This is a genomic window from Promicromonospora sp. NPDC023987 (assembly GCF_040639055.1).
Lineage (GTDB): Bacteria > Actinomycetota > Actinomycetes > Actinomycetales > Cellulomonadaceae > Promicromonospora.
This window is the reverse complement of the sequence record NZ_JBEZZF010000052.1, coordinates 1-41,797: the sequence shown is the minus strand read 5'-3', so window position 1 is coordinate 41,797 and position 41,797 is coordinate 1. Positions and strand designations below refer to the sequence as shown.

Genomic DNA, 41,797 nt, shown 5'->3' with positions numbered 1-41,797 from the left:
ATCCCCGACGGGCACGTGTTCACCCAGCCCTGGCCCGCCAGCCCGTCAGACAAACGCCGCGACCACACGTACTACTACGCCTACTCTGCCGCCCGTGCCAAACGCACCCTGCACGGAATCGACGAGCAGGTCCGCAAGGCCGAGCACGCCGTCGCAGGAAAGACCGCCGTGAAGCGGAACCGGTTCGTCAAGCTCACCGGCGCCAAGAAAGCCGTCAACCGCGACCTGGAGACCAAGGCACGGGCGCTGGCCGGGATCAAGTCCTACGTCACCAACCTCGACGACCCCACCCCCGAGCACGTCATCGCGACCTACTCCGCGCTGCTCAACGTCGAGAAGTCGTTCCGCATGAGCAAGTCCGACCTCGCCGCCCGGCCCGTCTTCCACCACGTCAGGCACTCGATCGAGGCGCACCTGACGATCGTGTTCGCAGCCTTGGCCGTGTCCCGGTGGATCGAGAACACGACTGGCTGGTCGATCCGCAAGTTCGTCAAGACCGCCCGCCGACACCGCGAGGTCACGATCACCGCCGGCAGGCAGACGATCACCGCCGCTGACCCGCTACCCGACGACCTGCAGAAGGCCGTCGACCTCATCCACCGCACGCACTAATTGAGCCAAGTCGGGAGCTCCGGGTAGCCGTCGGCGGCGGACACCGCGGTCATGACGATGCCGCTGAGCGAGGTGAAGACGCCGAAGAACACGGCGCCGAAGATCGCCTCGCCCCAGCCGGTCCGGTCGGCCAGGACGTCGCCGAGCCCGGCCAGCCGGATGCTGCCCAGCACGGTGATCAGGGCAGCACCCGCGAAGACGAGGATCGCGAGCAGCAGCGGTGTCATCCAGTCCTTCCTAGCCGACTGCTCCTCAGGCGGCCGCGATCGTGCGCGGGAAGATCCGGGCGAGCACGTCCGCCAGGGTGATCACCCCGCGGCCGTCCTGGGTCGATACGACGGCGAGGTGGTTGCGGGTCTCGCGCATCGAGGCCAGGGCGGTGTGCAGTGGCGTGGCCGGATCCAGGGTGTAGGCCGGGCGTGCCAGGTCGGTGACGGGCCGGTCGTCCGGTTCGAGGAGCACGTCGCGCACGTGCACGACGCGGGTCGGGTTGCCGTCGTCGTCCTGTACCAGGATGCGCAGGTGTCCGGACCGGTCGGCGGCGGCACGCACGTCGGCGGCCGTGGCCGTTCCCGGGACTGCGACGGGCTCAGCGTGGCCCGCTACCAGGTCGGCGACCGTGAGACGGCGCAAGTCCAGGGCGCCGGAGAGCTGGTCGGAGTACACGGCATCCAGCGCGCCCACGTTCGCGGAGTGCTCCACCAGGTGGCGCAGGTCGTCGGGGCTGCGCCCGGAGGCCACCTGCCCGGTGGGCTCTACGCCCACCCGGCGCAGGCACCAGTTCGCGGCCTCGTTCAGTGCGATGAGCGCGGGCCGGGTCAGCCACATGAAGCCCCTCATTGGCAGGGCGAGCAGGGTGGCGGACGTCTCCGGGTGGGCGATGGCCCATGACTTCGGTGCCATCTCGCCGACCACCAGGTGCAGGAACGTGACGATGATCAGTGCCAGGACGAACCCTGCGACGTCGGCGATCCAGTGCGGTGCACCCCACGTCTCCACGACGGGCGTGATCCAGTGGTGTACCGCTGGCTTGGTGATAGCGCCGAGCGCAAGGGTCGCGACGGTGATGCCGAGCTGGGAACCCGCCAGGAGCACGGTCAGCTCGTTCGAGGACCGTAGCGCGGCGCGCGCCGACCGGCTGGATGCCGCGGCGTCTTCCAAGCGGTGCCGCTTGGCGGCCAGGACGGCGAACTCGATAGCGACAAAGAATGCGCTGGCGGCGATGATCAAGACCGTGGCGATAGCCACGATGACGGGGTCGTTCATCGGGTTGCCTCCTCGGCCTCGGTGGTGGCTCCATGGACTGTGCCGCGCGAGCGCTCCTGCACGGTGACACGCACCTGTGCGGGCACGTGCCGTGTGACTTCCAGGACCTCGACGTGAAGCACGCGGTCGGGTGGCGGCTCGTTGGTGGCCAGATCGGCCGGGTCATCGGGCAGGTCGATGTCGACCGACTCGCCCACGGCGAGCAGCGAGCCATGAGTTGCGACGGCAAGTCCGGCGATCGTCTCGTGCTCGGTCTCGGGCAGGTCGTGTCCGACAGCACGCTCGACCTCGTCCAGGTGCACGTCGCCGGCCATGGTCCAGATGCCGTCGTCGTCGGAGGTGAGCAGCGGCTGCTCGGGCTCGTCGTGCTCGTCGGTGATCTCACCGACCAGCTCCTCGGCCAGGTCCTCCAACGTGAGTACACCGGCGAAGCCGCCGTACTCGTCCACGACGCACGCCATCTCGTTCCGGCTGGTCGACAGCTCACGCAGTGCGTCGGGCAGGGCCATCGCGGTGGGCAGGACCAGCGGCGGGCGGGCGACGGCGGTGACCGGGGCGTCATCGGGTACGTCGCCGGAGAGCAGGTCGGTCAGGTGCACGACGCCGACTGCGTCGTCCTGGGTCACCACCGGGTACCGAGAGTGGCTGCGCGCCATGAGCGCCTTGACCTCGCCAACAGTCGCGTCCGGTTCGACGGTGTCCACGTGGGAGCGCGGGATCATGGCGTGCTCGACGTCCTGGCGCGGGAAGTCGAGGATGCGGTCGAGCAAGTTGGACAGGTCCGTCGGCAGGTCGCCGCTCTCGCGGGAGTCAGCGACGATGTGCTCCAGGTCGCGGGCGGTCGCGGAGTGCTCGACGTCGTGCACCGGCTCGATCCGCAGCAACCGGAGCAGGGCGTTGGAGGCGGCGTCGAACACTCGGATCAGCCAGCCGAAACCGGTCAGATACATGGTGGTCGAGCGGGCCAGCCAGAGCGAGACCGCCTCGGGGCGGGCGATCGCGAGGTTCTTCGGGAACAGCTCGCCGAAGAGCATCTGCACCACCGTGGACAGCAGCAGCGCGGCGACGGTACCGATCGCGACGCCGACGCCGGTCGGCACACCGACATCGTCCAACCCGTCGCCGACGGCGGCGCCGACCAGAGGTTCTGCCACGTAGCCGACCAACAGGCCGGTCACGGTAATTCCCAGCTGCGCGCCGGACAGCATGAAGGAGGTGCGTCGGGTCACGGAAAGGGCGCGGCAGGCGGTGGTGTCGCCGGCTTCAGAACGGGCCGCCAGGCGAGAGCGGTCGACCGCCATATAGGCGAACTCCTGCGCCACGAAATATCCCGTGAGCACGGTGATGGCCAGGATCACTACAACGCCGAGCAGAAGGGAGAGCACCCAGATCATCGAGCGCACCTCCCAAAGAGTCGCGCGCGTGCCTGGGTGTTCGTACTTCGACTGTCGTCCATGGTCCTTCCGGGATCAGGGTGTCAAAGGCAGCACCCACAAGGGCACCGCCGATCCCAACGTACCGGTTACACCGTGCGTTCCACCCGACGACTGATCGGCGCCTCGCAATGCTGAGGACGCCGCGCCACTCGCCGCCGCGTGTCGGTGCTCTCGATGAGGCCGGCCAAGCTGGGCCCACCCTGCCCTGGCCGGGGTGCGTGTCCGCTCGCCAGGAAGTGACCCGGGCCCGGCAACGGTGCACACCATGTAGTCCTGCACCCGGTCTGCGACCCGGGTCGCGCGACCGTCGGCGATCCGGAACAAGCCGTAGTGCGTTCCCGCGTTGACGGCACCGTCACCCAGGTCAGCCCCCGATCCCGTGGATGTGCCCCATCTGCGGAGCAGCACCAGTGTCGCCCTCACGCAGACTCTCGGCAGCCAGCCTCGGGATCAGGAGCGCGGCCACGATAAATCCGACGGCGAGCGTGATCATCACGGTCATGACAATGAACTTTGGTCGAGCCACAGGGGGGCCTTTCTATGCAGCATTCCGATCGGGCGCAGTGCAGCTGCCCGTAGTCGTCGGGCTATGTTTCGGGGCTGAGGAAACTGCGGTCGTCGCCATCGTCATTGTGACGGCCGCGCGTGAGCACCGTGGTCGCCACCCAAGATCACCAGTACCAGGATGATCGCGCCGATGGGCACAGCGAGCGAGGTTGGGATCCCGGCCACCGTGGTTTAGTGCTCGCCCCTTGTCGCTTGGGGGAGCGCATCGCAACGTCAACCTGTCATCCAGGAAATGCGATACAAGACTGGCGGCTGTTGTTTCCTTGCCAATCTCGGTCCCTGTTCGCCCAATCACTGATCAACTCGCGGAAGAAAGACTTCCATGACGAGGCAACAGGGTTTCGCGCCCATCATGGTCACCAGCGTTCGCGTCTTCGACGGGCGTCCTCCAGCGGCGTCGTTGCTAAACATCGCAAGAGAATGTCAGACCTCGTTCGAGCACGTCCACGGCGACGGATCGCAGGCTCGTCGATCGTACGAAGGCTTTAGCCCTGATCACCGCGAACGCATCCTCTGTGCGTATCCCTAGTTGGGCGATGACCATTCCGGCTGCCCGATGGAGCAGTGCTCGCTCTGACCAATCAAGGAACTCGGCGTTCGCCAGGAGGTACGCCCCGGTGATGTCGGCGAGGACCTGCAGGTCCTTCGCACTACGAGTTTGAGCATCCGTCACGTAGAGGCTGAGCACCCCGACAACGCTGCCCGCCGCCCGCATCTGCACCGCGTAGAGCGTCACCTCACCGCCGACCGATCCAGCCAGCTGAGAGAAAACGGGATACTCGTCCACCACCTCATCGGTGCGCATGACCACCAGCTGGTCCTCGGCCATCGCCTGGTGCACCGGGCCCTCGCCCAGGACCTCCTGAAGCGGTTCGAGGTCCTCGAACGTCCCTGGTGTGCTGACGGCGACTCGATCGTCCGGCCCGGCCGCGACCGTCAGGGCACCGCCTTGCGCCCCGGAGGCGTCGACGCATGCCTCGCACAGCCTCATCGTCCACGTACGGTCGGTTTCAGCTTTGGCTAGAGATCGCGCGAGCATGCTCAGAAGTTGCGGCGCATTCATCCGTGCGTCACCTCCTTTGCCCCCAGCCTCACTCTCGCACCACGACTTCCCAGTCGCATGGCCCGCTTCGTCACCGTCGACGAAGCGAGAACAGAATAGCCGCCGCGCCGCTCGGTGGAACTTCCGGACCGTCGGAGCGTCAGAGGTCGTCCGGCCGGATCGGGTCGGCCAAGAACTTGTCGATGGCCTCACTTGTCGGGAACACCGTGACATCCGGCCCGGAGAACAGCTGCACCATTGAGTAGGCGATGTCCCGGACGGCGATGTTCGACTGGTTGGACGCCTCACGCAGCTGGTCGAACGCCGCTTCCTCGTCGATGCCATGGATGACCATGAGCACGCCCTTGGCCTGCTCGATGACCGACCGCCGCTCCGAGGACGCCTGGATCGAGGCCGTCGCCTCGCGCGACGCCGCTTCGCGTTGCGCCTTGGTGACGTCGATGAAGTACCCGAACAGCTCGGTCACCTTACCCGTGACGGGGTCGCGCTGCCCTTGCCCGGTCACGGCCAGCGTGCGGGTCATTCCTGCCGCGTCCACGATGCGGTGCACTGAGCTGAACGGCTGCCCCGTCTCCGCGGCCTGTCGAAGGACGCCGTCGACCCGGGCGCGGTCGTCCGGGTGCTTGTGCGACAGCATCAGGGGCGTTGTCGGCACGATGTCGCCCGGCGCGAAGCCGTGCATCACGTACACCTCGTCGGACCACGCCCACTCACCCGTCGCCAGGTTGAGCCGGTAACGCCCGACCGGTGGCCTAGCGCCTCCACCGAGCACCTCTTCAATATCGCTGTCCGACGGCGGTTGGCCGGACCCGGGCGTGAAGTTCATGAAGGTCCTCGCGGGGGCTGAGTCTTACGGCCGATGCCCCTACTGAGGAGGGCACAGGACCTGATGGTGGTCACCATAGCGTGGAGCGGGACCGTCAGCAGCAGACCACATCCTGTCGATCGGCACTGCTTACGGGGGACGCTCACTGCCAGTGCTGGCCGTAGCCGCCTCGCCACGTCGAACCCCTACGCATGCCACGGTTGGACGGTGTACTCGCGAGCGGCGTCGATCACTCGCCACGCGGCCCTGAGCCGGCTGGGGGGGGACTGCCCCAGGAACGGTGGGACGATTTCGGACACCGGCATTGACGGCTCCAGTCACCGACGACCAGCCTTGGACCGTCCGGGGCGAAAGCGACAACCGACTCCTGAGTGCGCGTTCGCTCGTGAGGCGGCCGACGCGGGTTCGATGGTCGGAACCAGGTGTGGAGGTTGGCTTGGCAAGCTACGAGGCGCCGAACGAGCGCCAGGTCGAGGTCCTGAAGTGGATCGGCGAGGGCTGTCCACCACGCGAGTGGCCAGACTTCACGCACAAGACGAGCGCTCTCGCCCTGCAGAACCGCGGGCTTGCCTCCGTGAGCAAGAAGGGCGGGGTCTGGTCGGCTCAGATCACCGATGCAGGCGAGCGGCTCCTTGCTGGCGAAGCCTACGAGTCGGTCCGTCCCGCGAGGAAGAAGACGAACGCTCGACAGGCCACGAACAAGGAACTCAGACGAGGATCAGGCCAGGCACAGCCTGACGCCGACGCCCGGCGACGCCGGTCCATTGCTTCAGCATTCCTGAAGCGGATCGACGAGGCAGCCGGTGTTCTATTTATCGAGGAGCCGAGCGCGGAGGATCGGGCGGAGGTCCGTCAGGGCATCAGTGCTGCCGAGGCTACCGGCACCGTGCCGACCGGCAAGGTGCTCCGTGCGGTCGGCGTCCGCGCCGGGCCATTGACCGTGAAGCTGGTGGCCTATGCGCCCGTCGATGCTCACATCAGCCCTCGGCAGTACGACGTCCTCGCGTGGATCGCCGAAGGATGTCCGGACGGCCGCTACGAGGATGTTTCCCACCGCCAGACCGCACGCTTGCTACACGGTCGCGGGCTAGTACAGGTCGCCGGACGCGGAGACACGTGGACAGCGCATATCACCGACCGCGGGCAACAGGTGCTCGTGCACCAGAAGGACCGTGTCGACCAAGAACGCTCCATCCAGGAACGACAAGCGCGTCAGGCCGATGCGCGACGACAGCGGGATGCTCAGGATGTCGAGCTAGCGAAGGCATTGGTCGCCGAGCTGTCTGAGGCCGGCGACCGCGTCGATGTGGGACATCGGTACAGCCCCGGCCTACATCGAATCGTCGGACTCATCACGAGCGAGGGACTGGTCGCCACGGGGCGACGGGTGGTGTTCGAACCGACCATGATGGACGAGCGCCTGGGGTACACGGTGTACTTCGCCCCGGATTTCGACGTCCAGATCGAGGCACGCGCTGTTCCTGTGCCGGCCCAGCTGCGCCTTGCGTCCTCAGCCGTGATCGCGTTTCGTGATCGTCGCGACCGCGTCAGCAAGTCGGCAATCCCGCGCGCAGCACGCATCCTGCAGGCGATCGTCGACGCTGTCCAGGAACGTTCCTGGAGCGCTACGACGTTCGACCGTGGTTACCGCATCCAAGGGCGTGATGCTCATGAGTTCGACCTCACTCTCGGCCTGGGACGTCTGGAACGTCATGTCGTGATCTGGGAGCGCAATGGAAAGGCACGGGGCGGCCCTGCCTTTGTCGAGCAGTCCACCTATCCGTACGACTGGCGCTCTCACGGGGAGACCAAGGTAGTTCGGAATCGGGACTTTGAGCAGACCGGCGAGCTGATACTGCGAATGAATAAGGACCGAGGCGACGACCGCTACCGCGGGTCAGACTCGGTGTGGCAGGACAGCAAGTCGCGCACGTTGGAAAGCCAGCTTCCCGAGGTACTACGCCTCTTGGACATCGCCGCCGCTCAGGCTGACTGGGAGCGTTCGGAGCTTCAACGACGGCAGGTCCTCGTCGAGCAACGGTGGACGCAGATCCGTGCGCAGGCCGTCCAGGACTACTCGTACGACGAGCGCGTACAGCAACTCGAAGACGAACTCGCACGGTGGGACTCCGCTCAACAGATGCGGGCCTACTCCGACGCCATCCTGTTCACGAGCTCGAGCGGCAGGTCCAACAGCCGGATCGAGGCCAGAGCCTGGGCCGAGTGGATCCGAGTTCACGCCGACAACATCGATCCGCTCAAGGGACCGCTCCGGCCACCTTCCGTGCCGGACGTCTCGGACGCCGACCTGAAGGATTACCTGCACGGCTGGAGTCCGTACGGTCCGCGGGACGGATTCGGATCTCGATCGCCTTGGTCATGAGCGCCGCAGTTCAGTGCGAAATTTTGGGCCATGCCTTCAAGAAACCAGTGTCGCGCCGTGCTCATGGCTAGGCTCATTTCCCTTACCCGCACCTGTGTCGCTCCCCTAGGGTCAAGCGTGTGACGATCACCAAGGCACCCGACTCAACGACGATCGCAGCACAGGTCAAACGGCTCTTGCGCCTCGGGATCGATTTCCAGGCAGCCCTGACCGAGTCAGGCGAACCTCGACTCACACCAGGGCAGTTCGAAGTGTTCCTCGGCTCGCTCGCCTGGCTGACCCACGCGCCGATGCCCGAGACTGAACACCCGGCGCGCGCTGCACTCATGGAAGCCGCCTCAGCTCTCACCGATGTCGATGACGACGTCGTCTCCCGTTGGGTGTCCGTCGTGATCCCGTCCGTCCATCACGCTCACATCCGCTCCCTCGAAGCGGATCTGCGGTCGGCGAAGGACCTATATCGGCACGAGAACGGCGAAGGATCCCGCCGGCGCCTGGAACAGGCCGTGACCATGGTGTCGAAAGCCGAAGACATCCGAGACACGAACCTGGTTGGCATACCCGCCGTCGCACCGGCGGACGTCGCTGAGGTCACCGCGCGACTCGATCAAGAGAGGAGAGACCTCGCACTATGCATGTCAGCCGAGTCACGGGCAACCCTGGCCGATATCACGGGGCCTGAAGAGGCTGACCAGATCACAGCGGAGGTCGCCGAGCAACACACGGCAAGGATCGCAGCACTTGAGAATCGCCTCTCGCCTCGCACCTCACGCCCCGGCAGCGATGCAACGTAGCTCCTAGCGCACAGCAAGTGGACGACATCAACGAACCTACAGGCCAGGGACGGGACGCATTCCCGACTGCGAACGGCCCCGAACCTCTGGACGATTCACGCGTTGCATGGCTGTTCGGGCGGCATCGCGGTCTCGGCCTTGACGGAGGTCACCGCCCGGCGATCCGAGTGGTACTGGCCCGGTGACGTCGTACCTGTCCCGGTAGGCCGCAACCGCCCCGACAGCCCTGGACCAGGCTTCTCGGCCAGGCCCATCGAGTGGCTCACGACCGATCCGCTCGACCCAGGCTGCCCGAGTCCGGATTGCGGACCTGGCCAGCGCGGTAGCGCGTTCACGGATGAGTCGGGCTCGTTCCTCGAGGGCCTCGCGCGCGTCGTCGGACATGGGTCCGAGGGCAGGCGGAATCAGGCCGGCGATCAGCTGCGCGGGACGGCGCGATCGTCCTACGCGTCGTGGAGTGTCGCGGGCGAGCCGGGCCAGGACGACGGCGCAAGGATCGTCGGCGTCCAGGAGGTGGCGTTGCCTGACGGCACGAGCGAGTGTGGCGTGGGCGTCGTGTCCGGCCGCTTCAGTGCGGCGGAGCTCGGCACACAAGGACCAGAACGAATCGCCTTCGATCGCGGTACGCGCCTCGGCGGGCATGAGACTGCCGTCTGTGACGAATGTCCGCAGGGTCAGGTCGGCCCAGCGGTCACGCTGGGCGAGGCTTGCGATGGTGTCGTACTCCGCGGCGAGCTGTGCGATGCCGGTCCACTTGTCGTGCTCGGCGACCCGGGTCTGCTGGGCAGACAGTTCGGCACCGGAGTGCTGGAGCACCCCGAACAGGATGCCATGGGCGGTGGTCTCGTCATCGGGCCGGGGGTTGTGGTCGATGGTGGGCTCGTCCAGCGCGACGTACGCCATGTTGGTGTCGCGCCCTCGGGTCATCGCGACATAGAGGTTCTCCCGGGTCGTGGTGCGAGTGACCAGGACGTGGGAGGAGTCCACGGTCAGGCCCTGGGCACGGTGGGCGGTGACCGCGTATCCGAGGTCGAGGTATTCGGCGACATAGTCTGCGGGCAGGCGCACGCTGGCGTCAGGCCCGTTGCCATCGCGATGTGCTTCGACCGCACCGTCCGGATGGATGTAGGTGATCTGCCAGCGGTCGCCGTTGCGGACGAACCCGCCATCGAGGTCGTCGGTCGCAGTGGTCAGGGTGCGGTCGTTGCGACGGGTGATGACCAGGTCCCCGGCAGAGGCGCGGTCTCCGTCGGCCAGGGGTACGTCGCGTCCAGCGCTGGTGAACCCGGCGAGGATGCGGTCGGCGCGAGCGCGCTGGTTCAGGTCACGCACCACGGTGCTCGCCTCGGCGACAAGCACGCTGGACTCCCCTGCCTCGATGGACCGCTGCCAGGCGGAGTACGCGGTGTCGATCATGTCCGCGGTGGTGCCCTCTGTGATGCGGTCGTGCTCGTCGTACGTGCCGATCACAGCCGGGTCGCCGTCGCGCAGCGCGAGGGAGGCGGTCTTCTCCCAGTCGTTGCGGAACCGGTGCACTCCGGTCAGGGTCGGCGCGCACCCGCCCGCGTGCGTCGTGTTCTCGGTGGCGGCCGTGTTGCGGGCTTCGACGAGCATGCCGAACGCCCCACCGGCGTCTACGGACTGCAGCTGCGCCGGATCGCCCACCAGCAGTACCTTCGCGCCCGCGTGTTCGGCGGCGGTGGTGATGCGGTCCAGATCCATGGTGCTCGCCAGGGACGCTTCGTCCACGATCACCAGCTGCCCCCGCGCGAGCTCGGCGTACCCGTGCTGGTGGGACGTGAGCCACCGGGTGGTGGTGTCGCACGGGATACCCAGGTCGTCGGCCAGGACTTTCGCGGCGGCGGCCGACGGCGCCAGCCCGATCACCGACCTCTCGCCGTGCTCGTAGTACCACGCGGTCAGCAGGGCAGACATCGCGGTGGTCTTCCCGGTGCCGGCCGGGCCGACCAGCACCTCCACCACACGCCCTGAGGTCGCGATCGACACCAACGCCGCAGCTTGCTCCGCGGTGAGGTAGTGCCCCCGGTACCGGGCCCGGGCCGCCACCCGCAGCCCACTCCGACTGCACACGGGGCCGGTGGTGTCCTGGGCGCGGGTCAGGAGCCGGGTCTCGGCGGCCATGATCCGGGTGTTGGAATACAGGACGTGATGCCGCGGCCTCAGCGCGCTCGACCCGTCAGCGCGTAGCAGCATCTCCGGGGTGGGCGCGAGCTCCGGCGGCGTCAGCGGCAGGGACCTTGCCTGGGCCGCGGCCACGACCCGGGATACGAGCTGTTCGCGATCCTCATGGGACGTGAGGCGGACGCCCATGGTCTGGCGGGTGGCCTCAGCCCACAGGTTCCAGTACATCCACGTGGCGCGCTGCTGAGAGACGACATCGACGACCCGGGTGCCCAACTTGTCGACGAGATCTGCCGAGACGTCGTCGGCGCGGAAGGCGTGGCCCAGGCCGGAGGTGATCACGTCGTGCGCCCACGCCGTGGTACCACCGAGGTGAGGCTCGGCGCGGTGGTGCCATTCGGCGGCCAGGTCGACCAGGGACCGGATCTGCTTCTCCGGCCGCGTCTCCAACGTCGCCTGCGACCGCAGCTTGTTGATCGTCTCGGGCGACGGGCGCCGCCCGTGGCGGGCCTCGTACCGGGCGACCAGTTGATCGGTGCGGACGTCGACGTCCCGCGACCGGGAGGAGAACTCCTTGATGAGGTTCTCCGGGACGCCGGTGATCTCCCACGCCTTCGTACGCCGCTCGCCTCGATCGCGCTGGTCCCAGCCGATCCCGAAGGTGCCCGTGAGGCGGTCCATCAGGACGGCGTTGTAGTGCTCCGAGAGCGCCACCTGCGCCTTGTACATCGCCCGAGAATCCAGAGTGCGCCACTGACCGTCGATCAGTGTGCGGACCTTGTTGGAGATGACGAGGTGGGTGTGTAGCTGCGGGTCGTGCGCTCGCGAGTCCCAGTGGTCGTACGCGACAGCGGCTACCCCGGCGACGTCGACCTGGGCGGTACCTGCGTGGCCGATTCGGGTGGCGGCGATCTCGCGCTCGAAGAACTCCACCACTTCCGCCATCGCGGCGTGATGCGCGGCCAGGATCATGGCCTGGTTCTGGTGGTCGGCAAGGCCCCACAGGACCGAGACCGACTTCGGCGCCGAGAACGTCAGATCGAACCCCGCCACAACCTTCCGGGCACTGGACCCGGCCGCCTCCGGGAACGTCAGCCCGAGCGGCTGCTCCGTGACCGGGTCCAGGCCGACGCCGACCAGGCGTTTGAGGTGTTCCTCAGTCACTGTGTCACCGGGCTTCAGGCTCCCTTCGCCGAACTCGGCGATGCCCTTGCCGAGCCACTGGCCCGGGGGTGTGCCGGCCTCGGTGTAGTAGCGGAGCACGGCCGACGGATCGGCGAGGTCGCAGTCTCCGCGCACGACCGAGCGCAGCAGGTAGCCGACTCCGTCTCCTGCCGCGACCACGCTGATCGAGACCGTCACACCAGTCAGGTGTGCGGCACGTTCCAGCCCCGCAGCGGTTATCGAAACGCGCCCCGACAAGCCGTCGGCAATCGCCACCAAGCGACTCGATCCGCCATTGGTGCCAGAGGTGTGGTGCGCGGTGGGGAGGTTGCTAGTGCAGGCGGGGTGGAGGCGATTTGGGGGGTATGGGGTGCGGGGAGGTATGGGAGGCGTAGGAAGGTCGGGGCGGAGCCAGCTGGGGTGGGCTGGGAGTGGAATGGTCGGTTGGCTCGGGGCGAGTCAAGAAACGGGGATGGCATGAGACGCGGGGTGGGTCCCCGCCTATCGCCGCCGCGCCCGGCCTCCCGGGATCACCGTCGCGGAGTCAGCACCACATGCTCGCTGTGCCCATCGGCGAGGCTTGAATCAGCCGAAGACGATGTCGCGATACCGGTCCCGGATGTGCGCGAGGTGACGCAGGTTGGCCGCGACTTGGTCCGGGTCGGTGAAGTCGGTGCAGGCGGTGCACGTGGTCGGGTAGCACGCGACTCTTCTGGTGTGACACGGTGTCGCCGTGACCTCCGGCAACGTGATCGATGCCTACAGCAGCGTGCAGGTACAGACGGCCGTAACGGGCGCGCTGGGAGTGGCGCGCAGCGACGACGAGTTGATCCGGAAGGCTGCGTTCGGGTTGGCGCAGGCGTGTCTGACGGAACTGCGCGACGCGTTCGGGTCAGCCCACGGACGCACCGTCGTGCTGCTGGTCGGCACAGGCAAGAACGGTGCGGACGCGATGGTCGCGGGTAAGCACCTCCGTGAGCGTGGTGTTGCAGTGCATGCGATTGCGACGGGCGGTCACGTAGATGCGATCGGCACCCGCCACCTGAACGTGCCGGCTCTCGACGCGACGGACACGGCTGGACTCAAGCAGGCGCTCGACCTGATCGCGCGCGCCGACATGGTGGTCGACGGGATCGTCGGCGACGCAATGGTTGGCGACCTGCGCGCTCCGGCGAGCGATCTTGTCGAGGCGATTCCGGATAGTGCCTTGGTGGTCGCTGTGGACCTGCCCAGCGGTGTAGATCCGGATTCGGGCGCGATCGACGGCGTTCACGTGCGGGCAGACGTCACGGTTACCTTCGGGGCTTACAAGCGGTGTCTGCTGCTGCCGCCGGCCGCGGAGGTCGCGGGGCGCCTGGTGTTCGTCGATGTCGGGATCACGCCGCGCCTCGACGCGGAAGGCCAGGTGCAGCGGCTGTCCCCTTCGGGCGTCGCCCAGAGGTGGCCGGTTCCTGGCCCCGGCGATCACAAGTATTCGCGTGGTCTGCTCGGCATCGTGGCCGGATCGGAGCGGTATCCCGGAGCGGCGGTCCTGGCGTGCCTGGGTGCGTTCGGCACGGGTGTTGGCATCGTTCGGTACACGGGTCCGCGCCACGTCGGCGACCTGATCCTGGAGCACGTGCCCGAGGCCGAGAGGTTCCCGGGAAAGGTCGACACCTACGTGTTGGGGTCGGGTGTGCTTGATGACCCGGACCAGGAACGAGCGATCGACGAGGCGCTAGCGACGGGCCTGCCCTGCGTGGTCGACGCCGGTGCGATCGAGGCCTGCGTTCGCCGTCGTGCGGCGGGCGACCGACCCACACCCGGAGACCGCGTCTTGCTGACCCCGCACGTGGGCGAGTTGGCCCGGTCGTTGGCCGCGCTCGGGCACGAGGCGACGACGGCAGACATCCTCCATCGGCCTTACGAACACGCTCTGCGCGTCGCGGAGGCGGCCGAGGTGACGGTATTGCTGAAGGGTTCGACCACCATCGTCGTTGGACCGGACGGTCGAGCGTTCAGCCAGGACGAAGGCCCGGCTTGGCTGGCCACTGCCGGCTCGGGCGATGTTCTGGCCGGCATCGCCGGGGCGCTGACCTCGGCGGGCCTTTCCGCGCTGGAGGTGGGCGCCATGGCCGCGTTCGTGCATGGGCGCGCAGCGGTCATAGCAGCTGACGACGGACCACTACGCGCGAGCAAGATCGCTGAGCACGCTCCAGGTGCGGTCCGGGAGCTGCTGGCCGAACGGGCTGCTTCGGTCAGGCCGCGAGCAGGCCGCCGCGGCGGGCGAGGCCTTGCACGTGCGGGCGGGCGCGGGCGCGGTCGCGGATGATCAGCTCGCGCAGCATCTCGCGGACGATCGTGGAGTCGTGAACTTCGTCGGTGGAGACCTGTTCTGCGTCCAGCAGGACCAGTGCTGCGGACTCGTCCTCACCGCGCCGCACGAAGCCACGGGCCGTGGAGATCAGTGCGGCTGATCTCCGTTCGACGCTCGGGATGTTGTTCAGGTTGAGGCGGGCGGACAGCTCGACCACGTCGTCCGGGCGCCCGAGCTCGGCGTTGATCGCCACAGCGTGGATGTCGACGTTCCCGGCGCCGAACTTCGTCCACGGGTCGTAGTAGCCGGGCCCGAGGGTGTTGGCTGCGTCCTGCGCGACGCGGTGCAGTGCCCAGGCGCGGCCGTCCTGATCGGACTGTGCAGCGCTGACTGCTGCGGCCAGGTGCAGCATCCCGTAGGCACCAAGGAGGTCCTTGCGCGGGTTGGCCGGGTCGATGCGGGTGTGCACCTCGTCGGCCGCGACCAGGCAGAGCCGGGTGGCTTCGTCCTGGTGCCCGGCGCGCCGGTACGGGCCTGACAGCGCCCAGGCGGACAGCGCGATGAGGTAGGGGTCGTCGGCTTCGCGGGCGATATGCGCAGCCCGGTCGGACACGACCCAGGCCAGGTCTCCGGACGGGACGTGGTGCAGCCACTGCCGGGTGATCTGGTAGGCGCCCGCCAAGGTGCGGGCGCTGCGCGCCCGGTCGGACGACATGGCGTGGGTAGCATGAGCGTCAGCGACGAGCGCGGGGAGAATCGCGCCGACGCCGCGGTGCGCCGACGGTGACTCGTGCCACATCGTCCAGGCGTCATCCACACGCCCCGCCACGTCAGCCAGGTCGGGGGCCGGATCAGTCACCGGCATCGGTCCGGCCGAACGCATGATGACCTCGCGCAGCGCGGTCACGGTCTCGGCCTGCGACGGACCAGTGCCAGGAGTCAGCGAGTCCAGCGGCCTACCGATCAGGTCGTCGACGGTGCAGCCGATGACCGATGCGATCCGGACCAGGTCGGTGAGCCGCTCGGCATGCCGCCGGCCCTGTTCCACGGCCGAGACCCACTGGACGGACTTGCCGATGCGCTCGGCGAGCGAAAGCTGCGTCACGCCGGCCGCACGACGGTGCGCGGCAATTGCCGCTCCCACGCCACGCAACAGGTCCGCGTCCTTTGTCATGTCCAACACCATAGGCGGCTCACCCAGTAACCGACAGGCTCGGAACTGCTACGTGTGTAGCAGCCCTCCTGGTTCCCTCGCTCGTAGCGTCGTGTCTCGTCGGCGGGCCGTGCCCCAGTAACGGCCCGCCGGCCAGGCAGAGCACCAACGGAGCTGCACGAGGGGGACGTGATGGGACTGCGAAACCACGATCTGGACCTGGAGAAGATCGAGCCCAATGGCTCGACGCTGGTCAACGAGCGGACACATCTCGACGGTCTGACGCGTGCGCTGGAGGACGCCTTCACAGCTATCCGCTCCGTCGGTCCCGACCGAATCGACTTGGTCACCGTGACCAAGGACCGGATCTGCATCCAGCCCGCGGACCTGGACGACGGTGAGCGGATCGCCCGTGCTCTGGGCTGCGACCTTCCGCTCGATCACCGCATGCTCGTCCCCGCACACACGCTCTGGACCGGGACCCGCCACGGCCTGGAGATCCAGGTCCGTTCGGCCCTGCGACGCCCGATCGGCGAAGAGGCATGAACGCACCAAGACCAGTCGCGATCGGATACGTCTGCGGTGCCGACGACTCCTTGGTGACGCAACAACTTGCAGAGGTCACCCGATACGTCGAGGCCGAAGGCCTGGCGCTGGCGGAGGTCCTGCACGACACAGGAGACGGGTTCACGATCAGTCAGATCGTCGAGGCCGCTCAACTGCGGCACGCCTCACAGGTACTCCTCCCGGCCGACGCCCATCTTGCCGATGCTCGCCATCGGCTGACTCAAGATCTGGCTGATCATGGCGCGCTCTGCGTCGTGATCGGTGAGCAGCCACCGGCCTCGGCCCGACCGCGGTTGCGCCCTGGTCGAACGGAGACGCACGCCCGCGCCGCAAAGCGAACCGGGTCCATCGCGCCAGCAGCTTCCGCTCTTACCTCCCCCAATTTCTCGGAGTAACCCATGGCAACGACCAGCCTGCCTACCACCGCCGCATTGGCAAGCAACGCGCCGCCATACCGACTCAGGGCACCCTTGGCGTCGAGCGTGATGATGGCTCTGGACATCGACGGCACGCTGCTCGGGGCCGGCTGGGAGGTCCCGCGCGAGACGCGGATCGCCGTCAAGGCGTTGAGACTGGCCGGCCATCACGTGGTGCTCGCCTCAGGGCGGTCCCTGGCCGGTGTACTCCCCGTCGCGCGCAGCCTGGGCCTGGCCCACGGATGGGCGATCGCCTCCAACGGCGCCGTCACCGCCCGTCTGAACCCACTGGCCCCAGGCGGGCACACCATCCAGGAAGCAACGACGTTCGATCCCGAACCCGTCGCCCGCCTCGTCGCCGCCCAGCTACCGGAGACGCAGATCGCGGTCGAGGAGACGGGATGGGGATACCGCACCAGCACACCGGTCCCGGACGAAGTGATCAACGGCCGACAGCGCCTGGTGTCGTTCGAGGAGCTGTGGAGCACGCCGACTCCTCGAGTATTTCTGCGCGGGGCCGGAGTGCTCGATCTGCTGGACTCTCTGCGTGCACTGGGAGTCACGGCGACCGCTGGCGGTCCGACGTGGGTGGACGTGACACCACCTGACCTGTCGAAGGCAACGGCGTTGGATGCGGTCCGGCAGACCCTGGGTATACCGAGCACTCACACGGTCGCGGTGGGCGACGGCATCAACGACATCGCGATGCTGACCTGGGCTGCCCGGGGCGTCGCGATGGGGCATTCCCCTGCCGAGCTGAGGGCAGTCGCCGACGAGGTCACCGGGACCATCGCAGACAACGGCGTCGTTTCCGTGCTGCGTTCTTTGCTCGCGACGTCTCCTGCCTCTATCTCCCACGATTCCACTTTCGATCGGAGCGTCAGATGAGCATCCTTGCCCAGAACCCCGACACTGCAGCCAGTGAGACCGACGCCGCACACGACGACGTCGCCGATATTTCTACGGCCGAAGCACACGCCGGGCTGATGCTCACGGCGCTCGGTCTGGATGTGTCCGACCCCGGCCTGATCGCTACGCCGGGCCGGATGGTCCGTGCCCTGCGCGAGATGACCACACCACCGCAGTTCACCCCGACGGACTTCGAGGTCACCGCAGAGCCCGGCCAGCTCGTCCTGGTACGAGACATCAGATTCGTGTCGGTGTGCGAGCACCACGTGCTGCCCTTCGTCGGTGTCGCTCACGTCGGGTACGTACCGCGCTACCGGATCCTCGGGCTGAGCAAGGTCGCCCGCGTCGTGCACCACTACGCGCGCAGGCTCCAGGTCCAGGAGCGCCTGACCCGGCAGGTCGCGGACTGGATGTCCGGACAGCTGGACGCCGCCGGAGTCGGCGTGCTGATCTCTGCCGAGCACACCTGCATGACCCTGCGCGGAGTCGGAGCGGCCGGATCCAGCACCAAGACGTCTGCGCTGAGCGGCCTGCTCCTGGACGACGTCGCCGCTCGCGCCGAGTTCATGTCGCTCGCGACAGGCCCGGCATGACCATCACCACGGCGACCCGCCACCTGGCCCGAGCACGCGTAGGCGGCCCCGGCTGGGACTTCAACGCCGCCCACACCGGCCTGCACGACGGCACCTTCGAGCCCCTGCACGGGCACACCTACCAGGTCACGCTCACGGTCTGGGGTGAACCAGACGACGCCGGGATGATCGCCGACTTCGCCATCCTCAAGAGCGCCCTGCGTGCGACCCTGACCCCACTCAAGCGCCGCACCCTGCTCGCGACCAGTACCCCTGGCGTGCTGGTGGCCGAAGACGACGAGCTGGTCCATGTCACGGGCGGCGGCGCCTTCTTCACCTTGCCGCGTCGTTGGGTCGCGCTCCTGCCGATCGCGAGCACGAGCACCGAGGCGCTCGCCGGGTACCTCGCCGACCAGCTCGCGGTGCAGCTTGCCGTCTCGTGCCCGAGCGTGGAACGGCTCGAAACCATGGTCACGGAGTCCGCTGAGTGCGCCGCCACCGTCGAGATAGTGCTCCGATGAATGTGGACCCGCTACGCCTCAGCGCCACCCTCGGACTGGGGCTGGAGACATGGCTGCATGGCGCGGTAGCACCTACGGTCGCCGTGGAGTCTGCGTGGGATGCGTGGTGGATCGCGATCCGCTCCGGCGGTCTCGTGCGCCCGATGCTCGACGGCAGGTCAGCGTGCCCGGTGTGCTCGGGACCGGTGATGACCGAAGTCGTGCGAGCGGTCCCTGAGCATCCAGGTCTGGAGTGGCGATGCGGTTGCTTTATGGCGTGGGCGTCCGCGATGCGCAGCCCGTCACCTGTACTGCGTAGGACGTGGGCGTTGCCGCAACGGCTCACCGTCGCGCTCCTCAAGCCGGGCGCCCCCGAGGCCGAGATCTGGACGCACCTGAGACGGCGATTCCGGATCGTGCATCGGGCTGAACGAACCTTGACCACTACCGACTGCGACCGGCTCTACCCCGACGCCTACGGCACGGACTTCGTCGCCGCGACCTCCGCCTACCTCACCTCCGGACCGAGCCAGGTCCTCGTTCTGGTGGGCGGGGATGACGCCGTCGTCACCGGGCTCGACGTGAAACGCGCGGTGCGCAACGAGCTGGCCACTGACAGGATGCGGAACCACCTGCACATGCCTGACACCCCCGCCGAAGCCCTGGCCGACGTCGCCCTGCTCGCCGGGACCGACACCCTGCAGAGCCTCTACGACCGCTGGGAGACACCCCATGACCGACACGCCCGCACCCGCCTGGCGGCCTACCGGGCTCGTCTGGACCCAGACCGACACCCCGGCCGCGATCCTGGAGTGGCTCTCCCCCACCGGTGAGGTGCGCTCCAGTGCCCTGGACGTCGGGGCACGGCTGGTGCTGACGGTCGGCCTGGACCGCCGATGCGTCGGGCTCTGGTGGGACGGGCGCCGCATCCCCTGCGTCGGCCAAGCACCGATCGCACCGGAAGCGAAGTCCGGTCAGTGCGAATCGTGCGCCGCGATAGCCCGTTCCCGGTCCATCGCGACCGACACGAGACTGGACGACTCACGGGAGTTCAGCGTCTACCTCGCCCATCATGGAAGCCTGGTCAAGGCCGGGATCACCGCCACGGAACGCGGACAGGTCCGACTGCTGGAACAGGGTGCGCTGTCCTCGCTGTTCCTCTCGGCCGGCTCCCTGATGTCCGCTCGGCGGTGCGAGTCCCTGCTGACCGCTGCGCTCGGCCTGCCGCAGCAGGTCCACACCGCCCGCAAGCGTGCCGCCCGTCTGGCGCCCGGAACGGCGTCGTCCCGCGCAGAGGAGCTGACTGCCGTCGCTGAACAGGCCGCTGGTCTGGACTGGCCGCCCGGTCAGAGGCGGACCAGCGCCGAGCCGGTGGACCACACGCGGGCATATGGGCTGACTGGCGACGGCGTCGCCCCAGAGCGTCAGCTCGACCCCCTGCACGTGGGCGCGACGATCAGCGGCGAACTCATCTGCCAGGTCGGGCGCGACCTGTACCTGACAGTGCCGCACGGTGTCGTGCTGCTCGATACCGGCCTGCTGCAGGGCTGGGCGCTGACCCGAGCCGACCACGACACATCGTTCACCGCACGGACCTCACCCGTGGCGCCGCCCCCAAAGCCGTCCAGAGAGACCGAGCATGACGTCCTCTTCTGATGAGCAGACGCTGAAGGGGTCTGTCGTAGGCTGCGCGGGCGTTGTCGCGGTCGAAGGCATGCCAGGCGCCGGGAAGACCACAGCGATGACCGTTGTCGCCGACCGTGGACACACCGTGCTCGGCGAGTACACCGACGACCACGCGCGGTCACTCACCTTGGCCGCGCACCCCCATCACCACGACGAGCACCCACACCTGGCGAACTGGCTCCGCAAGGATTCCCAGGCCCGCCGACTGGCCCGTGCGAGCGGCGTGGTCATGGACCGGAACTGGCTCACCGCTCTCGGCTGGGCCGCGTCCGTCGGCGGCTTGCCCGACCGCGCCGGGTGGGCATACTCCCAGCTCGTTGCCAGGCGGCTCACCCTGCCGGAGCGCTGGATCATCTTGGACTGCACCGTCGAGACGAGCCTGACCCGCCGTCGCGAACACCTCGACCTCACGCACCCGTGGGCCCGCGCGGAGCCGCTCGACCGGCTTCGCGCGTTCTACCGCGACCCTGCCGCTGCCGTCCGACCCGCGCTGCGCACCCTGGCTGATGCCCTCGCCACGGTGCCCGTGATGCGGATCGACGCCGAGGCCGACCGTGGCGCCGTCGGGCACGCCATCTGCGAGGCCACACCGTGAGGCGCGCGCTCGTCGTCGCGCTCCACGACGGCTTCTACAGCGCCGCCACCGGCGCAGGCCTGTCTAATCAGGCGCTCTTGGCAGCCGTCGCCGAGCACCTGCCCGACGGGACCGACCTGGTTGTCGCGCCCGTCCACCTCGACCCGACCAGCCCTGAGCACGACCACACCGCTCACCAGCGGAGCCTCGCAATCCTCGACCGGGTCCCGCACGAGGTCATACCGCTGAGCAACGGGACCGGCGGGCAGTCCCGGTTCGGCGGCCTGGCTGCGTTTCAGCACCTGGCCAAGGACTCAGCGCGCGTGATCAAGGACCTGAAACGCGACTACGGCAGCGGAGCACTCGTCGCGATCGACCGGCCGTTCGTCGGCCTCGGCCCTCACCTGTCCGATGACCCCTTGTGGAACATCGTCTACCTGCCACGATCGAGCGCTCTGCACCACGCCGACGTTGAGCACACGGATTGGGAGAGTCGTGGCCTGGTCGGCTGGCTGCGCGCCGGCGCGACAATCGGAGCCATCAGCACCCACATGCGCGAGCTCCTGGAGGACCAAGCAGTCCCAGAGGACCGAATCCTCGATGTACCCAACGGGCTCACCGGGGCCGTCGTCCCGCTCTCCGCTGCACCGCCGATCCCGCCCGAAGCCGAGAACGGATTCCTACTCGCGTTCGGCCGCGCCGCACCCTACAAGGGATTCGACGATCTCCTCGACGCGCTCGACCATCTGCGCTCCAGTGGCGTCCAGGTCCCGCACCTCGTGCTCGCCGCCGTCACCGACGATGACGGACCGAGTTCCTATCAACTACACCTCCGGCGCCGCTGCTCCGACCTGGCGGTCACACTCTGGACGCGCTTCAACCGCGGCATACCCGGGCTGCTCGGCCACCCCGCACTAGCTGCGGTCATCGTGCCGTCCCGCGTCGAACCGTTCGGGCGCATCCCACTGGAGGCATTCATCGCCGGAGCCGGAGCCGTTGTCGCCACCACCGTCGGAGGCCTCACCGACACCGTCATCGACGGCGTCACGGGCTACACCGCCGCGCCAAGATCCCCGATTGCCCTCGCCGATGCGATCCAGCGCGCACTCAACGCTGATCCCCAGACCATCGCGCTGATGGGCCTCGAGGGCCGGCAACTCGCCGCCGACCGGGACTACACGCGCACCATCGGCGCCCTGGTGGGGCATCTTCTCGACCGGCGCCCGATGACGTGTTGAGCAAGAGCCGGCGCCTGGAGCGATCAGGTCGTCGATTCCCCGTCGTGGCCGTGAATGCCTCGCACACGTCGTCTTGGCGCACCGCGAGGCGTGAGTTTCGCCGTAGCGCTCTTACAGTCCCGGTGCGTCCATGCCTCCGCTGTCGCGCCGACGGGACGGGCCCGCTGGGGACGGCCAGGGCTCGGGCTGCGCTGGTTGGGGCTTGGTTCGCCGTGTGGGTGCCTGCAGGTTGGTCTCGATCTCGAATGCGGTGGCTGGCCGGGTCAGGTCGGGTGGGGTCCACCGGTCTTCGTGGTCGTTCTGAAGATAGAAGGGTGTGGCTCCGGGTTCGGGGGCGCCGATGGTCAGGACTCCGTGCACGTCGGGTCGTTCGAACGGGTCCTCGATGTACCCGGGAGGGGGCGTGGTGGCGACATGCTCAGCTATCGCGCGTTCCTCGTCGCTCACTGCGGGCCTGGTGTCGCCGACCTTGGCCGCGAGCAGCTGGTAGGCGGTGATTGCGTCGAGGGCCCAGCATGCGAGGTCGTAGACCTCCATCCGCAGGACCCTCATGAACACAGCGGGCGCGGGGGCGCCGACCGTCTGGGCACGCGCTTCCAGGGCTCCGGCCTTCTCTTCTTCGCGAAGCATCGCCAGGAGTTTGCCACGGGCTTCAAATCTGCCGTAGGCGGTGATGGCAGCCAGGCGTGCTTCAAGGACTCTGCCATACCCGCCGGTGAACCACGCGACGGCAGAGGGAGCTCGCTCGGTATGGCCGGGCAGGACCTCGGCGCTGGTGTTCTTCAGCACGCCGCGCCGGACCACCCCCACGGGTGTGGATGTGGCGGTCGGGACGGTGCTGACCTCCAGCGGATACAGGATCTCGACCGGAGAGACGCCGAGCGCAGCGGCCAGCACGGTGACGTCTTGCAGGTAGATCTTCGCCCGCGGCCTGGTCTCCAGGTTCGCGATGCTCGCCCGCGCCATCGGATAACCCAGCGCGGCGGTCCGGTCGGCGACCTGCTGCGTCGTCAACCCAGCCGCCCGACGGACAGAACGTAACCGCTCACCGATGCCCGCAGTCCAGGACCTCGACCACGCCTGGCCATCATCCGGCAGACGCACACCACCAGGCTGGCCGGGTCTGATGGCGAGATCGGGGTGTTCGGGCTCGGTGGGCTGTCCCATGCGCATCAGGTTATCCCCAATGCGCGCGATCACAACACTCCAGTGATCCATGTGTCGATCTTGCACATTACCTGCTTTCCGCGTAACCTATTGCACACGCCGTGGTGTGCCGATGCGTGCCGTGGCTGGGGACTGATGATGAGCGATCAGAGCACGGGCGCGGTTCGGACGGCAGGGCCGGACCGCCACCCCGACCAGCAGCCCGCCGGTACTTCTTCGCGCCCCGACGCCGCCACGGCGCCTTCGCCCGCCGGCCGGAACGGTGGCTCCGCCTACACAGATGCTGCGCCGGAGTTCGCTACCCCAGATGGACTCCGCTCCCTACTGAACCGGCTCGCCGGGACAGGTGGTGACGCGTGGTCGACGGATCTGGAGGCCGCCGAGTTGCTCGCCTACTGCGCCGACCGGTACGGGGCACTGGCTCGCAAATACCGTCTGACGGAGCACGATGCCGCTGTCGCGGCGTTCCAAGTTCTCCGCAACGACGCGGTACGGCACGCGGACAACCCGTGGGCGGTCGTGACCGTAGCGGTAAAGCGCACGCTGGGGGCCGAGGCCCGGGCCGATCAGCTCCTGTGCTCTCCGAGCCGCGCGCGCCACCTGATGACTCACACCGACCTGCCACCTGCCCTACGTATCGGCGACCCGTCTACACCGACTGCGACACCAGCAGGTGAGACTGCCCCCTGGCTCGAACTCGCCCTCGCCACCACGAACACAGGTGCGACAGCAGCCACCGATCTAGACCCGACCACAGCCGCCACCATCGTCAGGGTCCGGGCCGCGACCCGGGCGACGATCGCGGTCCTGGTCGCGGTCGGATGGCCTCAGGACGTCGCCCTGGCCGGTTTGGAGCACATCACCACGACCCTGACCACAGCGGCCGGTGTACCCGCCGCGCGCGACCGCTTGCGCAAGGACCGCCACCCCGCAGTCGAACTCGACATCGACCGGGCAGCCTGGACCCGCCTCGTCTCTGCGGTCCTGGGCACCCCGGCGCGGCACGGCCTCCTGCACCGCGTCCTGGCTGGGCACACCGCACGCCTGGTGATTGAGCAGGACGCGCACGACCTGGCCCCGCCCCACCACCTCGAAGCCCGGGAGGCAGGACATGCCGCATGACGACAGCGACGGACTGCGACTGGACCGTGCCGTCGGCTCCATCACCGTCGGGTACCGGCACCGGCGCGAGGTCGGCGACCTCCAGGCACTGTGTGACTCGATCCGTCGTGTCGGGCTGCTGTGTCCCCTGACTGTCACCCCGGACGGCCTACTGCTGTGCGGGTGGCGACGTTTGGAAGCGGTCAAGCTGCTCGGCTGGAAGGCCGTGCCGGTGTTCGTGCGCCGTGCCACGGAAGGGCTGCGCGATCTGATCGCCGAACACGACGAGAACACCATCCGCGAACCCTTGCCGCTGGAGACCGCCGAAGAGCTGTACCGCGAGTACAAGACTGCCGAGACCGAACAAGCCGCACTCCGGCAGCAAGCCACCCGCTTCAAGGCCGACAAGAACGCAGCCAACGCAGGCTGGAAGGACGGCAACGCGAAGGGTGGGGGCAAAAGGGGCAACAACGGCCCCGCCGAATCGGCGGGACCGCATCAACAAGAAGAGTCCGTTCCGGGCCGGCATGGTGACGCGCGCTCCAAGGCCGCTCAGATGGTGACCGGCACCAAGTCCTACACCCGTCTCGAACACACTGGCCGGATCAAGGACACCCGCGACGACCTCACCATGCCCGAGCACATCCGCGCCATGGCGGAGAGCGCCTGGAACGACATCACGACCAATGGCACCTCCCCCGAGAATGAGTGGAAGCAGGTCCGCGCCGCGATCACCGAACACCACGCCGCCAACGCCGAGCCCCTGGATGGCGACGGACAGGACGATGCCGCCGAGCTGGCCGCCATCGCGCAGGCGGCCCTTGCCCGGCCACGGACGCCATCCTCCATGACACCCACGTCTGGTGACGCCGGCAAGGCAACCGCGTCGGGCACGGTACGCCCCCTCGCCGCGCTAGTCGCCGCGGTCAGCGAGTGGATCGACCACGCTGACGTCGACGCTCTCGGCGCAGCTGCGAACAGCAGCGACCTCGCACACCTGCACCGCATGACCGAGCGGCTCGACCACCTTTGCACCGGGGTCCACGCTGCCCGCCACAAACGCCACCCTGCGCTCCGGCGCCAGAAGCCAGCTGGAGCACAGAACCACGCCGTCAACGAAGAACAGCCCCCGCTCTGGTAGCCACTGGGCTCTCCAGGCGCCTCGTCGCAGGCTTGGCAGCAACCTCGGCTCGCGGCACCTTCGCGGCTTCTTCCTTGCCGATGTCGACCATCTCCTGCAGCACAGCCGACGTGTCCGGCGCCAGCCGCAGACGCTCGATGTAGTACTTCCCGGTCACCCCGGCCTCGATCTTGTGCCCCAGCAGTGCCGCCGCGTCCGCCGCGCGCATCCGCCGCGCGACATAGGTCGCCGCTGTGGACCGCAGCAAGTGGGGATGCACCTCGCCCGTCATCTTCGCCAGGGCCAGCGCGGACCGGAGGGTGCGACGGAGATTGGCGGTCGTCTGCTCCTTCGGCACCGCTCGTTCGTCCTTGAACCGACGCGAGGGAAACACAGGCATCTCAGCGCTCGTCACCGCAGGGCGGATCTGCTCCATCGACTCAACGACGAACGGCGGGATGATGAGGACCCGCTCCCCCGCATCGGTCTTCGGCTTGGGCTGACGCACCGTACCCTGCCCCTTCACGTCCGTCAGGGTCGCTTCCACGGCAATCGTCGGCAGTCCGTCCGGGGACAGGTTCACCTCGCCCCAGCGCAGCGCCATCACCTCACCGATACGCATCCCGGTCCCGAGCATCACATCGACAGCCGCGGACAGTTGACCCGTCGGCTTCGGCCCGGGCTTGCCCACGCGGTCCTTCTCCCACGCCCGGACCGCGACCCGGAGGCGGTACACGTCCATCACCGTCATCGCCTTGGGATCCGGCTTCTTCCGCGCTGGCACGATCGTCTTGCGCATCGGGTTATCCCGGATGGCGTCATGCACCACCGCGCGATCGAGCACCATGCAGAGCGCGGAACGCACCTGCAGCGTGGTGGTCACCATCTCCTGCCCCTTGGCCTGCCGCTCTTTGGACTTGCCCAACTTCACGATCCCGTCCACGAACGCCTGGCACAGGGCAGGCGTGAGCTCGTTCAGCCGGCGCTTGCCCAGGGTTGGCACCACGTGGTTTCCCAACAGCCGCTCGTACTCGTCCACAGTCTGTGGACGGATCGGCGGGCGCGGCCACTCCGAACGCACCCGCATCTCCGCGACCCACTGCCGGCACGCCAGCCCGACCTTCGAGTTGGGCTTCAGGTCGTCCGAGCCGCGGGCCGCGCTCAGCCGCTCCACGACCCCCTTCTGGACCTTCAATCGAGCCGCATCGTCCGTCGACGCGTTGCGGGATACCCACGTCTCGGTGCCGTCCCACAGGCACAACCGAGTGCGTCCACGCCACGCGTTCGGACCGTTCTCCTGGAGGAAGATCTCGCCGTGCTCGCCCGGCTGCAGCTTCTGCTTGCCCATGGCTCACCACCCCGACCCGGTGCCCGCACCCGAGCCATCGGTGGTGCCGTCCGCGTCCTCGACGGCCTTGGCAGCGTCGGCGCACGCCTTCAGCCAAGCCCGGACATCAGCCTCCGCGAACAGCAGGTGTCGGCCGATCTTGTACGCCTTCGGAGCCCGGCCGTGCTTGCGCCACGTGTGGACCGTGGCAGGGGTCGTACGCAGGAACGCGCAGAGCTCGTCGAGAGTCCACATCGGGGTGCGGTCCAGTCGTTCCTCGGGCTCTGCGCTCATACCCCTCATGAGTCCAGCGGCCACCTTGAGCCACCTCGGACCATGGGCACTGAGCGGCACCCGTGGGCGCTCAAACCGTGTCACGAACCGTGTCATCCTCGTTGCACCATTCCTTCTCTAGGTGCCCTGCGAGGAACGTCGAAGGCCGCTGACCTGCTCTTTCGAGCGGTTCAGCGGCCTTCACCGGGTGGAGCTAGGGGGATTCGAACCCCCGACCTCTTCATTGCGAACGAAGCGCGCTACCAACTGCGCCATAGCCCCTCGGACTGCAGAAGACTAGCACTTCACCGCCGGTGATCCGCAACTTGGCCGGGTGTCGCGCGGGTCACGAACACGCGACCCGCGCTACCTCACTAGCCATGTCACCCAGCCGCTCGACGTCGCGCCAGGATCTCTTCCAGCGGCTTGCCCAGCGTCTCGGACTTCGTCCGCGGCGGCTCGCCGCGCAGCAGCTCGTCCTCGCCAACCGGGTCCGTCCCGGCCGGCGCCGCGCCGGACACGGGCACCGACGGCGGCGCGGAGGCCGGGCCGGCAGAGAGCTGACGGCCGGTGCCGCTCGGCTGCGACGCCGAACCGGTGGTCGCCGTCGGACCCTTGGGTGCGGTCGACGAAGGTGGGAGCGCCGCGGGCTGACGCTGCGGCGCCGCAGGCTTGGTCACGTAGGTGGGCAGCGGAACCGGGACGGGGTCCCAGGCGCGCCCACTCGGTACCGCGGCCCGCTCGGCCGGCTTCTCGTCCTCCGTCGCCAGCTCGGTCTTGGGCGCCGCCTTGGGCTCTTCCTCGACAGGGACCTCGATGACCTTCGGCTTCGTCGGGCCGTCCAGGATCTCGTCGAGCACGTCCTTGCGGGCGACCCGTGGGATCGCCTGCGTCTCCGTGCTCGAGCCGTGCGTGGCCAGGCCGGTGACCTGCGCGCGGTTGCGCGGCGCGTACGGGCCACCGTTGGCAAGGGCGCGCGCCTGCGTCGCACGCTGCCGTGCGGCCCGCACGGTGGCCTGCCACCGGGCGTCCGCGCGTCGTGCTGCCCGGGCCGCACGACGGCCCAGGAAGAGCACGAACAGCAGCATGGCCGACGGCGCGACGGCCATGCCCCAGTGCAGCCGGTCGAATCCGACGAGTGCCCAGCCACCGATGCTGCACACCAGCAGGAGCGCCGAGACGATAAGGCGACGCCGCGCACGCGCAACTCGCCGCGCACGCCGCTCGACCCGGCGGAGGCGCTCCGCGGTCAGCGGTCGGCCACGGACCATGATCTGGAGCGGGTGCCCCTTCGAGGTCGGACGAGCGACGCGCGGCACGCCCTGGCCGGTCCCCCGCGGCTTGCCGTCAGTAACCATCGCTCCTCCTCTCCTGTCGGAGCCACTCATCGCGACGATGCGCAGCCCCACCGAAAACCGGTCGGTCACCCGCGATTCCGCGAGCTCTGACCGATGGCGCACCAGGGTTGGCAGCCAATAGCCCAACCACAGGACGAATAGCACTGCGGCTATCAGTCCTGCAGTCGATTCCACGACACGACGTTAGGCGAGCATCGCCACGCCCAGCCGCACCGCGCACGGCGTGTCCCGCCGTCAGGGCGCGTCCCGCAGACGCTGCCAGCGCGTCAGCAGCCCCTCCGGGACCTCCTCGCGGGTGACCGCGAAGGTCCGGTGATCACGCCACTGGCCCTGGATGTGCAGGAAGCGCTCGCGCACCCCTTCGTCCCGCAGCCCGAGCTTCTCGACCACGCGCAGGCTCGGCTTGTTCTCGGGCCGGATGTTGATCTCGATGCGGTGCAGGCCAAGGAAGAAGGCGTAGTCGGTGGCCATGGCGACGCCTGTGGGGATAACGCCCCGTCCGGCCACGCTCTGGCTGACCCAGTAGCCGATGCTCGCCGAGCACATCGAGCCCCACGTGATGGACGAGACCGTCAACTGCCCCACGAGCGCGCCGTCGAGCTCCACACCGAACGGGAGCGACGTCCCGGCCCGCGCCTGCGCGGAGAGGGAGCGCACGTACTCGCCGAACGTCGAGGCGATGTACCGGTTCGCACCGGGCGCCGTCGCCTCCCAGCGTTCCAGCCAGGCTGCGTTCTCGGCTCGGAGCCGGGACCAGTCCCCCGCGTCCCGACGTCGGAGCGGGCGCAGCACGACTGCCCCGGCCGCCGTGTCGTCGCGCAGCGTCACCGGCCATGGCTTGGCCACCGTCCATCCCTTCACAAACTTTCCCGTCGCGCCTTCTGGCGCATCTGACTTGCTCGACGGCATCATCGTTCGCCCCTTGCCACGTCCCATGACGAATCCCCGCGTTGGAGAGGGTCTACCACGCTCGGTGGTCCGGGACCCGTCGAGCAGCCGCTCGGTCATGTTCTCGCCTTCTTCGTACGCTGTTCGTAACAATCTTGTCTCGGAGTCTTGGCACAATAGCGGTCATGAGCGGCATCTCTGTTCCGACGCCACAGCCGTACCCCGTCCTACCCGGGATGGAGACTGGTGACGCCAAGGAAGAGCTCCGCCGCGCGATCCGCGCGCAGCGCGGCCACCGGTCGGCCCGTCAGCGGGCACAAGCGGCCGAGTCACTTGCGGACATCATCGAGTCAATTCCCGAGGTTCGCGACGCGGGATGCGTCGCCGCGTACGCCGCCCGCAGTGCCGAACCAGGCATGGGGCCACTCCTGGACCGCCTCACGGGGCGCGGAGTCCGCGTGCTGCTCCCGGTGCTCGGTGCGGGCCTGGCCCGCGACTGGGCCGACTACACCGGCCCGGACGACCTCCTGGAGCGCGCACCCGGCCGCCCGCCCGAGCCCGGTGGTCCCACGCTCGGCACCGACGCCACCAAGCTGGCCGACGTCGTCCTGGCGCCCGCCCTCGCTGTCGACACCCGCGGGGTGCGGCTCGGTCAGGGCGGCGGCTGGTACGACCGCGCCCTCACCCATCTGCGGCCGGGCGCGAACGTGATCGCCGTCGTCTTCCCCGAAGAGGTGTACGACGCCGCGGCGCACCCGCTGCCGCGCGAGGAGCACGACATCCTGGTGCACGCCGTCGCCACCACCGCCGACTGGCGCTGGCTCGGTTGACCGCCGCTGGAGGACAGCCCGACCGACGGCGGCCTACCTCACGGGGTGAGGATCAGCTCGTCCTCTTGCGCGGCGTCGACCGCCTCGGCGCTGAACGGCCACGAGAAGGTCTCCCCGTTCGCCCACGCGTCGAGCTGGTCGTCGTAGTGCTCCGACGCCGGGTGTGCGGACGTCCCGGTGACCACGACCCAGGTGGACGCGTCGAGGTCCGCCAGATCGACGACCATGCGCATCGACGGGCCACTCGTCACCTCGAAGTTGCCGCTGGAGGCGTCCCACGACGTGGCGTTCACGATCGAGGTTCCTCCTCCGACCTTCACCGGCAACGGGTTCATGTACGCCGCGACCGGCGCCGGGACGCCTGAACCGCCGAGCACCAGGTGCTCCAGGCGCAGCTGGTGCAGCGTTCCCCACTCCCAGTCGCTCGTGTCCTTGCCGAGCGCGACGGTCAGGTCCTGGCGTGCGCTGACCAGCGCCTCCGTGAGCACCTGGTCGCGGCTCTCCACGACCGCCACCGTGGAGTTGTCGTCCCAGAACTCATCGTCCGGGTCGCCGAGCATGCCTTGGATCACGGCGAGCCAGCGGCTGCCGCCGTCGGGCCACATGGACTCCGGCAGCTCGTCGTTGAACGTGGCCTCCAGGAGGTTGCGCCACACCGCGGCGAAGTACGCCGCGGCCGCGGAGTCCTCGTCCATGGAGTAGTCGTCCCAGTCGGCGAGGAGGGCCTGTCCGTCGGATTCGTAGCCGGCCGGGAGGTTGACCGCGAGCAGCACGGGCACCAGGGTGTCCGCGAACACGCTCCACTGGTCCATCTGCATGTCTGACATGTCGGCGGCCGAGAGCTTGCTGCCCTGCGCGATCTGCTCGGTGAGCAACGTGCGGATACGTTCCGACCGGTACCCGTAGTCCCAGTCATGGGTGAGGAACGGGCCGCTGTCGCCGGGCAGCACCGCTTGGTTCGCCGCGACGACGAAGCCTTCCTTGGGGTCGACGACGCCCGGCATCTGCTCCTGGGGCACGTAGCCGGTCCAGTCGTAGCGAGCGTCCCAGCCGGGGCGCGGCCAGGTCCCGTCGGACGCCACCGCGCCCGGGACGTTCGCCCGCACCGGGATCTTGCCAGGAGCCTGGTAGCCGATGTGTCCGTCCGTCGTGGCGAAGACGATGTTCTGCGCCGGGACCTCGAACTTCGCGGCCGCCGCCTTCATGTCCTCCGCGTCCTTCGCCCGGTTCATCTCGAACACGGCGTCAGCGGTGTGCCCGGGCTTGAGCGCCGTCCACTGCAGCGAGATCTCGTATGACGGCGCCTGGCGGTACTGGCCCAGGTTGGTGCCGTCCTCCACTGGCGACTGGCGCACGGCGTCCATGGTGGCCTCGTCCATGACGGACGAGATGATCGGACCGTGCACAGTCCGTCGGACCTCCAGGTCGACCGGACTGCCGCCGTCGACGCGGATCACCTCGGTCTCCTTCTCTATGGGTACCCACTCGTCCGCACCACGCAGGTAGGTGTCGTTGCGGACCCGCTCGATGAAGAAGTCCGTGACGTCGGCGCCCATGTTCGTCAGGCCCCAGGCAATGTCCGCGTTGTGTCCGATGATCACCCCTGGGAAGCCGGAGAAGGAGAACCCGGACACGTCGAACGGGCACTCCGGACCCACCTGGTTGCAGTGCAGGCCCACCTGCGCCCAGACGCCGGGCGCGGCGAGGTCGAGGTGCGGGTCGTTCGCCAGCAGCGGCTTGCCCGACTCCGTGTACTCGCCCGACACCGCCCACGAGTTCGAGCCCGTGCCCTCGCCCCGGGCGATCTGCACGGGCACCGCCTCCAGCGCCTGCTGCGCCGATTCCAGCGCCTTGGCCAGCTCAGGGCTCTCGTACACGCCCTCGGTGCCCGACGCCGTCTCGGTCGCCTGAGTCTGCTGCGTCGCCTCGGGCGTGCGCACCTCGGCGGGGTCGAGGATGGTCGCGTTACCCGTGTCCGAGTAGGCGGGGAACAGCTCCGCGACCCGCGACGCGTCGCCCAGCGTGCTGTAGGCCAGCGCCCGGTCGATCTCGTCCTCGTAGTTGCCACGCAGGTCCCATGCCATCGCCTTGAGCCAGGCGAGCGAGTCGACGGGGTTCCACGGCTCCGGCTCGTTCACCTCGACGCTGACGTCGAGCACCGTGTACTCCACGGCCGTCTCGGCCGGGTCGCGGTCGGCGATGTAGGCGTTGACGCCGTCCGCGTACGCCTGGAGGTACTGCCGCGTCGTGTCGTCGAGGATGTTGAACTCCTCCTCCGCGACGTGCCGCCAACCGAACGTGCGGATGACCTTGTCGGCCTGGATCGCGTCGGCGTTGTTGCCCACGAGCTCGGCCAGCCGGCCGGCGGTCACGTGGCGGCGGTAGTCCATCTCGAAGAAGCGGTCCTGCGCGTGCACGTAGCCCTGCGCGCGGAACAGGTCGGCGGCGGAGTCCGCGTAGATCTGCGGCACGCCCTGGGCGTCGCGGCTGACGCGGACGTCCGAGCTGAGTCCCTCGACCTGCACCTCCCCCGAGTGCTCCGGGAGCGGACGGCGCCCGGTGAGCCAGCCGAAGGTCGTCAGTGCGACCAGGATGAGCACCAGGACGACGGCTGTGCCGACGATGAACTGACGGACACGAGTGGTACGGGTACGACGGGGCTTGGTGCGTCGCGCTCCGTCGGAGGTGGCAGTTTCGGCGGGCTCTAAGGGCTCGGCGGAAGTGGTCGCGGACACGCAGTGGAGACTACCGTCCGCCCCTGTGCTTGAGTGAACGCACCCCGGTGAACACCCTCGGGAGATCCTGGGACTATCCCCCGCCGCTCGACCGTTACTATTGGCACTCGGAAACCCCGAGTGCCAGAGCCGGATCCGGGCGCGTGCGACGCCCCGCCCGGCCTGACGTCCAAGAGGAGTGCACGTGCCCACCTACGCGTACCGGTGTGCCGACTGCGGCCACGCGTTCGACATCCACCAGGAGTTCAGCGACTCGTCGCTGACCATCTGCCCCGAGTGCCAGGGCCGGCTCCGAAAGGTGTTCAGCTCAGTGGGCGTCACCTTCAAGGGTTCCGGTTTCTACCGCACGGACTCGCGCAGCACCTCGACCAACAGCACCGTGAAGTCCGGCAAGGGCGAGTCCTCGTCGTCCTCCGGGTCGTCCGGCGGCTCGTCGTCGGACAGCTCGAGCTCGTCCTCGTCGTCGAGCTCCTCGGGCTCCTCCGGTTCCGCGTCCAGCGGGTCGAGCGGGTCCAGCACACCCAAGGCCGCCTCGGCCTGACCGGGCAGCGACCCGCTCGACGGGCCGCCAACGGTGCGAGCCCGACCACAGGCGGCTCTTCTCGCCTGTCGTGCACAAGCGGCCCGACGACGGCGCCACGACCCCGCCCCGGCTGCATAACGTCTTCGGCATGGGACTCCTCGACACCATCGCCGAACCAGCCGCGCGCCACGGTTCGCCGCCCTCCTCCGACCCGCGTACGCCGTGGGGCCGGGCGGTCGGAGCCGCACCGCGTCGCGGCTCGCGCACGGGTCTCGCCGGTCTCCTGTCTCGTCCAGCTCGGTCCCGACCGGGTCAGGAGAGTCCGGGTGGGCCGCGCTCGGCGGCGTCTCGTCGGCTCCGACGGGTCGTGTGGCGCTGGCGCTTCGCCCTGGCGGCCGTCCTGTTCGGCTTGGCTGCCGCGCTGGCGGTGCACGTCCTGCGCCCTCCACCGCCCCCGACCGTCGACGTCGCGGTGACCGCGCGGCCCGTCTCTGCCGGTACCGAGCTCACCCGGGACGACGTGGTCCTGCGCGCCATCGCCGCCGACCTCGCCCCGCCCGGTGCGGCCCACGCCGTGCGCAGCCTGCTGGGACGCGCGGCGGTGGTAGCACTTCCAGCGGGTGCGCCGCTGCACACCACGCTCGTGTCCGACGCCGGCGTCTCCGCCGCCGCGCCGCACGGCACCGTGGTGGTCCCCGTTCGCCTGTCCGACGACGCCGTCGCCGCCCTGCTGCGCCCCGGCGACCGGGTCGACCTGCTGTCCGGGACGACGTCGGGCAGCGCGCAGGCCGAATCGCCCCAGTACCTCGCGCGCGGAGCGCTCGTGCTCCCCGTCCCTACCGGACGCGAGCCGGAGGGGGCAGGCGGGCTGCTCGGTCCGGCATCGGAGGCCGACCGGCCGGTCACGCTCGTCGCGGTCGCCCCCAAGGATGCGCCGGAGCTGTCGGCGGTCTCGGGCTGGGGCTCGGTGACGGCAGTGCTGGTTCCGTAGGTCGATTCGTAACGTTGGTCGGGCATAGTGGGGCAAACAACGCCGCAATTCTGCCGAATGTCCGTTCGAGGTGCGGAACCTGCAAATGAACCGCAGAATCCTTGACCGGGTCGACCCTCGCGGCCCACGACCAACGCGAACAACTGCAGGGGACCACAATGCTTCAGGGCTTCAAGGAATTCATCACGCGCGGCAACGTGCTCGACCTCGCGGTCGCCGTCGTGATCGGCGGCGCCTTCTCCGCTGTGATCAACGGCCTCGTCGAGGGCATCATCATGCCGCTCATCGGCTGGCTCGTCGGCGCACCCAACTTCGCGGGTATCGCGTTCAGCATCCCGAACTGGCGCGGAGGGTCCACCGAGTTCCCGATCGGCGTCTTCATCCAGGGCCTGATCATGTTCCTGCTGATCGCGGCAGCGGTCTACTTCTTCGTGATCGTCCCGATCAACAAGCTGAAGTCCCTCCGCAAGTCCCCCGAGGAGGTCGTCGAGGAGGCCGCTGCCGAGGAGGTCGTGCTGCTCACCGAGATCCGCGACCTGCTGCGCGCACAGTCGGGCACCGCCGCGGCCCCCAACTCCAACTGACCGTGCGTTCCGGCGCAGGCGAGTAGGGGCGTGTGATCGGTAAAAGGTCAGGTAGTCGGCAGCTCGAGCTGCCGAATACCTGACCTTTTACCGATCATCTGACGTCGTGACTGTCGCGGTCAGCCCCAGTGCGGCGGGATGTCCCGCCGGAGCTGCTCATCGTTCGAGCCGTGACCGCTGCCACGAGAGCCGGGACCGCCGGCGGTCCCCTCCCCCCAGCCGGCAGGGCGTTCATCAGCACTGACACCCAGCACGGCCTCGCGCTCGGTCCCGCGCCGCACGGCACGCCGAGGACCTCGCCGTCGCGGACCGCCGTCGTCGTGCACCGGATCAGCGGGGCGCTCGGGATCGGCAGGGCACTCCGGATCGGCGGCGCACACCTGATCGGCGGGTTGCACCGGATCGGCGGGGCGCGCCGGATCGACGGGGCGCGCCGGATCGACGGGGCGCGCCGGATCGGCCGGCTGGTTCACGGACTCACTCACCGAACCATTGTCGCCCGTGCGGCCCGCGTCAGGTCCCGCCGTGCTCAACCTCACGAACACCGCCCGGACGCAGCCAGCAATGTCCGCCTCGAGAATGACCTCGGGTACCGATTCGAGCGGAATTCGGTACCCGAGGTCATTCTCGAGGCGGACCTGCTGACCAGACCCACCGGACCCACCAGTCAGCCGACCCACCGGACCACCCGGCCACCCAGCCACCCGACCGCCCGGCCGATCAGCCAGCCGGCCGCCCGACCAGCCCTCAGTCGTCCAGCACCTGGGGAACCACCAGCTCCGCCGCCGGCGACACGCCACCCTCGACGCCCACCCGGGCGTCACGCACGGACATCACCACGCGCCGCACCCGCTCGGCCTCGGCGTCCGGGTCCAGGAACGCGGCCGCCGACCACACCTGCGCCACGACCCACCCGAGCCGTTCGAGCCGCTCCGCGAGCTGGCGGTCACGCACGCGGATGGAGGGCTCGGCCACGTAGGCGGCGTCATCGGTCAGGACGGCCACCAGGAGCTCCCCCGGCAGGTCCGGGTGTCCCACCGCGAGCGGGATCCGGTCACCGCCGGGCAGCCCGTAGTCGGTCTCCACGACGAGGCCAGAACGCCACAGCCGCTCACCCAGGTCCACGACCAGGCGGTCCACGGACCGGGCCACGTCCACGCCGTTGCCGATCTCCACCTGATCGGCGAGCCCCGAGCGCTCCTCGGCGAAGGACAGCACCTTGGCCAGCATCTGCGGGCCGGGCCCGCGCAGCCGCTCGGGGTCGAGGTCGGAGGCCGGGAAGCAGGACACCACGTGCAGCCGCTTGCGCGCAGCCCCCAGCGAGCCGAGCAGCATCGCGTCGCCGCCGCCGTCCCCGAGCACGCCGAACCGGTGCAGCACGCGGCCGTGCGGCGTCCGGCCGAAGCCGAGGGTGAGCACTATCGTGTCGCGCGCCAGCCCGGCCACGCCGGTGACGTCCGCGACGACGACCGGCTCTGGCCGCGACCCGGCGAAGAACGGCGCCAGCGCGGGATTGGCCCGCACCTCCGCGAGCAGCCGCTCCCGGATGCGGTCGGCGTGCGCCGCGGTCACGGTGACGATGCCGAAGGTCTCCTCCGGCCGGGTCATCGCGTGCTCGATCGCGAGGTCGACCACCCGCTCCACCTCGGCCGTCGTCGACTCGACGGTGCCGGAGGCCGGGTCGGGCATCCCCGCACCGTCCACGAGCGAGAAGTGCACCAGCGCCTCGGTGCGCGGGACGGGCGCCGGGCGCATGATGCCCTCGTACCCGTGTGCGGCCAGCAGCCCGGTCAGCTGCGGGTCGCGGCGAGCAGGCTCCGGCTGCAGCGTGACGCGCGGCAGCAGTCGCGCCAGGTCTCGCACCGCGGTGCCCGACGCCGACCGCGGGTCGCCGACCACTACGATCTGCCGGCCGCGGGCCAGTGCCGGCACGACGACCTCGACCGGCACGTGCTGCACGGCGTCGAGGATCACCAGGTCGACGCTGCGTTCGGCGGGCAGCAGGTGCGGCACCATCGTCGGCGTCGACACCCAGGTGGGCCGCAGCCGCCGCACGGTGGACCCGTGCGCGGACACGAGGTCCCGCATCGAGCTCAGGCCACCGTCGACGAGCGTGGCGTAGAGCGCCTCGGCGTCCTCCCGCTCGTCCCGCATCGCCCCACCGAGGTGCGCACGGACCGCGGCCCGCACAGGAGCGGACAGCGAGGCGACGTGCCGCCGGTCGAGCTCGCGGAACCGCCTGGCGAGGGCATCCAGCCCCGCTCCGTCCTGGCCCGCGAGGTCGGGCTCCGTGGCCAGGATCTGCTCGAACACCGAAGACCACCACGACAGCTCCAGCTCCGGGCCCACGAGGTCGACCTCCACCCGGCGGTCGGTGAGGTCGTCGACCAGCTCCCCCAGGCTCGCCTTGCGCAGGCGGCGCAGGACAGCCGTGCGCTCGGGCAGGGGGGTCAGCGCCTCCTCCGTCTCCGCGAGCGACGCGAGCCGCTGGACCAGAGCGAACAGGTCGAGGTCGAGCAGCCCGCCGCCCGCGTGCGACGAGCGCAGCACCGGCTCGAGCGCCTCGAGGTCGATGCGGACCGCCTCGTACGTCTCCTCCACGCCGGCCAGGCCCTCCGGCAGCGTGGGCCAGCCGCCCCGCGGACACTGCGCCTGCCACACCTCGCGCTGACGCTGCACCTCGACGAGAGCCGTGTGCATGTCCGGCACGCGGACCCCCGGCCGCACCATCTCGCGGGCACGCCGCTTCAGCCGACGGCGCGCGAGCCAGCCCATCTCGACGCCCTGCTCGGCGCGCGTCTTCCGCGACGCCGTCGCCTGCACCATGTCGGCGGCGGTGCGCTCGAAGACCATCGGCTGGAACACGTCGAGCGTGCCCCGCATACCGCCCAGCATCGTGAGCTGCTCGCCCCACTGGTGCGCCGTCGACGCCTTGACCAGGCCCGTCACCCGCGCGACGTACTCGATCTGCTTGCGCAGCTCCGGCAGGGTCTGCTCGACCAGGCGAGTGACCCTGGTGAGGGCCGACCGCGCGTCGTCGTCGGTCAGGATGTGCGCGCCGAACCAGGGGCTCGACGACGACTTCAGCGTGAACGCCCCCAGCTCGGCCGCCCGCTCGAGGTCGGCCGCGAGCTCGGCACGGCGCCCGGTGCCCAGCGCAAGGACCGACTCCGGGTCGAGCCGCACGCGGGTCGCCGGGGCCGGCCGCTCGGAGGTGAGCCGCGCGAGCGCCTGCAGGGCGTCGTACGCGGAGACCCGCCACGGGTCGCGCACCCGGTGCAGCGCCCCGATGTAGCCGGCGAGCTGCGCCCGCGAGCCGATCAGCGCATCGCGCACCCTGGCCACCTCGTCGGCGTCGATGCGCTCCTGTGCGGGCGCCATCGCCTCGAGGAGGCGGCGCGACGTCGAGGTCCGCCAGGTCGGGACGGGCGCGATGTCGAGCAGCAGACCGCCGAGTCCGAGGGACTCCAGCCGCGCGGCCAGCGCGTCGGCGGCCCGGCGGTGGCCCGGCACGTAGAGCACCGACCGGCCGCTCGCGTTCGCCTCGGCGACGACGGCGGCCAGCGTGCCGGCGACGTCGGACCCGACCGGCCCGTCGACGAACAGGTGGCTACCCGTCGCCAGCGCGTCCACGACGTGCCGCTGGTGGGGGTCCAGGTCGCCGACGCCGCGCTCGTGCGCCGGGTCGGCGTCACCCACCCGGGGCTCGGGAAGCTCCACCCTCTCCAGGCGTCGCACCGAGCTGTCCACACCGCCGAGCGCCGAGACCACCTCGTGCTGCCCCAGGGAGGGGCCGAGCTCGTCGAGGTCGTCGACCAGCACCTGTCCGGGGTGGACGAACGTGCCGACCAGCACGCGCCGGTCCAGCTGGAACTCGCCCAGCACCGCCGACCCGAGGCTCGCCACGCGGTCCAGCACGTCGGTCGGGTTGAAGCCGGCGAGCGTGAACGTCGCCTTGGCCAGCGCGGCCGGGTCGAGCAGGGCGCCGTGGGCGCGCAGCGTGCGCGCCACGACCGGGTTGATCTCGGCCGTCGGGTCGAGCGTGATGTCGTAGTCGCCCTCGCCGTCGCTGCGCGGCGTGAGCATGACGGGGCGCAGCAGGACAGGCGCGCGCACCACGCGCGGCTCGTCCTCCCCGGTGTTGTCCGACGGCGTCCCCGTGCGGCCCGCAGGCATGGCCAGCGTCACGATGGGGACGGAGCCCGTGAGGGCCGGTGCATCGGCGGGACTGTCGGCGGATTCGTGCTCGGCGGCGGGGGCGACGCTCACGGGGCCGAGCACGCGCGTGATGGCCTCCATGTCGTTCGAGTCGCCACCGGGGGCAGGACGCTCGGTCCACGTGGCGACACCGATCGCCAGATAGGTGGGCGACACCCCGTAGCGCTGCGCGTGCTCGGCGGAGCGCGCGGCGACCGCCCGCGCGCGACGGCGGGCTGCCGGCAGCGCCCCGGCCTCGCGCACCAGGTTGGACAACCGGGTGGGCCGGCCGGCGAAGAGCTGGGCGACACCCGAGGGATGTGCGGCCGACAGGTCGATGACCGCCTCGCCCAGCAGTCCGACGTCGGCCAGGGAGGACCCCCCGGCGAGCTGGACCAGCCCGGCGCGCCAGTGCGCGACCGACTCGGCCATGGGGTCCCTCGCGGCTCTCGAAGCCTCCTCCGCTGCCAGCTCGGTGGCCGGGTTCACGGTCTCGTCCTTCAGCGCGGCCGAGAGCTCCTCGGACAGGTCGGCCGAGATCTCAGGGGCGGCTGCGGTCTGGCGGCGTGCAGCGTTCACACCAGCACGCTAACCGTGTGGCGTCCGCAAGGGCCGGACGCCACGCCGCGCGACACGCCGGGTCCGCGGAACTCCCGGGCGTGTCATACCCACGGGTCAACCAAGCGACCTGTGGGTCTGACAGGTCAGGACGGCACCGGGTCCGCGGCGTCAGGACGCGAGCGCCGGCGGGTGTTCCGGGGAATGCAAGAGCCCCTTCGGCAGGGGGTCCGAAGGGGCTCCGCAGACGGGCCTGAGCCCGACGGGGTATGACAGTGCGCACCGCGCAGGGGGCGGGCGATGCGCACCGTCTTGTGAGAGTCTGCACCTGTTCCCGGCGGACGTCAACACCGACTCGGACGATCGTCCAACTCGGTTTCCAGCGAGGGCGAAAACGTTATTGACCCCTCTGCTTCATCCGCCGCGCGGCGGGCTCTTCCCCGGTATTCCGCCGTTCCCGCCCCGCGCACTCGTCGTACCGGCGACCGGGGCAGAACCGCCCTGACCAGCCCGCCGAAGCGCCGTCCGGCGTCGCGTAGATCACCCGCTCCGGGTGCCCACCCGAGCGGGACGAAAAAGCCTGGACACCGTGCCTAAACTCGAAGTTTTGTGAGCAAACTCGTCGAGGCCGTCCTCCCCCGCAGGCTCGGCCGGTCGTTCCGGTGGCTCGTCGCCTCGTCCTGGACGAGCAACATCGGCGACGGCATAGCACTCGCTGCCGGCCCCCTGCTGGTCGCGTCGCAGACCGACAGCGCGTTCCTCGTCGCGCTCGCCGCGATGCTCCAGCGACTGCCGTGGCTCCTGTTCGGCCTCTGGGCAGGCGCTCTCGCCGACCGCCTGGACCGCCGGCTCGTCGTCATCATCGCCAATGCGGTCCGCGCCCTGGTCATCGCGGTCCTGTGCGTCTTCGTCGGCGCGGGGACGGTGAGCGTCACCATGGTGCTCACGGCGATGTTCCTCTACGGGGTCGCCGAGGTCTTCGCCGACACGACGCAGCAGACCCTCCTGCCGACACTCGTGCGACCGGCGGACCTCGGCACCGGCAACCAGCGCATGCAGGCCGGGTTCCTCGCGGCCAACCAGCTCGTGGGCCCGCCGCTCGGCGCGTTCCTGTTCGCCGCGGGAATGGTCTGGCCGTTCGTGGTGCAGGTCGTGTGCGTGGCGCTGGCGGTCGTGCTGGTCGCCCGGATCACGGCCCCGGCCGGCACCTCCTTCACCAACGTCCGCGACTCCGAGAGCCATGTCCGCAGGGACATCGCCGAGGGCCTGCGCTGGGTGTGGCACCACGCGCCGGTGCGCACCCTGTGCATAGTCATCCTCGTCTTCAACATCACGTGGGCCGCGCCGTGGGGCGTGCTGGTCAAGTACTCGCTGGACCACCTGCACATGAGCGAGGTCGGTTACGGCCTGCTCACCACGGCGACGGGGCTGGGCGGCGTCGTGGGCGTTCTCTCGTACGGCTGGCTGGAGCGGCACGTCAACCTCGCGACCCTCATCCGCGTCTGCCTGACGCTGGAGGTGCTCACGCACGGAGCTTTCGCCCTGACCACCACGGGCTGGGTGGCGATCGCCCTCATGTTCGAGTTCGGTGTCTACGTGTTCGTCTGGGGCACGCTGTCCACCACGATCCGGCAGCGCGCAGTGCCCAAGGAGTTCCAGGGCCGCGTGGCGTCGATCAACATGATCTGCGTGTTCGGCGGCCTGGTCCTCGGGCAGGGCATCGGCGGCGTCATCGCGGAGTACTGGGGGTTGGTGGCCCCGTGGTGGTTCGCCTTCGCGGGCGCCGGCGTCACCCTCCTGCTGGTCTGGAGGTCGCTGAGCCACGTCGCCCACGCCGGTTCGGTCAGATGAGCCGCCTGGCGGACGGCGATGAGTACCGAACTCGCGGATTCGGTCGGTTGGGATGAGATCGGTCGGTTGACTTGACCGACGTCGACAAGACCGAGGCACTCTTCGCGCACGAGCAGATCGACGCCGTGAT

35 protein-coding genes, 1 tRNA gene and 2 pseudogenes are annotated in these 41,797 nt (G+C 69.3%); 19 read left to right on the top strand and 19 right to left on the bottom strand.

Features of this window, described 5'->3' with window-relative positions; translation table 11 throughout:
• A pseudogene (locus AB0F40_RS20135) lies at positions 1–612 on the top strand (IS1634 family transposase); the annotation flags it as partial.
• Here AB0F40_RS20135 and AB0F40_RS20130 read toward each other — a convergent pair.
• From AB0F40_RS20130 to AB0F40_RS20105, 6 genes are all read right to left on the bottom strand, one after another.
• Positions 609–839, bottom strand: a complete 231-nt coding sequence (locus AB0F40_RS20130) for a hypothetical protein (protein ID WP_357471555.1) — start codon at positions 837–839, stop codon at positions 609–611. The pseudogene AB0F40_RS20135 and the gene AB0F40_RS20130 overlap by 4 nt on opposite strands.
• Positions 840–864: 25 nt before the next feature.
• The gene (locus AB0F40_RS20125; RefSeq protein WP_357471552.1) at positions 865–1,878 is read right to left on the bottom strand and encodes a CNNM domain-containing protein; all 1,014 of its coding nucleotides are present in this window, start codon (positions 1,876–1,878) and stop codon (positions 865–867) included.
• Entirely contained in the window at positions 1,875–3,272 is a 1,398-nt protein-coding gene (locus AB0F40_RS20120; RefSeq protein WP_357471549.1) for a hemolysin family protein, read from the bottom strand. The genes AB0F40_RS20125 and AB0F40_RS20120 overlap by 4 nt, the downstream gene beginning before the upstream one ends.
• 406 nt (positions 3,273–3,678) lie before the next feature.
• The gene (locus tag AB0F40_RS20115) at positions 3,679–3,816 is read right to left on the bottom strand and encodes a hypothetical protein (protein WP_357471547.1); all 138 of its coding nucleotides are present in this window, start codon (positions 3,814–3,816) and stop codon (positions 3,679–3,681) included.
• A gap of 468 nt (positions 3,817–4,284) precedes the next feature.
• On the bottom strand, positions 4,285–4,944 hold the full coding sequence (locus AB0F40_RS20110; RefSeq protein WP_357471545.1) for an ANTAR domain-containing protein: 660 nt from the start codon (positions 4,942–4,944) through the stop codon (positions 4,285–4,287).
• Positions 4,945–5,083: 139 nt separating this feature from the next.
• Positions 5,084–5,770, bottom strand: coding sequence for a PAS and ANTAR domain-containing protein (locus AB0F40_RS20105; RefSeq protein WP_357471542.1), 687 nt, complete (start codon positions 5,768–5,770; stop codon positions 5,084–5,086).
• Positions 5,771–6,206: 436 nt separating this feature from the next.
• On the opposite strand from AB0F40_RS20105, the gene AB0F40_RS20100 reads away from it, so the two are divergent.
• Complete coding sequence (locus AB0F40_RS20100; RefSeq protein WP_357471539.1) at positions 6,207–8,153, top strand: hypothetical protein; 1,947 nt, start codon at positions 6,207–6,209, stop codon at positions 8,151–8,153.
• Between the two features lie 119 nt (positions 8,154–8,272).
• Positions 8,273–8,947 carry a hypothetical protein gene (locus AB0F40_RS20095; protein ID WP_357471536.1) on the top strand — a complete coding sequence of 225 codons (675 nt, stop codon included), beginning with the start codon at positions 8,273–8,275 and terminating at the stop codon, positions 8,945–8,947.
• Positions 8,948–8,983: 36 nt separating this feature from the next.
• Here the strand turns inward: AB0F40_RS20095 and mobF are convergent, their stop codons facing one another.
• Positions 8,984–12,451, bottom strand: a complete 3,468-nt coding sequence (gene mobF / locus AB0F40_RS20090; protein ID WP_357471533.1) for a MobF family relaxase — start codon at positions 12,449–12,451, stop codon at positions 8,984–8,986.
• Between the two features lie 535 nt (positions 12,452–12,986).
• On the opposite strand from mobF, the gene AB0F40_RS20085 reads away from it, so the two are divergent.
• Positions 12,987–14,564: an NAD(P)H-hydrate epimerase gene (locus tag AB0F40_RS20085; protein WP_357471531.1), complete on the top strand. Its 1,578-nt coding sequence runs from the start codon at positions 12,987–12,989 to the stop codon at positions 14,562–14,564.
• On the opposite strand, the gene AB0F40_RS20080 is transcribed toward AB0F40_RS20085, so the two are convergent.
• Positions 14,491–15,723 carry a helix-turn-helix transcriptional regulator gene (locus AB0F40_RS20080; protein ID WP_357471528.1) on the bottom strand — a complete coding sequence of 411 codons (1,233 nt, stop codon included), beginning with the start codon at positions 15,721–15,723 and terminating at the stop codon, positions 14,491–14,493. The genes AB0F40_RS20085 and AB0F40_RS20080 overlap by 74 nt on opposite strands.
• A 171-nt stretch (positions 15,724–15,894) precedes the next feature.
• On the opposite strand from AB0F40_RS20080, the gene AB0F40_RS20075 reads away from it, so the two are divergent.
• Positions 15,895–16,248: a hypothetical protein gene (locus tag AB0F40_RS20075; protein WP_357471525.1), complete on the top strand. Its 354-nt coding sequence runs from the start codon at positions 15,895–15,897 to the stop codon at positions 16,246–16,248.
• Positions 16,249–16,433: 185 nt separating this feature from the next.
• Here the strand turns inward: AB0F40_RS20075 and AB0F40_RS20070 are convergent, their stop codons facing one another.
• Positions 16,434–16,589, bottom strand: a complete 156-nt coding sequence (locus AB0F40_RS20070) for a hypothetical protein (protein WP_357471522.1) — start codon at positions 16,587–16,589, stop codon at positions 16,434–16,436.
• Between the two features lie 168 nt (positions 16,590–16,757).
• On the opposite strand from AB0F40_RS20070, the gene AB0F40_RS20065 reads away from it, so the two are divergent.
• The 7 genes from AB0F40_RS20065 (at position 16,758) to AB0F40_RS20035 (ending at position 22,164) form a co-directional block, all read left to right on the top strand.
• Positions 16,758–17,573 (top strand): HAD hydrolase family protein, encoded by an 816-nt coding sequence (locus AB0F40_RS20065; RefSeq protein ID WP_357471519.1) that lies wholly within the window; start codon positions 16,758–16,760, stop codon positions 17,571–17,573.
• Positions 17,570–18,187, top strand: coding sequence for a GTP cyclohydrolase I (gene folE / locus AB0F40_RS20060; protein ID WP_357471516.1), 618 nt, complete (start codon positions 17,570–17,572; stop codon positions 18,185–18,187). The genes AB0F40_RS20065 and folE overlap by 4 nt, the downstream gene beginning before the upstream one ends.
• Positions 18,184–18,687, top strand: a complete 504-nt coding sequence (locus AB0F40_RS20055) for a 6-carboxytetrahydropterin synthase (protein ID WP_357471513.1) — start codon at positions 18,184–18,186, stop codon at positions 18,685–18,687. Before folE ends, AB0F40_RS20055 begins: the two co-directional genes overlap by 4 nt.
• 416 nt (positions 18,688–19,103) lie before the next feature.
• Positions 19,104–19,499, top strand: coding sequence for a hypothetical protein (locus tag AB0F40_RS20050; protein ID WP_357471510.1), 396 nt, complete (start codon positions 19,104–19,106; stop codon positions 19,497–19,499).
• Complete coding sequence (locus AB0F40_RS20045; RefSeq protein ID WP_357471507.1) at positions 19,399–20,322, top strand: DUF2797 domain-containing protein; 924 nt, start codon at positions 19,399–19,401, stop codon at positions 20,320–20,322. Before AB0F40_RS20050 ends, AB0F40_RS20045 begins: the two co-directional genes overlap by 101 nt.
• Positions 20,306–20,947, top strand: coding sequence for an AAA family ATPase (locus AB0F40_RS20040; protein WP_357471504.1), 642 nt, complete (start codon positions 20,306–20,308; stop codon positions 20,945–20,947). Before AB0F40_RS20045 ends, AB0F40_RS20040 begins: the two co-directional genes overlap by 17 nt.
• The gene (locus AB0F40_RS20035) at positions 20,944–22,164 is read left to right on the top strand and encodes a glycosyltransferase family 4 protein (RefSeq protein ID WP_357471501.1); all 1,221 of its coding nucleotides are present in this window, start codon (positions 20,944–20,946) and stop codon (positions 22,162–22,164) included. Before AB0F40_RS20040 ends, AB0F40_RS20035 begins: the two co-directional genes overlap by 4 nt.
• A gap of 111 nt (positions 22,165–22,275) precedes the next feature.
• On the opposite strand, the gene AB0F40_RS20030 is transcribed toward AB0F40_RS20035, so the two are convergent.
• Positions 22,276–23,382 (bottom strand): helix-turn-helix transcriptional regulator, encoded by a 1,107-nt coding sequence (locus tag AB0F40_RS20030; protein ID WP_357471498.1) that lies wholly within the window; start codon positions 23,380–23,382, stop codon positions 22,276–22,278.
• On the opposite strand from AB0F40_RS20030, the gene AB0F40_RS20025 reads away from it, so the two are divergent.
• Positions 23,374–24,453 (top strand): hypothetical protein, encoded by a 1,080-nt coding sequence (locus AB0F40_RS20025; protein WP_357471495.1) that lies wholly within the window; start codon positions 23,374–23,376, stop codon positions 24,451–24,453. The genes AB0F40_RS20030 and AB0F40_RS20025 overlap by 9 nt on opposite strands.
• On the top strand, positions 24,443–25,573 hold the full coding sequence (locus AB0F40_RS20020) for a ParB N-terminal domain-containing protein (protein WP_357471493.1): 1,131 nt from the start codon (positions 24,443–24,445) through the stop codon (positions 25,571–25,573). Before AB0F40_RS20025 ends, AB0F40_RS20020 begins: the two co-directional genes overlap by 11 nt.
• Here AB0F40_RS20020 and AB0F40_RS20015 read toward each other — a convergent pair.
• The 5 genes from AB0F40_RS20015 to AB0F40_RS19995 form a co-directional block, all read right to left on the bottom strand.
• Positions 25,545–26,900 (bottom strand): site-specific integrase, encoded by a 1,356-nt coding sequence (locus AB0F40_RS20015; protein ID WP_357471490.1) that lies wholly within the window; start codon positions 26,898–26,900, stop codon positions 25,545–25,547. The genes AB0F40_RS20020 and AB0F40_RS20015 overlap by 29 nt on opposite strands.
• 3 nt (positions 26,901–26,903) lie before the next feature.
• The gene (locus tag AB0F40_RS20010) at positions 26,904–27,173 is read right to left on the bottom strand and encodes a helix-turn-helix domain-containing protein (RefSeq protein WP_357471487.1); all 270 of its coding nucleotides are present in this window, start codon (positions 27,171–27,173) and stop codon (positions 26,904–26,906) included.
• A gap of 188 nt (positions 27,174–27,361) precedes the next feature.
• Positions 27,362–27,434: transfer RNA gene (locus AB0F40_RS20005), tRNA-Ala, on the bottom strand.
• 101 nt (positions 27,435–27,535) lie between these two features.
• Entirely contained in the window at positions 27,536–28,510 is a 975-nt protein-coding gene (locus AB0F40_RS20000) for a hypothetical protein (protein WP_357471484.1), read from the bottom strand.
• A gap of 234 nt (positions 28,511–28,744) precedes the next feature.
• On the bottom strand, positions 28,745–29,302 hold the full coding sequence (locus AB0F40_RS19995; RefSeq protein WP_357471560.1) for a GNAT family protein: 558 nt from the start codon (positions 29,300–29,302) through the stop codon (positions 28,745–28,747).
• Positions 29,303–29,583: 281 nt separating this feature from the next.
• Between AB0F40_RS19995 and AB0F40_RS19990 the strand changes: the two genes are divergently transcribed.
• Positions 29,584–30,228 (top strand): 5-formyltetrahydrofolate cyclo-ligase, encoded by a 645-nt coding sequence (locus AB0F40_RS19990; RefSeq protein ID WP_357471481.1) that lies wholly within the window; start codon positions 29,584–29,586, stop codon positions 30,226–30,228.
• 38 nt (positions 30,229–30,266) lie between these two features.
• Here the strand turns inward: AB0F40_RS19990 and AB0F40_RS19985 are convergent, their stop codons facing one another.
• On the bottom strand, positions 30,267–32,828 hold the full coding sequence (locus AB0F40_RS19985) for a penicillin acylase family protein (protein WP_357471558.1): 2,562 nt from the start codon (positions 32,826–32,828) through the stop codon (positions 30,267–30,269).
• Between the two features lie 313 nt (positions 32,829–33,141).
• Here AB0F40_RS19985 and AB0F40_RS19980 point away from each other — a divergent pair.
• Positions 33,142–33,240 (top strand): annotated as a pseudogene (locus tag AB0F40_RS19980) (FmdB family zinc ribbon protein); the annotation flags it as partial.
• A 62-nt stretch (positions 33,241–33,302) separates the two neighbouring features.
• Here AB0F40_RS19980 and AB0F40_RS19975 read toward each other — a convergent pair.
• Positions 33,303–33,488: a hypothetical protein gene (locus AB0F40_RS19975; protein ID WP_357471562.1), complete on the bottom strand. Its 186-nt coding sequence runs from the start codon at positions 33,486–33,488 to the stop codon at positions 33,303–33,305.
• Between the two features lie 146 nt (positions 33,489–33,634).
• On the opposite strand from AB0F40_RS19975, the gene AB0F40_RS19970 reads away from it, so the two are divergent.
• Both AB0F40_RS19970 and mscL read left to right on the top strand, forming a co-directional pair.
• Positions 33,635–34,477, top strand: coding sequence for an RcpC/CpaB family pilus assembly protein (locus AB0F40_RS19970; protein ID WP_357471478.1), 843 nt, complete (start codon positions 33,635–33,637; stop codon positions 34,475–34,477).
• 158 nt (positions 34,478–34,635) lie between these two features.
• The gene (gene mscL, locus AB0F40_RS19965; protein WP_357471475.1) at positions 34,636–35,061 is read left to right on the top strand and encodes a large conductance mechanosensitive channel protein MscL; all 426 of its coding nucleotides are present in this window, start codon (positions 34,636–34,638) and stop codon (positions 35,059–35,061) included.
• Between the two features lie 119 nt (positions 35,062–35,180).
• Here the strand turns inward: mscL and AB0F40_RS19960 are convergent, their stop codons facing one another.
• Both AB0F40_RS19960 and AB0F40_RS19955 read right to left on the bottom strand, forming a co-directional pair.
• The gene (locus tag AB0F40_RS19960) at positions 35,181–35,546 is read right to left on the bottom strand and encodes a hypothetical protein (protein ID WP_357471472.1); all 366 of its coding nucleotides are present in this window, start codon (positions 35,544–35,546) and stop codon (positions 35,181–35,183) included.
• 262 nt (positions 35,547–35,808) lie between these two features.
• Positions 35,809–39,837, bottom strand: a complete 4,029-nt coding sequence (locus AB0F40_RS19955; RefSeq protein WP_357471469.1) for a hypothetical protein — start codon at positions 39,835–39,837, stop codon at positions 35,809–35,811.
• A 588-nt stretch (positions 39,838–40,425) separates the two neighbouring features.
• Between AB0F40_RS19955 and AB0F40_RS19950 the strand changes: the two genes are divergently transcribed.
• Positions 40,426–41,667, top strand: a complete 1,242-nt coding sequence (locus AB0F40_RS19950; protein WP_357471467.1) for an MFS transporter — start codon at positions 40,426–40,428, stop codon at positions 41,665–41,667.
• The last annotated feature ends 130 nt before the right edge of the window (positions 41,668–41,797 follow it).

Excerpts from the sequence above, each read along its gene's own strand:
- AB0F40_RS20115 (WP_357471547.1), bottom strand. The coding sequence starts at position 3,816 with ATGACCGTGATGATCACGCTCGCCGTCGGATTTATCGTGGCCGCGCTC.
- folE (WP_357471516.1), top strand. The coding sequence starts at position 17,570 with ATGAGCATCCTTGCCCAGAACCCCGACACTGCAGCCAGTGAGACCGAC.
- mscL (WP_357471475.1), top strand. The coding sequence starts at position 34,636 with ATGCTTCAGGGCTTCAAGGAATTCATCACGCGCGGCAACGTGCTCGAC.
- AB0F40_RS20030 (WP_357471498.1), bottom strand. The coding sequence starts at position 23,382 with ATGGATCACTGGAGTGTTGTGATCGCGCGCATTGGGGATAACCTGATG.
- AB0F40_RS20010 (WP_357471487.1), bottom strand. The coding sequence starts at position 27,173 with ATGAGCGCAGAGCCCGAGGAACGACTGGACCGCACCCCGATGTGGACT.
- AB0F40_RS20015 (WP_357471490.1), bottom strand. The coding sequence starts at position 26,900 with ATGGGCAAGCAGAAGCTGCAGCCGGGCGAGCACGGCGAGATCTTCCTC.
- AB0F40_RS20105 (WP_357471542.1), bottom strand. The coding sequence starts at position 5,770 with ATGAACTTCACGCCCGGGTCCGGCCAACCGCCGTCGGACAGCGATATT.
- AB0F40_RS20125 (WP_357471552.1), bottom strand. The coding sequence starts at position 1,878 with ATGAACGACCCCGTCATCGTGGCTATCGCCACGGTCTTGATCATCGCC.
- AB0F40_RS20075 (WP_357471525.1), top strand. The coding sequence starts at position 15,895 with ATGGGACTGCGAAACCACGATCTGGACCTGGAGAAGATCGAGCCCAAT.
- AB0F40_RS19990 (WP_357471481.1), top strand. The coding sequence starts at position 29,584 with ATGAGCGGCATCTCTGTTCCGACGCCACAGCCGTACCCCGTCCTACCC.
- AB0F40_RS20000 (WP_357471484.1), bottom strand. The coding sequence starts at position 28,510 with ATGGTTACTGACGGCAAGCCGCGGGGGACCGGCCAGGGCGTGCCGCGC.
- AB0F40_RS19970 (WP_357471478.1), top strand. The coding sequence starts at position 33,635 with ATGGGACTCCTCGACACCATCGCCGAACCAGCCGCGCGCCACGGTTCG.
- AB0F40_RS20055 (WP_357471513.1), top strand. The coding sequence starts at position 18,184 with ATGACCATCACCACGGCGACCCGCCACCTGGCCCGAGCACGCGTAGGC.
- AB0F40_RS20130 (WP_357471555.1), bottom strand. The coding sequence starts at position 839 with ATGACACCGCTGCTGCTCGCGATCCTCGTCTTCGCGGGTGCTGCCCTG.
- AB0F40_RS20020 (WP_357471493.1), top strand. The coding sequence starts at position 24,443 with ATGCCGCATGACGACAGCGACGGACTGCGACTGGACCGTGCCGTCGGC.
- AB0F40_RS20120 (WP_357471549.1), bottom strand. The coding sequence starts at position 3,272 with ATGATCTGGGTGCTCTCCCTTCTGCTCGGCGTTGTAGTGATCCTGGCC.
- AB0F40_RS20065 (WP_357471519.1), top strand. The coding sequence starts at position 16,758 with ATGGCTCTGGACATCGACGGCACGCTGCTCGGGGCCGGCTGGGAGGTC.
- AB0F40_RS20040 (WP_357471504.1), top strand. The coding sequence starts at position 20,306 with ATGACGTCCTCTTCTGATGAGCAGACGCTGAAGGGGTCTGTCGTAGGC.
- AB0F40_RS20045 (WP_357471507.1), top strand. The coding sequence starts at position 19,399 with ATGACCGACACGCCCGCACCCGCCTGGCGGCCTACCGGGCTCGTCTGG.
- AB0F40_RS20080 (WP_357471528.1), bottom strand. The coding sequence starts at position 15,723 with ATGACAAAGGACGCGGACCTGTTGCGTGGCGTGGGAGCGGCAATTGCC.
- AB0F40_RS20110 (WP_357471545.1), bottom strand. The coding sequence starts at position 4,944 with ATGAATGCGCCGCAACTTCTGAGCATGCTCGCGCGATCTCTAGCCAAA.